Annotated in this window: 54 protein-coding genes, 1 tRNA gene and 1 pseudogene (1 of these 56 cut by a window edge); 27 read left to right on the forward strand and 29 right to left on the reverse strand. The window is 61.5% G+C overall.

Features of this window, described 5'->3' with window-relative positions:
- Window positions 1–67 precede the first annotated feature (67 nt).
- Window positions 68–1,426, reverse strand: coding sequence for an esterase-like activity of phytase family protein (locus GHK62_RS03035; RefSeq protein ID WP_153436873.1), 1,359 nt, complete (start codon window positions 1,424–1,426; stop codon window positions 68–70).
- A 188-nt stretch (window positions 1,427–1,614) separates the two neighbouring features.
- Between GHK62_RS03035 and GHK62_RS03040 the strand changes: the two genes are divergently transcribed.
- Entirely contained in the window at window positions 1,615–2,022 is a 408-nt protein-coding gene (locus GHK62_RS03040) for a DUF2000 family protein (protein WP_153436874.1), read from the forward strand.
- A 46-nt stretch (window positions 2,023–2,068) separates the two neighbouring features.
- Here the strand turns inward: GHK62_RS03040 and GHK62_RS03045 are convergent, their stop codons facing one another.
- The 4 genes from GHK62_RS03045 to GHK62_RS03060 form a co-directional block, all read right to left on the reverse strand.
- Window positions 2,069–3,112, reverse strand: a complete 1,044-nt coding sequence (locus GHK62_RS03045; protein WP_153436875.1) for an adenylate/guanylate cyclase domain-containing protein — start codon at window positions 3,110–3,112, stop codon at window positions 2,069–2,071.
- 167 nt (window positions 3,113–3,279) lie between these two features.
- Window positions 3,280–4,431, reverse strand: coding sequence for a ribonuclease D (gene rnd / locus GHK62_RS03050; RefSeq protein ID WP_153436876.1), 1,152 nt, complete (start codon window positions 4,429–4,431; stop codon window positions 3,280–3,282).
- A 79-nt stretch (window positions 4,432–4,510) separates the two neighbouring features.
- Entirely contained in the window at window positions 4,511–5,911 is a 1,401-nt protein-coding gene (locus tag GHK62_RS03055) for a multicopper oxidase family protein (RefSeq protein WP_184108526.1), read from the reverse strand.
- Window positions 5,912–6,012: 101 nt separating this feature from the next.
- A complete protein-coding gene (locus GHK62_RS03060) occupies window positions 6,013–7,248 on the reverse strand; it encodes an MFS transporter (RefSeq protein ID WP_153436878.1) in 1,236 nt (411 codons plus the stop codon).
- Between the two features lie 297 nt (window positions 7,249–7,545).
- On the opposite strand from GHK62_RS03060, the gene aspS reads away from it, so the two are divergent.
- Window positions 7,546–9,333, forward strand: coding sequence for an aspartate--tRNA ligase (gene aspS / locus GHK62_RS03065; protein WP_153436879.1), 1,788 nt, complete (start codon window positions 7,546–7,548; stop codon window positions 9,331–9,333).
- Window positions 9,334–9,511: 178 nt separating this feature from the next.
- Window positions 9,512–9,892, forward strand: coding sequence for a rhodanese-like domain-containing protein (locus GHK62_RS03070; RefSeq protein ID WP_153436880.1), 381 nt, complete (start codon window positions 9,512–9,514; stop codon window positions 9,890–9,892).
- Between the two features lie 220 nt (window positions 9,893–10,112).
- Here GHK62_RS03070 and groL read toward each other — a convergent pair whose 3' ends face one another.
- The 3 genes from groL to GHK62_RS03085 form a co-directional block, all read right to left on the reverse strand.
- Window positions 10,113–11,741, reverse strand: a complete 1,629-nt coding sequence (gene groL, locus GHK62_RS03075; protein ID WP_153436881.1) for a chaperonin GroEL — start codon at window positions 11,739–11,741, stop codon at window positions 10,113–10,115.
- A gap of 139 nt (window positions 11,742–11,880) precedes the next feature.
- Entirely contained in the window at window positions 11,881–12,105 is a 225-nt protein-coding gene (locus GHK62_RS03080; RefSeq protein WP_136504214.1) for a hypothetical protein, read from the reverse strand.
- 292 nt (window positions 12,106–12,397) lie between these two features.
- Window positions 12,398–13,591, reverse strand: coding sequence for a hypothetical protein (locus GHK62_RS03085; RefSeq protein ID WP_153436882.1), 1,194 nt, complete (start codon window positions 13,589–13,591; stop codon window positions 12,398–12,400).
- A 396-nt stretch (window positions 13,592–13,987) separates the two neighbouring features.
- On the opposite strand from GHK62_RS03085, the gene parC reads away from it, so the two are divergent.
- Both parC and GHK62_RS03095 read left to right on the forward strand, forming a co-directional pair.
- The gene (parC, locus tag GHK62_RS03090; RefSeq protein ID WP_153436883.1) at window positions 13,988–16,264 is read left to right on the forward strand and encodes a DNA topoisomerase IV subunit A; all 2,277 of its coding nucleotides are present in this window, start codon (window positions 13,988–13,990) and stop codon (window positions 16,262–16,264) included.
- Between the two features lie 158 nt (window positions 16,265–16,422).
- Window positions 16,423–16,749: an ArsR/SmtB family transcription factor gene (locus tag GHK62_RS03095; protein WP_153436884.1), complete on the forward strand. Its 327-nt coding sequence runs from the start codon at window positions 16,423–16,425 to the stop codon at window positions 16,747–16,749.
- 24 nt (window positions 16,750–16,773) lie between these two features.
- Here GHK62_RS03095 and GHK62_RS03100 read toward each other — a convergent pair whose 3' ends face one another.
- The 4 genes from GHK62_RS03100 to hemB all read right to left on the reverse strand — a co-directional run bounded on the left by GHK62_RS03100 (window position 16,774) and on the right by hemB (window position 20,157).
- A complete protein-coding gene (locus tag GHK62_RS03100) occupies window positions 16,774–17,685 on the reverse strand; it encodes a DMT family transporter (protein ID WP_153436885.1) in 912 nt (303 codons plus the stop codon).
- 3 nt (window positions 17,686–17,688) lie between these two features.
- Window positions 17,689–18,465 carry an arginyltransferase gene (locus GHK62_RS03105; protein ID WP_153436886.1) on the reverse strand — a complete coding sequence of 259 codons (777 nt, stop codon included), beginning with the start codon at window positions 18,463–18,465 and terminating at the stop codon, window positions 17,689–17,691.
- 131 nt (window positions 18,466–18,596) lie between these two features.
- Window positions 18,597–19,061: an RDD family protein gene (locus tag GHK62_RS03110; protein ID WP_153436887.1), complete on the reverse strand. Its 465-nt coding sequence runs from the start codon at window positions 19,059–19,061 to the stop codon at window positions 18,597–18,599.
- Window positions 19,062–19,143: 82 nt separating this feature from the next.
- Entirely contained in the window at window positions 19,144–20,157 is a 1,014-nt protein-coding gene (gene hemB, locus GHK62_RS03115) for a porphobilinogen synthase (RefSeq protein ID WP_153436888.1), read from the reverse strand.
- A 180-nt stretch (window positions 20,158–20,337) separates the two neighbouring features.
- Here hemB and GHK62_RS03120 point away from each other — a divergent pair, with 180 nt between their 5' ends.
- From GHK62_RS03120 to GHK62_RS03150, 7 genes are all read left to right on the forward strand, one after another.
- Window positions 20,338–20,775 (forward strand): DUF6163 family protein, encoded by a 438-nt coding sequence (locus GHK62_RS03120; RefSeq protein WP_153436889.1) that lies wholly within the window; start codon window positions 20,338–20,340, stop codon window positions 20,773–20,775.
- Window positions 20,776–20,905: 130 nt separating this feature from the next.
- Window positions 20,906–21,418 carry a transcriptional regulator LdtR gene (ldtR, locus tag GHK62_RS03125; RefSeq protein ID WP_136504221.1) on the forward strand — a complete coding sequence of 171 codons (513 nt, stop codon included), beginning with the start codon at window positions 20,906–20,908 and terminating at the stop codon, window positions 21,416–21,418.
- A 347-nt stretch (window positions 21,419–21,765) separates the two neighbouring features.
- Entirely contained in the window at window positions 21,766–23,091 is a 1,326-nt protein-coding gene (locus tag GHK62_RS03130) for a L,D-transpeptidase family protein (protein ID WP_153436890.1), read from the forward strand.
- Between the two features lie 182 nt (window positions 23,092–23,273).
- Window positions 23,274–24,569, forward strand: a complete 1,296-nt coding sequence (gene glyA / locus GHK62_RS03135) for a serine hydroxymethyltransferase (RefSeq protein WP_153436891.1) — start codon at window positions 23,274–23,276, stop codon at window positions 24,567–24,569.
- 12 nt (window positions 24,570–24,581) lie between these two features.
- Entirely contained in the window at window positions 24,582–25,055 is a 474-nt protein-coding gene (nrdR, locus tag GHK62_RS03140) for a transcriptional regulator NrdR (protein ID WP_003529310.1), read from the forward strand.
- An 18-nt stretch (window positions 25,056–25,073) separates the two neighbouring features.
- Window positions 25,074–26,162: a bifunctional diaminohydroxyphosphoribosylaminopyrimidine deaminase/5-amino-6-(5-phosphoribosylamino)uracil reductase RibD gene (ribD, locus tag GHK62_RS03145; protein ID WP_153436892.1), complete on the forward strand. Its 1,089-nt coding sequence runs from the start codon at window positions 25,074–25,076 to the stop codon at window positions 26,160–26,162.
- Complete coding sequence (locus GHK62_RS03150; protein WP_153436893.1) at window positions 26,162–26,782, forward strand: riboflavin synthase; 621 nt, start codon at window positions 26,162–26,164, stop codon at window positions 26,780–26,782. Before ribD ends, GHK62_RS03150 begins: the two co-directional genes overlap by 1 nt.
- Before the next feature lie 62 nt (window positions 26,783–26,844).
- Here GHK62_RS03150 and GHK62_RS03155 read toward each other — a convergent pair whose 3' ends face one another.
- From GHK62_RS03155 to GHK62_RS03165, 3 genes are all read right to left on the reverse strand, one after another.
- Entirely contained in the window at window positions 26,845–27,195 is a 351-nt protein-coding gene (locus GHK62_RS03155) for a hypothetical protein (RefSeq protein WP_153436894.1), read from the reverse strand.
- Window positions 27,196–27,466: 271 nt separating this feature from the next.
- Window positions 27,467–28,003, reverse strand: coding sequence for a GNAT family N-acetyltransferase (locus GHK62_RS03160; protein WP_153436895.1), 537 nt, complete (start codon window positions 28,001–28,003; stop codon window positions 27,467–27,469).
- A 29-nt stretch (window positions 28,004–28,032) separates the two neighbouring features.
- The gene (locus tag GHK62_RS03165; protein ID WP_153436896.1) at window positions 28,033–28,536 is read right to left on the reverse strand and encodes a cupin domain-containing protein; all 504 of its coding nucleotides are present in this window, start codon (window positions 28,534–28,536) and stop codon (window positions 28,033–28,035) included.
- Window positions 28,537–28,910: 374 nt separating this feature from the next.
- Here GHK62_RS03165 and ribH point away from each other — a divergent pair, with 374 nt between their 5' ends.
- From ribH to GHK62_RS03185, 4 genes are all read left to right on the forward strand, one after another.
- Window positions 28,911–29,372 (forward strand): 6,7-dimethyl-8-ribityllumazine synthase, encoded by a 462-nt coding sequence (gene ribH / locus GHK62_RS03170; protein ID WP_153436897.1) that lies wholly within the window; start codon window positions 28,911–28,913, stop codon window positions 29,370–29,372.
- On the forward strand, window positions 29,369–29,848 hold the full coding sequence (gene nusB, locus GHK62_RS03175; protein ID WP_184108527.1) for a transcription antitermination factor NusB: 480 nt from the start codon (window positions 29,369–29,371) through the stop codon (window positions 29,846–29,848). The genes ribH and nusB overlap by 4 nt, the downstream gene beginning before the upstream one ends.
- Window positions 29,849–29,852: 4 nt before the next feature.
- Window positions 29,853–31,082, forward strand: coding sequence for an MFS transporter (locus GHK62_RS03180; RefSeq protein ID WP_153436898.1), 1,230 nt, complete (start codon window positions 29,853–29,855; stop codon window positions 31,080–31,082).
- A 207-nt stretch (window positions 31,083–31,289) separates the two neighbouring features.
- Complete coding sequence (locus GHK62_RS03185; RefSeq protein WP_153436899.1) at window positions 31,290–33,425, forward strand: sodium-translocating pyrophosphatase; 2,136 nt, start codon at window positions 31,290–31,292, stop codon at window positions 33,423–33,425.
- A gap of 80 nt (window positions 33,426–33,505) precedes the next feature.
- Here GHK62_RS03185 and GHK62_RS03190 read toward each other — a convergent pair whose 3' ends face one another.
- Window positions 33,506–34,018 carry an outer membrane protein assembly factor BamE gene (locus GHK62_RS03190; protein WP_153436900.1) on the reverse strand — a complete coding sequence of 171 codons (513 nt, stop codon included), beginning with the start codon at window positions 34,016–34,018 and terminating at the stop codon, window positions 33,506–33,508.
- A 136-nt stretch (window positions 34,019–34,154) separates the two neighbouring features.
- Between GHK62_RS03190 and GHK62_RS03195 the strand changes: the two genes are divergently transcribed.
- From GHK62_RS03195 to GHK62_RS03220, 6 genes are all read left to right on the forward strand, one after another.
- A complete protein-coding gene (locus GHK62_RS03195; RefSeq protein WP_153436936.1) occupies window positions 34,155–34,691 on the forward strand; it encodes a ubiquinol-cytochrome C chaperone family protein in 537 nt (178 codons plus the stop codon).
- 87 nt (window positions 34,692–34,778) lie between these two features.
- Complete coding sequence (locus GHK62_RS03200; RefSeq protein WP_153436901.1) at window positions 34,779–35,330, forward strand: YceD family protein; 552 nt, start codon at window positions 34,779–34,781, stop codon at window positions 35,328–35,330.
- A 200-nt stretch (window positions 35,331–35,530) separates the two neighbouring features.
- Window positions 35,531–36,574 (forward strand): phosphate acyltransferase PlsX, encoded by a 1,044-nt coding sequence (gene plsX, locus GHK62_RS03205; protein WP_184108528.1) that lies wholly within the window; start codon window positions 35,531–35,533, stop codon window positions 36,572–36,574.
- 18 nt (window positions 36,575–36,592) lie between these two features.
- Window positions 36,593–37,564, forward strand: a complete 972-nt coding sequence (locus GHK62_RS03210; RefSeq protein ID WP_153436903.1) for a beta-ketoacyl-ACP synthase III — start codon at window positions 36,593–36,595, stop codon at window positions 37,562–37,564.
- A 91-nt stretch (window positions 37,565–37,655) separates the two neighbouring features.
- A complete protein-coding gene (locus GHK62_RS03215) occupies window positions 37,656–37,994 on the forward strand; it encodes an integration host factor subunit alpha (protein ID WP_153436904.1) in 339 nt (112 codons plus the stop codon).
- A 130-nt stretch (window positions 37,995–38,124) separates the two neighbouring features.
- On the forward strand, window positions 38,125–38,658 hold the full coding sequence (locus tag GHK62_RS03220) for a MerR family transcriptional regulator (RefSeq protein WP_153436905.1): 534 nt from the start codon (window positions 38,125–38,127) through the stop codon (window positions 38,656–38,658).
- A gap of 58 nt (window positions 38,659–38,716) precedes the next feature.
- Here the strand turns inward: GHK62_RS03220 and GHK62_RS03225 are convergent, their stop codons facing one another.
- Both GHK62_RS03225 and GHK62_RS33450 read right to left on the reverse strand, forming a co-directional pair.
- Entirely contained in the window at window positions 38,717–39,142 is a 426-nt protein-coding gene (locus GHK62_RS03225) for a hypothetical protein (RefSeq protein WP_153436906.1), read from the reverse strand.
- Window positions 39,143–39,403: 261 nt separating this feature from the next.
- Window positions 39,404–39,547, reverse strand: a complete 144-nt coding sequence (locus tag GHK62_RS33450) for a hypothetical protein (protein ID WP_167528136.1) — start codon at window positions 39,545–39,547, stop codon at window positions 39,404–39,406.
- A gap of 212 nt (window positions 39,548–39,759) precedes the next feature.
- Here GHK62_RS33450 and GHK62_RS03230 point away from each other — a divergent pair.
- Window positions 39,760–39,836: transfer RNA gene (locus tag GHK62_RS03230), tRNA-Pro, on the forward strand.
- 263 nt (window positions 39,837–40,099) lie between these two features.
- On the forward strand, window positions 40,100–40,306 hold the full coding sequence (locus tag GHK62_RS03235; RefSeq protein ID WP_153436907.1) for a hypothetical protein: 207 nt from the start codon (window positions 40,100–40,102) through the stop codon (window positions 40,304–40,306).
- A 135-nt stretch (window positions 40,307–40,441) separates the two neighbouring features.
- Here the strand turns inward: GHK62_RS03235 and GHK62_RS03240 are convergent, their stop codons facing one another.
- The 5 genes from GHK62_RS03240 to GHK62_RS03260 are packed head-to-tail and all read right to left on the reverse strand — an operon-like array spanning window position 40,442 to window position 46,230.
- A complete protein-coding gene (locus GHK62_RS03240; protein WP_153436937.1) occupies window positions 40,442–41,614 on the reverse strand; it encodes a glycosyltransferase family 4 protein in 1,173 nt (390 codons plus the stop codon).
- A gap of 2 nt (window positions 41,615–41,616) precedes the next feature.
- A complete protein-coding gene (locus GHK62_RS03245) occupies window positions 41,617–42,861 on the reverse strand; it encodes an O-antigen ligase family protein (protein WP_153436908.1) in 1,245 nt (414 codons plus the stop codon).
- Window positions 42,858–44,420 carry an undecaprenyl-phosphate glucose phosphotransferase gene (locus GHK62_RS03250; protein WP_153436909.1) on the reverse strand — a complete coding sequence of 521 codons (1,563 nt, stop codon included), beginning with the start codon at window positions 44,418–44,420 and terminating at the stop codon, window positions 42,858–42,860. The genes GHK62_RS03245 and GHK62_RS03250 overlap by 4 nt, the downstream gene beginning before the upstream one ends.
- 59 nt (window positions 44,421–44,479) lie before the next feature.
- Window positions 44,480–45,649: a glycosyltransferase family 4 protein gene (locus tag GHK62_RS03255; protein WP_153436910.1), complete on the reverse strand. Its 1,170-nt coding sequence runs from the start codon at window positions 45,647–45,649 to the stop codon at window positions 44,480–44,482.
- A gap of 5 nt (window positions 45,650–45,654) precedes the next feature.
- Window positions 45,655–46,230, reverse strand: a complete 576-nt coding sequence (locus GHK62_RS03260) for a polysaccharide biosynthesis/export family protein (RefSeq protein WP_153436911.1) — start codon at window positions 46,228–46,230, stop codon at window positions 45,655–45,657.
- Between the two features lie 196 nt (window positions 46,231–46,426).
- On the opposite strand from GHK62_RS03260, the gene GHK62_RS03265 reads away from it, so the two are divergent.
- Entirely contained in the window at window positions 46,427–48,565 is a 2,139-nt protein-coding gene (locus GHK62_RS03265) for a GumC family protein (RefSeq protein ID WP_153436912.1), read from the forward strand.
- Between the two features lie 44 nt (window positions 48,566–48,609).
- Here GHK62_RS03265 and GHK62_RS03270 read toward each other — a convergent pair whose 3' ends face one another.
- Window positions 48,610–49,833, reverse strand: coding sequence for a GNAT family N-acetyltransferase (locus GHK62_RS03270; protein ID WP_153436913.1), 1,224 nt, complete (start codon window positions 49,831–49,833; stop codon window positions 48,610–48,612).
- A 191-nt stretch (window positions 49,834–50,024) separates the two neighbouring features.
- On the opposite strand from GHK62_RS03270, the pseudogene GHK62_RS34960 reads away from it, so the two are divergent.
- Window positions 50,025–50,381, forward strand: a pseudogene (locus tag GHK62_RS34960) (LbetaH domain-containing protein); the annotation flags it as partial.
- A 78-nt stretch (window positions 50,382–50,459) separates the two neighbouring features.
- Here GHK62_RS34960 and GHK62_RS03280 read toward each other — a convergent pair.
- A complete protein-coding gene (locus GHK62_RS03280) occupies window positions 50,460–51,200 on the reverse strand; it encodes a metallophosphoesterase family protein (RefSeq protein ID WP_153436914.1) in 741 nt (246 codons plus the stop codon).
- Window positions 51,201–51,216: 16 nt separating this feature from the next.
- Window positions 51,217–51,429, reverse strand: a complete 213-nt coding sequence (locus GHK62_RS03285; RefSeq protein ID WP_153436915.1) for a DUF2842 domain-containing protein — start codon at window positions 51,427–51,429, stop codon at window positions 51,217–51,219.
- A 218-nt stretch (window positions 51,430–51,647) separates the two neighbouring features.
- Here GHK62_RS03285 and GHK62_RS03290 point away from each other — a divergent pair, with 218 nt between their 5' ends.
- A complete protein-coding gene (locus tag GHK62_RS03290; protein ID WP_153436916.1) occupies window positions 51,648–52,748 on the forward strand; it encodes a COX15/CtaA family protein in 1,101 nt (366 codons plus the stop codon).
- A gap of 58 nt (window positions 52,749–52,806) precedes the next feature.
- Here the strand turns inward: GHK62_RS03290 and argC are convergent, their stop codons facing one another.
- The 3 genes from argC to GHK62_RS03305 form a co-directional block, all read right to left on the reverse strand.
- Complete coding sequence (argC, locus tag GHK62_RS03295; RefSeq protein WP_153436917.1) at window positions 52,807–53,739, reverse strand: N-acetyl-gamma-glutamyl-phosphate reductase; 933 nt, start codon at window positions 53,737–53,739, stop codon at window positions 52,807–52,809.
- An 87-nt stretch (window positions 53,740–53,826) separates the two neighbouring features.
- Window positions 53,827–54,783 (reverse strand): agmatinase, encoded by a 957-nt coding sequence (gene speB, locus GHK62_RS03300; protein WP_153436918.1) that lies wholly within the window; start codon window positions 54,781–54,783, stop codon window positions 53,827–53,829.
- Between the two features lie 96 nt (window positions 54,784–54,879).
- Window positions 54,880–55,384: the 3' portion of a phenylalanine 4-monooxygenase gene (locus tag GHK62_RS03305; protein ID WP_153436919.1), read on the reverse strand. 287 nt of this gene lie beyond the right edge of the window; only the last 505 of its 792 coding nucleotides appear in the window; the start codon falls outside the window, past its right edge; it ends in the stop codon at window positions 54,880–54,882.

The raw sequence follows: 55,384 nt of genomic DNA on the forward strand, positions 1-55,384 counted from the left end.
TACAGCGCCGCGCGTCTTATTAGACGCGCAAAGGACGCTGTAGCACTTTAGGAACCATGCAGTAGGTTTACTCGGCCTTGAGGAATTCGCCGACTTCCAGCAACACGAACTCGTTGTCGTCCGCCTTGTCGATGGCGCGGCCAGCGGAGAAGGGGAGATTGTTGTCGTTGCCGACGACGATGTGGGTCTCGTCGACGCGGTCCACGTTCTCGATGGTGACGAACGGCATGTCGTAGTAGCCGTCACCGCCGCCCTGACGCTTCCTGTTTTCCGGATCGGCGATCTTGAGGAGATCGATGTGACCGATCTTGCGCACGGCCTTGCCGGCATTATCGTCGGTCATCTCGATCTTGTAGATGCGCTTGAGCTTTGAGCCGACCGCGAAGCAGTCAGGTTTCGGATCCTTCGGATCCGCGCATGCCTTGTCGACAGTGCCGGCCCCGTTGTCGCGCTCGATGACCAGCGCGGTCTTCTCGTCGAGCATGTTGAAGTCGCCGATTGCCTCGCCGCCTTCGGCAAGCGGATAGAGCCAGCTGCGGCCTGTCCAGGCTTTGCTCGCGACATCGAGCTCGATGATACGAAGCGCCGGGCGACCGTCGGCCTGCTCGACCGATTCATTATCGATCCAGATCGGCCCTTCGAGCAGGCCATAGAGCTTGCTGCCGTCCTTGGACATCGCCATGCCCTCATAGCCGCCGGAACGCTTCAGGTTGAAGGCCGGCATTTTCTTGGAAGGGTCCGCCTGCAGCGTCAGCGTGGGATTATCGGGCGACATGACCGGCTTGTCGTTGACGACGGTCGGAACGACATCGGTCAGCTTGCCGGCCGTGTCGAATTTCAGGATGTAGGGACCGAACTCTTCGCCGACCCAGAAGCCATCGGCGACCGGCTGGATCGATTCCACGTCGAAATCGGCGCCGGTGAGATAGCGGTTGGCCGAGCCTTCCATGACGATCGGGAAGGGCGCTTTGCGGTCCGGATCGGACAGGAAGATGGTCTGCAGCGCCTCGACCTTGCCGGCTTCCCAGTCGATCTTGAGATGGTGGAGCATCAGCATCGCGTCGGTCGAGTTCAGCTTGCTGCCGAATCCATTGTCTGAAAGGCTCCAGAAGGTGCCGTCGGACATTGCCTTGATCCCGGAAAAGCCCTGCATTGGTTGGCCATTGAAAGGCAGCGACAGTCCGGTCGGGCGAACGCCGTCCTTGCCGGGCACGCTGGCGAGTTCCACGGCACGCTTCCGGTCGGCCGTCGTGAATTTCCCGGAGGTCTTGAGATAATCCGCCGCGTCGGCCGGCGCCGCGATGATCGTGTTGGCCGGCAGGATGGCATGTGCCTTCAGCGTCGCCGGAAAGACCTTGTCCTCGGCGAGCGCCGTTGTTGTCATTACAAGCGCCAGCGCCGCGGAGGCGAAAAGTGCTTTCGTCATGAAGTTCACCCTGGGTTGGAGGTCTGAGACCGGTCCCCGATAGGCGTCTTTGATGACGGTTGATTGATGCTTGTCTGACAGCCCCGTGAAGCTTTGGTGACAGGCGATAGCTTGCTCGAACGTTCAAGATCCGCCGCCACTTCGAGCGTTAGTATTGCCTGGAAGAATACGGAGAGAAATTGGTCACGATGTTCGAGACGAAATTTGCAATTGTCCTCAGGGACGACCTCGCGATGTGGCAGAAGCTGAATGTCACAGCTTTCCTTGCCACCGGCATAGTCGGGCAGAAGCCGGAGATTATCGGGGAGGCGTATCGTGATGCCGCCGGCAATCTTTACAACGCGCTAAGCATGCAACCGATCATCGTCCTGTCGGCAGGCGGGACCACGCTCGGCGATATCCAGCGGCGGGCTTTGGCGAAAGATGTTCGCACGTCCATCTATATAGACGAAATGTTCTCGACCGGCCATGACGCCGCCAACCGGGAAGTCTTTTCCAGATCGGCACCCGAGAACGCCCGGGTTGCAGGGATTGCGATCCATGCGGAGAAAAAGCTCGTGGACAAGATCACGAAGGGGGCAAAGCTGCACGGCTAGCGCGGGATGAGGAAAAGTGTGCGCGGTTTTCCGCCCGCATCCCGCGCTAACTCTCAGGATCGGCCGCACAATTCGAGCTGCCCTGAAAGAGGCTTGCGGCCCGAAGAGAGGAGACGCCAAGCTTCTGGCCGCGGCCCTTGACCTCGTGTTCGCCGAGATCCTCGCTTCTGACGGAGGCTGGCAGGCGCATGCGCCGCAGGAGATCGGCGGAAATCAGGATCTGCCGATCGAGCGTTCGGCACAGGCCTTCGAGGCGCGCCGTCGTGTTCACCGTGTCGCCGAAGTAGGTGATCTTGTGCCTGTCGACGCCGATTTCGGCGGCAACGATTGTTCCGCCGTGCAGCGCGGCACGAAGGCGAGGGACCTCTCCGTAATCCTTGCGCCAGCGGTGAGCATCCGTGTCGATCCGGTCGAGAATATCGAAGGCGCAGCGAATGCAGGCGGCGTCGGCGATGGCACGATCGAAGGGCCAGGTAATGACCGCCGCGTCGCCGACATAGTCATCGATGGAGCCGCCGTGGCGTAAGACCGGATCGGCCATGCTTGCGAACACTCTCCCGAGGTATTCCTGGGTACGCAGATCGCCGAAGCGCTCGGCGAAGGAGGTGGAGCCGGCGAGGTCGATAAAGAGGAACACACGCTCCTCTTGCACCGGCTTGCGGTAGCGCCCGGTCAGCAGGCTGAGGAAAACGTCGCGGCCAAGCAGTTCGCGCACTCTCAGGACAAAGATGATCGGGCCGGAGATTGCCAGTGCGATGAGGAGTACGTTCAGCGATGGCATCATCTCGCCGGGGTGGCCCACCAGACGCAGAAGGGACCCGGCGATTGCAAAGCCGGCATAGACGAGCGCGACATAGACCGCAACGGAAGATAGCAGAAAGCCTGGCGTCGAAAGGCCGTGGATCTTTCTGTAGAGGCGCCGGAATATGATGCGCCGTTCGAAGGCGAGGATCGGCATGCAGACGAACAGCGCATAGACCGCGCCGATCAGTCCGCCATCGCCGTAGACCACCCAGGCATAGGCGACGCCGCTGCCCGCGACGACGAGCAGCAACAGGATGAACTCAAGCGTGGAAAATCTCCAGCGCATGCGCCAAAGCCCCGGAACCGGAAAACAAATAGGACAATTGCGGAACGGACAACGGTCCGCAACGCATTCAGGTAGCTCTCCAATGCCGTTCGGCTTGGATCAGCCCTCTCGATTTGTCCTCGCTATTCATGGATTCAGGCGGAAAGTTGTCTGCCCGCCTGCGGCATTCAACCGCGGATTTCCATTGCCTCGATCCGCTTGCCGACGAAGCGCAGCGCGACTTCTCCGTTGATGAGCTTCAGGGCCGTTTCGCCAAAAAGCTCCCGCCGCCAGCCCTTGAGCGCGTCCACATTGGCCTTTTCGCCTTCGGCTGCGATCCGGTCGAGGTCTTCGCTGTTGGCAATGATCTTGGCGGCGACACCTTCCTTTTCGGCGATGAGCTTCAGGAGCACCTTCAGCATCTCGCCCGCCGCCGCCGCACCTTCGGGCGCATGATTCTGGCGTGGCAGGCGCGGCAGCTCTGCCTTCGGAATGGCAAGCGCCTCGTTCACGGCCTCGACGACGGCCGTGCCTGCGCTGGAACGTTCCCACCCTTTGGGGATGGTTCTGAGCCGCCCAAGCGCCTCGGCGTCCTTGGGCTGCTGCTGGGCGATTTCGTAGATCGCATCATCCTTGAGTATCCGTCCGCGCGGGACGTTGCGCGTGCGCGCCTCGCGCTCGCGCCAGGCCGCGACCTTCTGCAGCACCGCGAGCTCTATCGGCTTCTTGACGCGCATCTTCAGCCGCTGCCAGGCGTTGTCCGGGTGCAGGTCATAGGTTTCCGGGCTTTCCAGGATCGCCATCTCTTCGACCAACCACGACGAGCGTCCCTCGCGGGCGAGTTCTGCGGTCAGATACTGGTAGATCTCTCGCAGATGCGTGACGTCGGCGAGTGCATAGTCGAGCTGCTTGTCCGTGAGCGGTCTGCGGCTCCAATCGGTAAAGCGCGACGACTTGTCGATTTGCTCGTTCTTGATGCGGTTGACCAGTTGGTCATAGGAAACGCTGTCGCCGAAGCCGCAGACCATCGCCGCGACCTGCGTGTCGAAGAGCGGATGCGGGATAAGGTTGCCGAGGTGATGGATGATCTCGATGTCCTGGCGCGCGGCGTGAAAGACCTTGACGACGTCCGGATTGCCCATCAGCGCAAAGAACGGTGCGAGGTCGATTCCGGGCGCCATCGGGTCGACGATAACGGCCAGATCGGGGCTCGCCATCTGGATCAGGCAGAGCTCCGGCCAGAACGTCGTTTCGCGCAGGAATTCGGTATCGATCGTAATATAGTTTGATTGGGCCAACCGTTTGCAGGCGGCCTCTAGATCTACTGTCGTTTGGATCATCGGGTTTTTAATCACTGTGGCAAAAATGCGGCTTGCCCTTCCGTGTATCGTTTCGCGGCGGCGGTCACAATCGAAATTGTCAGACCACCCTCAAATAACCCGTCATCCCGGTCTTTTGATGTTCGATGATGTGGCAGTGGATCACCCAGTCGCCGGGGTTGTCCGCAACCAGCGCCACTTCCGCCTGTTCGTCCGGCAGAAGCAGGATGGTGTCCGTCGGCGGCGGCAGGAAGGTCCGCTTGTTGGAATTCAGAATGCGGAAGCTCAGGCCATGCAGGTGGATGGGGTGCGCGTGCGGCGTGCGATTGGAGATCTGCAGCACATAGCTTCTTCCGAGCTTCAATTCCTCGATCGGCGCGATCGGGTCGGGCGTATCGCCAGGCCAAGGGACCTTATTGATCGCCCAGAACGTGTAGCCGAGCGAGCCGCAGATCGAAGGTGTCGGCTTGTGCTCGGCCGTTGCCGTCAGTTCGATCGGAATCCGCTTGGCGATGGAGACGTCTGCTTCGGCGATCGGATTGCCGGGCAGGGGGCCAACGTCCCGCAGGTCGCGCTTCAGCGAGGTTCCAACCGCCCGAAAAGTGGCGATGGTCCAGGGCCGCGAGCCGCGGTCGTTGCTAAGCTTTGCTGTCTGGCCTTCACTCTCCGGCATCCGCATGACGATATCCAGGCGCTGCCCCGGCCCCACATCAAGGCGATCGAGCAGGAAGGGGGTGTCGACCGGATTTCCGTCCAGGGCGACGACTTTCGCAGCCGCGCCGTCGAGCGCCATCGTGTAGATACGCGTTACGTCCATGGCGGCAATCCTCACCCGAACGAGACCGCCGGCGGGCGCCTCGAACACCGGCTCGCGCTGCCAGTTCGTCGTCTTGACAGTGCCATAGGTGCCGCCCCGGGCGGCATCGCGGGGCTTGAATGGGTCGATGAACTTGCCGCCTCTCCCGAGCCGCCAATCGCGGAGGGTAAGGACGATTTCGGCGTCGAAGACTGGATCATCAGGATTCTCGACGACGATCACACCCGCAAGCCCGCGGCCGATCTGCGTCAGCGTGTTGCAGTGCGGGTGGTACCAGAAGGTACCGGCATCGGGCGGAGTGAAGACATAATCGAAGCCGTCGCCGGGATAGACATAGGGCTGGGTGATTTCCGGCACGCCATCCATCGCGTTGGCGATCCGCAGGCCGTGCCAATGGACCGTCGTCGGTTCGTCCAGCCGGTTTACCAGTCTTGCCGCATAGGCCTCGCCTTTGCGCATTCTCAAGACAGGAGGCATGCTGGCATGAGCGGCCTCGCCGAGCCCGTAGGTCATGACTTTGGGCGTCACGCCGTCGGCTGCGATCCTCGCATCCGCGAACTGGGCCGTCAGGACTTGCGGATCGGGAGAGGCGCCGGCGCGCGCGGCAAAGCCGGCGCCCAGCGCGAAAGCGCCTCCAAGCGCAGCCGAGCCCTGGAGAAACGTTCGGCGGTTCAACATCGGCATCATGACGTCCCGTGGTGCGGATAAGCGATCGGGCCGTTTCTAAACCTGATTTTCATGATCAGCAATTCGCCCCGCCGGCCATCTTGCCGCAGATTGCCCGGTCATGCGTCCTCTCGCGGCTGGCCGCCGGCAAGCTTGTTGAAGAAGGACGATGTGCGAAGGAGATTGCGAAACGGCATCGCACGCTCTTCCGTCGGAACCGGTGCACGCGCCGTCATGCGCCGGAGCGTGTAGAGCATGAACAGGGCGAGGATCACTGCGGTATAGATGAAGAGTGCCTGCGGTCCGTAGAGCTCGAGCATGAAGGAGGCGAAGAGCGGGCCGATGATCGCGCCGAGCGACCAGAAGAACAGCATGCCGGCCGAGACCAGCGCATGCTGCCCCTCGGCCGCATGGTCATTGGCATGGGCCGAACAGAGCGAGTAGAGCGGCATCGCGAAGGCGCCGAAGGCGAAGATGCCGGCAAAATTCAGCCACTCGTCACTGCCCGCGCCGAAAGCGAGGAAGAGCCCCGCCAGAAGCGAGCCGAGCGTCGCGATCAGGATGATCAGCCGCCGGTCGATCTGGTCGGAATAGTGCCCGAGCGGATATTGCAGCACCACGCCGCCGATGATGCCCGCGCTCATGAAGGTCGCGATTGCTGTGACAGACAGACCGATGCCCTGGCCATAGATCGGTCCCAGCGAACGGAAGGCGGCGTTGGTGAGGCCGACGACAATGCAGCCGACCGTCGCAAGCGGCGAGATGTTCCACAGCGCCTTGACGTCGAAGCGGATCGCTTCCGGCGCGACGGGACTTGACCGGTCGGCGAAGGAGATCGGCACCAGCGAGAGCGTCAGCGCCATCGAGATGATCGCGAAAAGCTCGAACCCGCCTATGCCGACACCCGGAATCACATACTGCGCGGCGGTGACGGAACCGAGATCGACGAGGCGGTAGATGGAAAGCGTGCGCGCCCGGTTGGCGTTGGTGACGCTGGCGTTCAGCCAGCTCTCGACAGTCGCAAAGAGGCTCGCGAAACAGATGCCGGCAACAAGCCGCATCAGGAACCAGAACCAAGGATCGATGAGCAGCACCATCGCAAGGGCCGCTGCTGACGCGATCGCGGCCATCGCCGAGAAGGTGCGGATGTGGCCGATCGCCCTAAGGATGCGGGTGACGTAGACGCAGCCGATGGCAAAGCCGATATTGTAGCCGGCGCCAACGAGCCCGATCAGCGAGGTCGAAAACCCCTCATCGAGCGCTCGCAAGGAAATGAACGTTCCCTGCAAGCCGTTGCCGCCGATGAGGATGCCTGCGGTGACGAGAAGCGGGATGAGCGGGCGGATCTGGGACATGGGGGCAGAAGCATCCGGATAATGGCCGCGACTCGAAAGGGAAAACGGGCCTGCTTCTTGTTTAGCGGCGGGCCACCGTCGGCGACAGTCGTGATTTGTGGCCTTTCCCTTTCTTTTTGCGCCACTTGCCCGCAATGACAGTGGGCGAGAGCGGCGTGCCGGTCGATCACTCTTCCGGCCGGAACAAGCCGCGGCCTTGACAAAACCGGCGCATCATGCGCTTTTCCGCCCGATTTTGATCATGCCGCGCGCCGCCATGCGAGCCTGCGCGGTTTTCTGCAATTCCAGGATTAGACGATGCACCGTTACCGCAGCCACACCTGTGCCGCCCTCCGCAAGTCGGATGTTGGCTCCACCGTTCGCCTCTCCGGCTGGGTTCACCGCGTCCGCGACCATGGCGGCGTGCTCTTCATCGACCTGCGCGATCATTATGGCATGACCCAGGTCGTGGCCGACCCGGATTCCCCGGCGTTCAAGACGGCGGAGACGGTGCGCGGCGAATGGGTCCTCCGCATCGACGGAACGGTGAAGGCGCGCACGGACGAAACCGTCAACAAGAACATGCCGACGGGCGAGATCGAGCTCTATGCCCGCGAGATCGAGGTTCTGTCTGCGGCCAAGGAATTGCCGCTGCCGGTCTTCGGCGAGCCGGACTATCCGGAAGATGTCCGCCTCAAATACCGTTTCCTGGATCTCCGCCGCGAGACGCTGCACCGCAATATCGTCAAGCGCACCGAGATCATTTCGGCCATGCGCCGGGGCATGAGCGAGATCGGCTTTACTGAATATACGACGCCGATCCTGACGGCCTCCTCGCCGGAAGGCGCGCGCGACTTCCTCGTGCCGAGCCGCATTCATCCCGGCACCTTCTACGCGCTGCCGCAGGCACCGCAGCAGTATAAGCAGCTTCTGATGGTCGCGGGCTTCGACCGCTATTTCCAGATCGCTCCCTGCTTCCGCGACGAGGATCCGCGCGCGGACCGTCTGCCGGGCGAATTCTACCAGCTCGACCTCGAAATGAGCTTCGTCGAACAGGAAGACGTCTGGGACACGATGGAGCCGATGATCCGCTCGATCTTCGCGGATTTCGCCGGCGGCAAGCCTGTGACCGAAAAGTTCCCGCGCATTCCCTATGACACGGCGATCCGCAAGTATGGTTCCGACAAGCCGGACCTTCGCAACCCGATCGAGATGCAGAGCGTGACTGAGCACTTCGCCGGTTCGGGCTTCAAGGTCTTCGCCAACATGATCGCGTCCAACCCGCGGGTCGAGGTATGGGCGATTCCGGCCAAGACCGGCGGCTCCAGAGCGTTCTGCGACCGCATGAACGCCTGGGCCCAGAGCCAGGGCCAGCCGGGTCTCGGCTATATCTTCTGGCGCAGGGAGGGCGAGAAGCTTGAGGGCGCCGGCCCGCTTGCCAAGAACATTGGCGAAGAACGCACCGACGCAATTCGCACGCAGCTCGGTCTCGAGGATGGAGACGCCTGCTTCTTTGTCGCCGGCGAACCGGCGAAGTTCTACAAATTTGCCGGCGAAGCCCGCACGAAGGCAGGTGAGGAACTGAACCTCGTCGACCGCGAACGCTTCGAACTGTGCTGGATTGTCGACTTCCCATTCTACGAATGGCTGGAAGAAGAAAAGAGGATCGATTTCGCCCACAACCCGTTCTCGATGCCGCAGGGTGGCCTTGAGGCGTTGAACGGCGACGACCCGCTCTCCATCAAGGCCTACCAGTACGACATGGTCTGCAACGGCTTCGAGATTGCGTCCGGCTCCATCCGTAACCAGCTGCCGGAGCTGATGGTCAAGGCTTTCGAGTTGACGGGCAAGTCGCGGCAGGAAGTCGAGGAGCAGTTCGGCGGGCTCTACCGCGCCTTCCAGTACGGCGCGCCGCCGCATGGCGGCATGGCCTTCGGCATCGACCGCATCGTCATGCTGCTCGTCGGCGCCAAGAACCTGCGTGAGATTTCGCTGTTCCCGATGAACCAGCAGGCCCAGGATCTCCTGATGGGCGCGCCGTCGCCGGCGACGCCGACGCAGCTGCGCGAACTGGCGATCCGCCCGATTCCGCAGAAGAAGGACTAAGTTTCTTAAACGCGCAAGAGCGGCCCGGCGGCTCTACCGCCGGGTTTTTTGTGGTCGAGCGGGCTTGCTGCTGCCGCCACCCCGAAAGTTGCCATCCCGTTGCTCGCCTTGACAGGATTTCCGCCGAAGCGTTTCCTTTCTTCGCTGCGCCATGGCAGCGTTTTGGGTGGAGTGAACGATGGCGAAGAACGTCAAGGACCTACTGGCGGAAGCAAATAGTGCTGTTCCGAAATTGTCGCCCACCGAGGCGGCCGAGAAGATGCGCTCCGGCGATGTGCTCATCGTGGATGTCCGCGATCCGACAGAGGTTCAGCAGACCGGCAAGATCAAGGGCGCCGTGAACGTCTCGCGGGGAATGCTGGAATTTCGCGCAGATCCGGAAAGTCGATACCACAATCCAGCCTTCCAAAAGGACAAGACGGTCCTTTTGCATTGTGCGTCCGGCGGCCGTTCGGCCCTTGCCGGCAAGACGCTGCAGGACATGGGCTACACGGCAGTATTCAACATCGGCGGCTTCAAGGAACTGGTCGACGCGGGCATCGATACAGAACCCGCGTGAACCGCTTGGTTCAGTCGCCGCCCCCTCGTCCGCCCGCGGGCACCTTATCCCCGTTTTGACGGGGAGAAGGGCACATGTGGCGATGGCTCACAACCCTCCCCCGCTTGCGGAGAGAGGGCCGGAGTGAGGGGCAAATCGCGATCTCGAATCGATCGTCGAACCCGGCGATGGCGTCGCCGGGTTTTTGTGTGCGTCATCGAGAAGCGATAGCCGGCCTGCCTCAGAAATCCATTCCGGGCGCGCTAGGCATCGGAGGCGGCGCTTCCTTCTTCGGTTTCTCGGCGATCATGGCTTCCGTCGTGACCAGCAGGCCGGCCACCGAGGCGGCGTCCTGCAGTGCCGCGCGCACGACCTTGGCCGGATCGATCACGCCCATGTCGTAGAGGTCACCGAATTCCCCGGTCTGTGCGTTCCAGCCGTGGGCGAAGTCCGGTTTCTCGCGCAGTTTGCCAACGACGATCGATCCTTCGGCCCCCGCGTTCTCGGCGATCTGGCGCACCGGTGCCTCGATGGCGCGACGGACGATCTCGACGCCCACGCGCTGGTCGTCATTGGCGGTAGGCACGTTGTCGAGCGTCTTGACGACGCGCAGCAGGGCAACGCCGCCGCCGGGGAGGATGCCTTCCTCGACCGCGGCCCGCGTCGCATGCAGGGCGTCGTCGACGCGGTCTTTCTTTTCCTTGACCTCCACTTCGGTCGAGCCACCGACGCGGATGACCGCGACGCCGCCGGCAAGCTTGGCGAGCCGCTCCTGCAGCTTTTCTCGGTCGTAGTCCGACGTCGTTTCCTCGATCTGTGCCTTGATCTGGCTGATCCGTCCGGCGATATCCGCTTTCTCGCCCGCGCCATCGACGATGGTCGTCGTCTCCTTTTCGACGATCACCCGCTTGGCTCGCCCGAGCGTATCGATCGTCACATTCTCGAGCTTGATGCCGAGATCCTCGGAGACCACCGTGCCGCCGGTGAGGATTGCGATATCCTCGAGCATGGCCTTGCGGCGGTCGCCGAAGCCGGGCGCCTTGACGGCAACGATCTTCAAGCCGCCGCGCAGCTTGTTGACGACCAGCGTTGCCAAGGCTTCACCCTCGACATCCTCGGCGATGATCAAAAGCGGCTTCCCGGACTGGATCACCGATTCGAGGATCGGGATCATGGCCTGGAGGTTGGAGAGTTTCTTTTCATGGATCAGGATGTAGGGATCTTCGAACTCGACCCGCATCTTGTCCTGATTGGTAATGAAATAGGGGGAAAGATAACCTCTGTCGAACTGCATGCCTTCGACGACTTCGAGTTCGATCTCGGCGGTTTTTGCCTCTTCGACAGTGATCACGCCCTCGTTGCCGACCTTCTCCATCGCCTCTGCCAGGTAACGCCCGATTTCCGCATCGCCATTGGCCGATATCGTGGCCACCTGGGCGATTTCAGCATTCTTTGAAACTTTGCGGGCGTGGGTCTTGAGTTCCTTGACGATGGCCTCGACGGCAAGGTCTATGCCGCGCTTCAGATCCATCGGGTTCATCCCCGAGGCGACGGCCTTGGCGCCTTCCCTGACGATCGCCTGGGCAAGCACGGTCGCGGTGGTCGTGCCGTCGCCGGCGACGTCGCTCGTGCGCGAAGCCACTTCGCGCAGCATCTGAGCGCCCATGTTTTCGAACTTGTCCTCGAGTTCGATTTCCTTGGCGACCGAGACCCCGTCCTTGGTGATCCGCGGCGCTCCAAAGGATCTGTCGATGACCACATTCCGGCCCTTGGGGCCCAAGGTGACCCGAACGGCATTGGCCATGATGTCGACGCCGCGCAGCATGCGGTCTCGGGCATCGGTATTGAATTTGACTTCCTTGGCAGCCATGTGCTCCTCCCTCAACACGGAAACTGTAAGGTGATCGCTGATTGCCCCCCGCAACAGGCTAGCGGATCACCGCGGTCATCACGTCATCCACGTCCTTCAGTCCTCTGGCTCACAGGCACCCTGAAAAGCCGGGCTGCTACTATAATTCCTCGTCGTCTTCTTCAGGTGTGAGGATGTCAATCAACGCCGCAACGCGGCCGGCCGGAAGATGGCGACCTTCGCCGATCAGGGCCTCGTCATTGTTGACCCAAGCAATCGCCTCCGCGAGTTCGCTCGCTGTCGCGCCCGTCGCAAGCAGCTCGGCCATCAGCGTTTCGTCGACCGGGCCCAGGATGGCGGTGATATCCGAATGCTTCAGTCCCATGGCGTCCTCCTTCCGTTTCATCGGTCGGGAATGCGCAATTGTCGGCAATCATACGCAAAAATAGATAGGCGATCGCTTCAGAGCATCAAGCAGTGGATGATATCATTAATCAATCGGGATAGAAAAAGCCCGGCGGTGCGTTGCCGGGCTCGATCAGAACCGAACGCTCGCTTGGCGAGCGCCTAGAGCGCCGCGCGTCTTATGAGACGCGCAAAGGACGCTGTAGCACTTCGAATTGCTGCATGTTTTTATCCTTAAATCGACTACGATTTAAGGATACATGCAGGAGCGGCTAGTCGTTCGCCGTCACTTTCACGCCGAGAACCGAGGGAATCGTGTTCGGCGCGCCCATGGCGGCACCCACGATCATCGGGAAGGGAACCGGCTTTTCGGGCTTGGCGCTGATCGTCAGGCTCTTCGGCCCGTCGAGATAGGCGTTGACGGCAGCCGTCACCTGGTTCTGCAACTCCGGTATGTTGAGCTGCGCCATCATGATCGGCACCAGCCCTTTCAGCGATTGCGCCAGTTGATCGCCTGAGACGCCCTGTTGGCTGCCGGCGTAGTCGAGCGCCTTCTTGGTGATCGAAGCGTCATCGAAACGGATCGAGGCGCTGTTGAACGTGAGCTGCTGCATGAGGCCCATAATCGCGAGCCCCATTGCCTGGTTGGCCTCCTCCTTGTTCGGATTGGCCTCAGCGGCCTTTGTCGCCTCCTGCAGCGCCTTCATGAACTGCAGTGTGTATCCGGAAAAGTCCATGGCAATGTTCAGCCGGCCGACATTCTTGAAGTCGAGGGCGTATTCATTAAGCGCGACGTTGCCGCTCTTCAGTTCCCAACTGCCCTTCATGGTGACTTCGCCGTCGAGCGTGGTCAGCCCCAGCTTTTCGATCGCTTCCTTGGCTTTGGGGTCCTCGACGTCCGAGAGATCCGCCTTGAGGCCGGCAAGCGTCGCGTCGAAGTCGAAGCCGGCATCATTTTCCTGCCGCGTCAGATTGGCGTCCGTGCTCTCGGCGCTGAAGACATCCTTGCCCTTGACATTGACTACGATCGGTCCGGTTCCTGCCGTTTCGTAGAGCAGGATGTCGTTGATCGTGTCCCCGGACGCATTGCCCGGGATCGAAAGCCCGCCGATCGACAGGTTCCTTGCGGAGAAGCTGGAGCCGTCTTGGCTGACATTTATATCCGGGAAGGTAACCGTCTCGGAGTAGTAGCCGCCATTCTCATTCTCTTCGACACCTTCGAAAGTGACGACGCCGATATTGAGCGCCTCTCCGGGGTTCGCCGCCGTCTGCAGCTTGACGCCGGTCACCGTGACGACGTCGCCATTCACGTCGGCCTTGTCGAAGCGGATCGAGGAGCCGTTGGCGGACAGCGCCGCATCAAGCTTCTTCATCATGTCCGCGCCGTCCAGGGCGAAGGCGGGGCCGGTAAGGATGAGAAGGGCGGCGCTCGCCATCATCAGGCGGATCTTGCGCGTATGCGTCATTATCGAGTTCCTTATCAAAAATGTTTGATGCGAAGCTGTTGGTGGGATCGGTTATCGCTAATCTGAGTGATCTCTGCGGGATCCGTCAACTCGCCCCCGACGGAGCCTGAACAATCCCTGCGACGGTCGGCTGCCCCTTGCAGCCTGATGCCTCGAACGCGGATACCCTCACTCGAATCCTCAATTTCAAATCGGCCAAATCAGCACCCCCGAAGCTAGTACGAAACAGGGCAAAATTATATTCGTCTGATTGGTATGGCGCTTGTTCCCCGCGGATCATACTTTCCGGAACCTTACTGCCGTCGGCTGTCGTACACGTCCTGGAGGCGGCGTTCTCCACAACGCAGTGCCGCTGAAATTCTTGCTGTTGGCGGCCGCTTGCGGTAGCAAGAGGGCATGGGACAAAGCCTTTTGCCGCCTTCGGGCGGGGACGACAATATTCAGCCGGTTGACCTAAAGGCGGCGCTGGAAGAGCGCTATCTCGCCTATGCCCTGTCAACCATCATGCATCGCGCGCTGCCGGACGTCCGTGACGGCCTGAAACCCGTCCACCGCCGCATCATCCATGCCATGAGCGAGATGGGGCTGAGGCCCAATTCCTCGTTCAAGAAATGCGCGCGCATCGTCGGCGATGTCATCGGTAAGTTCCATCCGCATGGCGACCAGTCCGTCTATGATGCGCTTGTGCGTCTCGCGCAGGACTTTTCCCAGCGTTACCCGGTCGTCGACGGGCAGGGCAATTTCGGCAATATCGACGGCGACAATGCCGCCGCCTACCGTTACACCGAAGCGAAGATGACGGAGGTCGCGGCCCTTCTCCTTGAAGGCATCGATCAGGACGCTGTCGATTTCCGCCCGACCTACAACGAGGAAGACCAGGAGCCGGTCGTGCTCCCCGGCGCTTTCCCCAATCTACTCGCGAACGGCGCCTCGGGCATTGCCGTCGGCATGGCGACGTCCATTCCGCCGCACAACGCCCATGAACTTTGCGACGCGGCCCTCCATCTCATCCGCCACCCGGATGCGACGGTCGAGGACCTGCTGTTCGATCCCGCCAACCCCCAGAAGGGGGGCATCGAGGGTCCGGACTTGCCGACAGGCGGCGTGATCGTCGAAAGCCGGGCAAGCATGGTCGAATCCTACCGGACGGGTCGTGGCGGCTTCCGGGTCCGCGCGCGCTGGGTCTCGGAGGATCTGGGCCGCGGCGGCTATCAGATCGTCGTCACAGAGATTCCCTATCAGGTCCAAAAGTCGCGGCTGATCGAGAAGATCGCCGAGCTGCTCGTCGCCCGCAAATTGCCGCTGCTCGAGGACATTCGCGACGAATCGGCCGAAGACGTGCGCATCGTGCTCGTGCCGAAGAGCCGCTCGGTCGATGCCGGCATCCTGATGGAATCGCTGTTCAAGCTGACCGAGCTCGAAAGCCGCATCCCGCTCAACATGAACGTGCTCTCGATGGGCCGCGTGCCGCGCGTCATGGCGCTCAACGAGGTGCTGACCGAGTGGTTGGCCCACCGCCGCGAAGTCTTGCAGCGGCGCTCGCGCCATCGGCTGGCCGCAATCGACCGCCGGCTGGAAATTCTTGGCGGTTATCTCGTCGCCTATCTCAATATCGACGAGGTGATCCGCATCATCCGCGAGGAGGACGAGCCGAAGGCGGTGATGATGGAGCGTTTCACGCTCACCGACCTCCAGGCCGAATCGATCCTCAACATGCGCCTGCGCTCCTTGCGCAAGCTCGAAGAATTCGAGATCCGCACGGAATTCGACGCGCTGTCGAAGGAAAAGGCGGAGATCGAGGCACTGCTCGCCTCAGATGAGAAGCAGTGGCAGGCGGTTGCCTGGGAAATCGGCGAGGTCAAGAAGAAGTTCGCCAAGGCGACCGAGATTGGCAAGCGCCGCAGCACTTTTGCCGACGCGCCGGAGGCTGACGTCGAGGCCATTCAGCAGGCGATGATCGAAAAGGAACCGATCACCGTCGTCATTTCGGAGAAAGGCTGGATCCGCGCCCTGAAGGGGCACATCTCCGACACGTCGTCGCTCCAGTTCAAGGAAGGAGACGCGCTGAAAGTGGCGTTTCCGGCGCAGACGACGGACAAGATTCTCGTCTTCACGACGGGCGGCAAGGTCTACACGCTCGGCGGCGACAAGCTGCCCGGCGGGCGCGGCCATGGCGAACCCTTGCGCATCATGGTCGACATGGAAAACGATCAGGACGTCCTGACTGCCCTTGTCCATGATCCGGCACGCAAGCTCATCATTTCGTCCGCTGCAGGAAACGGTTTTGTCGTGACCGAAAGCGATATCGTCGCCAATACCCGCAAGGGCAAGCAGGTGATGAATGTCGGCATGCCGGACGAGGCGAAACTCGTTGTTCCCGTCAAAGGCGATCACGTCGCCGTCGTCGGCGAAAACCGCAAGATGCTTGTCTTCCCATTGGTGCAGATCCCCGAAATGGCGCGCGGCAAGGGCGTCCGGCTGCAGCGCTACAAGGATGGCGGCATTTCCGACATCCGGTGCTTTACGATCGGGGAGGGTCTCACCTGGGAAGACAGCGCCGGCCGGGTTTTCACCAAGATGAAGGACGAACTGATCGAGTGGCTCGGCGACCGTGCTGCAGCCGGCAGGGTCGTGCCGAAGGGCTTCCCGCGGAGTGGCAAGTTCAACAGCTGATTTTCGTCTCCGTGCCTCCTTCAGGCGAACAAAGGTCGCTGCCGCACTTTGAATTGCCACATATTTTGTCGTTAAATCAGCTAAGAAAACACGCCGTCAAGGCGCCGCCAGCGTGACCGCGTGCCAAGTTCAAGTTCCTCTCCAGGGAGGTCAATGTCATGGCCACCGCTCTTGACGCAACCTTGCTGGCTCTTGCCGATCCGACGCGCCGCCGCATATTCGAGGTCTTGCTTGCAGGCGCGACGCGCGTGGCCGAGATCGCTGATGCCGTGGGCGTGAAGGGGGACGACCTTTGCGAGCATCTTGCCACCATGGAAGCTGCCGGACTGGTCGTCCGGCAAGGTGAGGATGGCGGGACAATCACGGCCGATCCGGCGCCGCTCGATATCGCGGCCGAGTGGATCAATACCAATCGCGAACTCTGGACAATGCGCTCGCAGATGCAGAGTGTTTCCGTCGAGCCCGCACCCGGCGAGGCGCAGTGATTGCGCGGCGCGCCGGAGGTGTGCCTATCCCAGTTCCGCACATTGAATCTGCGCCTTGTGCGCCTTCATCGCCTTGTTGCGCATCTGCCAGAACGAATGGCCGATGAGGGCAAGGACCAGGATGGCTCCTCCAAGGAGCGTCTGCGTTGTAGGCGTTTCCGAAAAGACGATCCACACCCAGATCGGAGCGAGGATCGTCTCCAGCAGATAGAACATGCCGACCTCCGGCGCGGAAAGATACCGCGGGCCTGTCGCCAGACAGAAGAAGGCGAGGGGGATCATCACCAGGCCGTTGAAGAGAATGTAGCCGGGTTCTGCAATCGAAATGCCGCTCGGCGGAAGGAGCAGGAAGGCGGCGATGGCCGGGAAGATCGCGGTCGTCAGCGGCACCAGCGCCATGTCCCGGCCGCTCTTGCGGGCGATGGTGATTGCGCCCGCCAGCAGGCAAGCCGAGCAGGCGGCCATCGCATCACCGAAGAGGTGTCCGCTCTCCAGCCCGTCCTGCACAATGATCCCGACGCCGAAAACCATAACCGCCATTGTCAGCAGCGTGGCGTTGGAGGGCCGTTCCTTGAGGAAAATCCAGGAAAGGATCGCCGCGAACATGGATGTGAAGGCCAGCACGAAGACGACGTTCGCCGTCGAGGTGTTGAACACGGCGAGCAGGAAGGTGAAGGAGTTGATGGCGTAGAAGAGACCGGCGACCAGGCCCGCTTTGCCGGGGATCAAGGAAACGCGACGGCCGAGGACGCGATTGAGCACAAACCAGGCAACCAGTGCGACGATGAAGGTCGAAAGGCTGCGGAGCGCGAGAATCGACCAGACTTCGCCGTTCGCCGAACGGATGAGCGGAATGTCGAAGGAAAGGGCGAGGCCGCCGAGGCCGGTGATGGCAAGACCGCGCCGGTGCCGGGCGGCGTCAAAGGAAGGGGTCAATTCTCAGTCCGTTTCGGTGGATGCGTCATCGTGACCACAATAGCGCTCCCAGCCGCGGGCCATAAGGTGCTCCTGCGGCAAAAACTTTGTTTTATACCCCATTTTGCGCGAGCCCTTGACCCAATAGCCCAGATACACGTGGGGCAGACCGCGCTCCTTCGCACGGCGAATATGATCGAGGATCATGTAGGTGCCGAGCGAGCGCTCCGAGAGTGCGGGATCGAAGAAGGAATAGACCATCGACAGGCCGTCGCTCATTCGGTCGGTCAGCGCCGTTGCGATCAACGGGCCCTTGGCCTTTTCGTTGATGCCGTCGCCTTCGATCCGCAACCGATATTCGATGATCTTCGTGTGCACATGCGTGTCCTCGACCATCATGGCGTAGTCGAGTACCGACATGTCGGACATCCCGCCCTTCTGATGCCGGCGATCGAGATAGCGGCGGAAGAGGTTGTATTGTTCGCTCGAAGGTTCCGCGGGGTATTCGGCCGAGATCACGTCGCGATTGGTGGCGAGCACCCGCCGCATCGAACGCGTCGGCGCAAATTCGTTCGTAAGGATGCGGACGGAGATGCAGGCACGACAAGTTTCGCAGGCCGGCCGGTAGGCGATATTCTGGGAGCGGCGGAAGCCGCCCTGCGTGAGGAGATCGTTCAGTTCAGGGGCGCGCTCACCCACCATGTGGGTGAAGACCTTTCGCTCCATCTCGTTCGGCAGGTACGGGCAGGGTGCCGGCGCAGTCAGGTAGAATTGTGGAGACGGTGCGGTCTGCGTGTTCATCGAATGTGGAGGCCACTCTTCGTGCGGTTACTCATCGCAATAGCATGGCCTAAGAATGAAAAACGTCAACTCACTCGTTTAGGCATTCCTCACGGATTGGCGTTGCAAAGCACGGAGCTAGCCCGCAGGCATTAATAGGCGTCACTGCGGACCGTGACCGTGCCGATCAGAAGGTCGTGCAAGAGCCGGCCGCGGTCGGTGAAGAGGCCGATCAGCAGGATGAGCGGCGTCAGCAGCGCGTTACCGATCCAGAAGATCACCAGATGGACGATGGCCGTCAGAAAATCCATCGGCCGCCCGTCCGTGCGGGCGATCGCCACGCCCATGATCCTCATGCCTGGCGAGGCTTGATCGCGGCCGCCGACCGTCAGCCCGAAATAGAGCATAGCCACAAGCGCGAAGAGCACGGGATAGAGGAGGAACCCGAGGCCGAGCGTCAGAATGCCCAGGAAAAACACGACGACCGCGGCCGGAATCCAGAGCAGGGCGATGATCACATAGTCGATGATGAAGGCAAATACTCGCCGCGACAGCACGCCCCGGTAGGCGCGCCAGTCATCGCTCGGGAATCTCACTTGTTCGTTGTGCATGCTCATCCGCGTGCCTCATATTGTTGCCGATCAGATATGGGGAATGAGCCTCGATAAAACAATGCATGGCTGAAATGCAGCCTGTCAGTCAGCGTTTTGCCAGGATGCGCGCCACTTCGACCGAAAAATAGCTCAAGATCCCGTCGCAGCCTGCCCGCTTGAAGGCAAGCAGCGTCTCCAGCATGACCCGTTCGCCATCGATCCAGCCATTGGCCGCGGCTGCCTTCACCTGCGCATACTCGCCGGACACCTGATAGGCGAAAACCGGCAGGCCAAAGGCCTCTTTCATCCGCCAGCAGATGTCGAGATAGGGGAGGCCGGGCTTCACCATGAGCATGTCGGCACCTTCCTCGACATCGAGCGCGGCATCGCGGATTGCCTCGGTACCGTTGGCCGGATCGATGTAGTAGGTCTTCTTGTCGCCCTTGAGCAGACCGCCGGTGCCGATTGCCTCACGATAGGGGCCGTAGAAGGCGGAGGTGAATTTCGTCGCGTAGGACATGATGCCGACATTCTGGTGGCCGGCGGCGTCGAGCGCCTCCCGGATCGCGCCGATGCGCCCGTCCATCATCTCGGACGGGGCGATGATGTCCGATCCGGCATCGGCCTGCGTCACCGCGGCCCTGGCGACGACCTCCACGGTCTCGTCGTTCACGATCTCGCCGTCACGGAGGATCCCGTCATGACCGTGGCTGGTGAAGGGGTCGAGCGCGACGTCGGTGATGACGCCGATGTTCGGCACCGCCTTCTTGATCGCCCGCGTCGCCTCATTGATGAGGTTGTCAGCGGCGAGGCTGTTGGAGCCGGTCTCGTCGCGCAGCGCCATGTCGATATTCGGAAATGTGGCAACCGCCGGGATACCGAGGTCGGCCGCTTCTTTCACCGCTTCGACCGCCTTGTCGACGCTCATGCGGTTCACGCCCGGCATGGCGTCGATCGGCTGGACGATGCCGCTGCCCGGCACGATGAAGATCGGCCAGATCAGGTCGTCGACGGTCAAGCGGTTCTCCTGTACCAGCCGCCGCGTCCAGTCCGCCTTGCGGTTGCGGCGCATGCGGCGGTGTCCGGTTATCCTGTCCACAAGATTCGTCTTGTCGTTCATCACGCCGCTTCCTTCTTTCGTCTGCACTGTGAACGCGCTTTACCATGTACCGCCATCGGTTGAAAACCAAACAGCGTCGCCCCCGCATGCGGCATTTGCTCCCGGCTCTCCCTAAGACCGGGGGCAGCCGCCAGTTCTTGCCGGTGGATCTCACGAGGCACTCGGCCTATGTTGCCGCGCATGCTTCACGATTCTGCTCATGTGCCGAAGCCGTCGCTGACCGAAGTGCTCTTCGGCTGGTTCCTGCGCCTGGTGTCGGCGTCCTGCTTCTGGTTCGCCCTGAACTATTGGGCGCTGCTCATCGGCTTCTCCCATAATGGTGCCGGGCGGTTCGATCTGCTGCCGCCGGAATGGCGCGCCGCGGCGACCGCCCTTGCCGTTGTCTACCCGGTCGCCGCTATCGGCCTGTGGCTTCTGGTTTCCTGGGGGCCGGTCGTCTGGGTCCTCGCCGCGGCGATCGAGATCGCCGTCCACGAATTCTACCCCGGCATGTTCGGCGCGCGGCCTTTGCTCTTCGTGCTCCACGGGGCTGTCGCCGTGACCTTCGTTCTTTTCCGTGTTGCGCTTTTCGTGCAGCGATTGCGGCAAGCGCGCAAGGTAAGGGTTGATTCACCCTGAGACAGGCTCGCCCGACGGTAAGTTCATGTTAAGGCTGCGGTTTAAGTAGAATTTTATACGTATTCGATAGGGTCTCACTCAAGGCGGGAAGACAAACAGACACCGCCAAACAAAACAGTGAGGCAGTCAAATGAACACGAAAATGAAGCCGCAGGCAGTTGCGCCCCGAGACCCGCAGGAAGAAACGATCCGTGGTCTCTACATGGAATCCCTTCACCTTGTCGAGCGTCTGCATCGCCGCCTGCTCGACGTCATCAAGGACGAGTTCGACCGTCAGGGCCGCAGCGATGTCAATGCCGTCCAGGCGCTGTTGCTGTTCAACATCGGCAACTCCGAACTGACCGCCGGCGAACTCCGCTCGCGTGGTTATTATCTCGGCTCGAACGTTTCCTACAACGTCAAGAAGCTGGTCGATCTGGGTCTCATCAACCATCAGCGCTCCCGCGTTGACCGCCGCTCGGTCCGCATCAGCCTGACCGAAGAGGGCCAGGAAATCGCCGAAACCGTCGCAAAGCTCTACGAGCGCCACATCGGCTCGATCCAGAAGGTTGGCGGCATCGGTTCCGACGAATTCACCCAGATGAACAAGCTCCTGCAGCGTCTCGACCGCTTCTGGAACGATCAGATCCTCTATCGCCTCTGAGCAAATCGCACACCTCCAGTTCAAGGGTCGGGCGCAATCCCTGCGTGTCCGACCCTTGCCGTTTTTTGCCAGATACGGTTGTTGTCAGACTCTTCTCGTGCTATCCGCCCGGCCGGCCCGAGACACGAATTGGCCATATTGCTATGACAGCGACGCTTGCATGCGGCAGGTGCGCTTGCGCCGAAGACGACGATTCGTTTCGCCATCGGTCTGCCGGGAGAGGGCTCTCGCTCGCATTATCGTGAAGGCAATGGGAGAGCCGGGTGGCACGCGGGTTTACCTTTGTTAACCATGTCGTGTTAGGGCTCGGGCAGCGCGCGTCTTGCGCGCATTGAGATGGTGGGACTATGTCGAAAAAGAACGGAATTGATGCTTTCTCGCGCCGTGCATTTCTGCGCTCGGCCGCAACGCTCAGTGCTGCCGCATGGACAGGCGCCGCCAGCGCGCAGGACGCTCTGAACGAGCTCATCAATTCACCGCGCCGCGGGTCCTGGGACGACCAGTTCGACGCCAAGGCATCGCGCACGGCGACGGCGGTCCTTTCCAACACGCCGGTCTTCGGGCCCGAAACGATCGGCCATCTCCAGCAGGCGATCTATGACTATCAGCAGATCGTTGCCGCCGGTGGTTGGCCGACGGTCACGACCTCGGTGAGGCTCGAGCTGGGCGTTACCGATCCCTCCGTTCAGCAGCTGCGCCAGCGCCTGATGGTTTCCGGCGACCTGCCGCGCTCGGCCGGTATCTCCTCTTCCTTCGACTCCTACGTCGACGGTGCGGTCAAGCGCTTCCAGGCGCGTCACGGCCTGCCGGCTGACGGCGTCATCGGCGAATACACGCTGAAGGCATTGAACGTCGATGCCACGACCCGCCTCGGCCAGCTTGAAACCAACCTTGTCCGCCTCCAGTCGATGTCCGGGGATCTCGGTCGCCGCTATGTGATGGTCAACATTCCGGCCGCCTATATCGAGGCTGTCGAGAATGGTCGGGTGGCGCTGCGCCACACCGCGATCGTCGGCAAGATCGACCGCCAGTCGCCGATCCTCAACTCGAAGATCTACGAGGTCATCCTCAATCCTTATTGGACCGCGCCGCGCTCGATCGTCCAGAAGGACATCATGCCCCTGATGCGCAAAGATCCCACCTACCTCGAGCGCAATGCTATCCGTCTCTTCGACGGCAGCGGCAATGAAGTCTCCCCCGAGACCGTGGACTGGAACGCGGAAAAGGCGCCGAACCTGATGTTCCGTCAGGACCCGGGCAAGATCAACGCTATGTCCTCGACGAAGATCAACTTCCACAACGAACACCAGGTCTATATGCATGACACGCCGCAGCAGGGCCTGTTCAACAAGCTGATGCGTTTCGAATCCTCCGGTTGCGTGCGCGTGCAGAACGTTCGCGACCTCTCGACCTGGCTGCTGAAGGAAACGCCCGGTTGGTCGCGTCAGCAGATCGAGGCGACGATCAAGTCCGGCGTCAACACGCCGATCACGCTCGCAGAGGAAGTGCCGGTTTACTTCACCTATGTCACCGCCTGGTCGGCAAAGGACCGGGTCGTGCAGTTCCGCGACGATATCTACCAGCGCGACGGCGCTGCCGAGCTCGCGCTCCAGACGACAACGGGAATCGAACAGTCGGCAGGTGCCATCGACCAGGACGCTTTGCCGCAATAAGCAAACTCCCGTCTTCACAGATAAGGGCCGCGCATCTCAATGAGCGCGGCCTTTTTCTTGGCATGCTCGCTTTGTCGTTCGGCGCGGCGGATGGTGGAAATGGCGCAAACCGCACAGCGGATATTGCTCTCCGCGTGCGAGGAAGCTAAAGAACGACCACCTTTGAGAGGAGCCTCGAGCCGATGCTTGCACAGACCAATGACGCATTCTTCACCCGCTCTCTCGCGGAAAGTGATCCGGAGATCTTCGGTGCGATCGAGAAGGAGCTGGGGCGCCAGCGCCACGAGATCGAGCTGATCGCCTCCGAGAACATCGTTTCGCGGGCCGTGCTCGAAGCCCAAGGCTCGATCATGACGAACAAATATGCCGAGGGCTATCCGGGCAAGCGCTACTACGGCGGCTGCCAATTCGTCGATATTGCCGAGGAACTGGCGATCGAACGCGCCAAGAAGCTCTTCGGCGTCAACTTTGCCAACGTCCAGCCGAATTCCGGTTCGCAGATGAACCAGGCGGTGTTCCTGGCGCTCCTGCAGCCCGGTGACACCTTCATGGGCCTCGATCTCAACTCCGGTGGTCACCTGACCCACGGCTCGCCGGTGAACATGTCCGGTAAGTGGTTCAACGTCGTTTCCTACGGGGTCCGCGCGGACGATCACCTGCTCGACATGGACGACGTCGCCGAAAAGGCCCGCAAGCACAAGCCGAAGCTTATTATCGCCGGCGGCACCGCCTATTCGCGCATCTGGGACTGGAAGCGCTTCCGCGAAATCGCCGATGAAGTCGGTGCCTGGCTGATGGTCGACATGGCCCATATCGCCGGTCTCGTTGCCGGCGGTCAGCATCCCTCTCCGTTCCCGCATTGCCATGTCGCGACGACGACGACGCACAAGTCGCTGCGCGGTCCGCGCGGCGGCATGGTGCTCACGAATGACGAAGAGGTAGCCAAGAAGATCAACTCGGCCGTCTTCCCTGGCCTCCAGGGCGGCCCGCTGATGCACGTGATCGCGGCCAAGGCCGTGGCCCTCGGCGAGGCCCTGCAGCCCTCCTTCAAGGAATATGCGGCCCAGATCGTCAAGAATGCCCGCACCCTCGCCGAAACGCTGAAGGCGAACGGCCTCGACATCGTTTCGGGCGGTACGGACAACCACCTGATGCTCGTCGACCTGCGCAAGAAGAACGCGACCGGCAAGCGTGCGGAAGCCGCTCTCGGCCGCGCCTACATCACCTGCAACAAGAACGGCATTCCCTTCGACCCGGAAAAGCCCTTCGTCACCTCGGGCGTCCGCCTCGGTGCGCCGGCTGGCACGACGCGCGGCTTCAAGGAAGCGGAATTCAAGGAAATCGGCGAGTTGATCGTCGAGGTGCTTGACGGCCTGAAGGTCGCCAATTCCGACGAGGGCAACGCCGCCGTGGAAGCTGGCGTGCGCGAGAAGGTGGTCAAGCTCACCGATCGGTTCCCGATGTACAGCTACATGTGATCGGACGGCTGCATGCGCTGCCCCTATTGTGGTTCCGAAGACAGCCAGGTGAAGGATTCCCGTCCGGCAGAGGACGGGAATGCCATTCGCCGCCGCCGCATCTGCCCGGATTGCGGCGGTCGCTTCACGACCTTCGAGCGGGTGCAGCTGCGTGAGCTGATGATTATCAAGAAAACCGGCCGGAAGGTGCCTTTCGACCGGGACAAGCTGCTCCGTTCATTCGAGATTGCTCTCAGGAAACGCCCAGTCGATCGGGATCGCATCGAGCGCGCGGTGTCGGGCATCGTCCGCCGGCTCGAAAGCTCGGGGGAGACGGAAATCCCCTCCGAAGAAATCGGTCTGCAGGTGCTCGAGGCCCTGAAGAGCCTCGACGATGTCGCTTTCGTCCGCTACGCGTCGGTCTATCGAGATTTCTCGCATGCGGAAGATTTCGAGAAAGTCATCGCGGAAATCAGCGCCAAGATCGCGCGCGATCCCGGCGAATAGGCCCAAGCGGAGCGAAGCATGACAGCGCCGACGCGCGAGGACGAAAGGTTCATGGCGGCGGCGCTGCGCCTCGCCCGCCGCAGTCTCGGCCTGACGTCGACGAACCCTTCGGTTGCCTGCATCATCGTCAAGGACGGAACGATCGTGGGCCGGGCGGTAACGGCGCCGGGGGGACGCCCGCATGCCGAGACGCAGGCGCTCGCGGAAGCCGGAGAGAAGGCGAGGGGAGCAACCGCCTATGTCACCCTCGAGCCCTGCTCGCATCACGGCAAGACGCCACCCTGTGCCGACGCTCTGATCGCCTCCGGCGTCGCCCGCGTCGTCATTTCTATCCTCGACCCGGACGAGCGTGTTGCCGGACGCGGGGTGGTGATGCTGCGCGACGCCGGCATCGCCGTCGACATCGGCGCGCTCCATGCCGGCGGAGAGCAGACGCTTGAAGCCTACCTCATGCGTCAGCGCATGAAACGCCCGCATGTGGCTCTGAAGCTTGCGGTTTCCCAGGACGGGATGATCGGCCGCACGGGGGAAGGCCAGGTTCGGATTACGGGAGCGATTTCGCGTGCGCAGGTGCAGGTGCTGCGCGCGGAGACCGATGCGATATTGGTCGGAATCGGTACTGCGGCTGCCGATGACCCGGACCTAACCGTGCGCTTGCACGGCCTCGAAGACCGGTCTCCAATTCGCATCGTTCTCGACCGACGCCTCGATCTGCCAGTCCGCTCGAAACTCGTCCGTTCGGCGCAAGAGGTTCCGGTGATTGTTGTGGCAGACGCAAGCCTCGATGAGAATGCTGCCACCCGCCGCGCCGCGCTTGAAGCTGCAGGCGCCGAGGTCCTGAATGCCGACGCCATCCCCGACCTTTTGACGGCGCTTGCCTCGCGCGGCATTTCCTCGCTGCTGGTCGAAGGCGGCGCGCGGGCGGCTCGCGCGTTCCTCGATGCCGGCCTCGTCGATCGCATCCTGCTTTTCACCGGTCCGATCACCATTGGTGAAGACGGGATCCGATCCCCATTTGATCGGCAGTCCATTCCGGCCGGTTTCGTGCTTCGTCGGACGGCGCGTTACGGCGACGATATTTTCGAGGATTACGAGAGAAACATCTGATGTTCACAGGCATTGTCACCGATATCGGCACCGTTGAGGCTGTCACACCGTTGAGGGAAGGCATCAAGCTTCGCATTGCCACGAATTACGATCCGAAGACGATCGATATGGGCGCCTCGATCGCCCATGCCGGCGTGTGCCTGACCGTCACGGCACTGCCGGAGGCAGGCAGCAACGAGCGCTGGTTCGAGGTCGAGGCATGGGAGGAGGCGCTTCGGCTGACGACGATCGCCGGATGGCGAAAGGGCACACGCATCAATCTCGAGCGTTCCTTAAAGATCGGTGACGAGCTTGGTGGTCACCTCGTGTCCGGTCATGTGGACGACAAGGCCGAAATCCTCTCCGTGGAGCCCGAAGGCGACGCGGTGCGCTTCCGGTTGCGCGCGCCGGAGCATCTTGCCAGGTTCGTCGCACCCAAGGGCTCGGTCGCCCTCGACGGAACCTCGCTCACCGTCAACAAGGTGGATGGTGTCGAGTTCGACGTGCTCCTGATCCGTCACTCGCTCGAAGTCACCACGTGGGGCGAGCGGCGCGCCGGCGATCTCGTCAACTTCGAGGTTGACACGATGGCGCGTTATGCGGCGCGGCTGGCAGAATTTCCCGCACCCAAGGCGGAATAGCGGTGGCAGAAATGGATCCGCCCCCCACAAGCGGGGACGGACACCGTTGTTAGGGCAGGGTTTCAGCGCACATAGAGCGTGAGGCCGCCGTCGGCCGCCTGCGATGCGCCCGCGATGTTGTTCATCTCGACATTGCGTGCCTTGAGCTTGGCGGCGAGCGCCCTGTTACCGTCGACAGCGGTATGGAGTGCCGCTAGCTGTTGCGGCGTTTCTGCGTCGATCCTGGCGCGGGTCTCGTTCATGCGGCTCAGCGTGTCGACATCGACGATCCTGAAGTTATCGCCCTTGAAGTTGCGAACGGTCCGGTCGATCTGGTCCGGCCAGTTCATTTCGACACCGGCCGCGTAGGAGATGCCGCCGAAACTCAAGGCGGACAGGGTGGCGATGACGGAGATTTTCGCAAAGCGGTTCATTGTCATGCTCCTTTGGTTGCCCGCGGGGCTGTGGCTTATTCAACAAGCCGATGCGTCCCGCAGGGGCCAGCACCAATCCTTTGCGGGTGAAGTCACCCACAGCGAAAAGGCGCTCGACTGTTTCGACTGGTTGAGGCGGCGCCCCCGTCGCGCGACCGGGAGTTACGTCGTTTCAACGATGGCAAAATGAGCCGGAATGTGGCTCTTTCGAGGGCATAACGACCTGAAAAATAATTAAAAATTGTTCATGTTCGAGGTCCGGAAGGGCCCTTTAGACAGCGGACTTCCGGTGCCGTTCGAACAGGATGACGTGGTTGCCGTGATAGGTCGTGCGCCAGAACTCCGCAAAGCCATGCTTGGCGGCCACCCGGATCGATGCCTGGTTGCCGATGTCGATGACACAGGTCTTCTTCAGGGTCGAAAAATGACGATCGGCCCAGGCGAGCGCCGCGGTCACCGCCTCTGTGGCCAGCCCCTGGCCATGTGATCTGGGGGAAAGCGCCCAGCCCATTTCCATCGTGCCTTCGAGGGAGGGCGTGATAAGCCGATGTGCGTCGTGGAAACCGGCCTCCCCGATAAAGGCGCCGGTTACCTTCTCCTGGATCGCGAAGAAGCCGAAGCCGAAATAATGCCACATGCCGACCTGGCGCAGGAAGCGTGTCCAGGACTGCTCGCGCGAATAGGGTATGCCGCCGATGTAGCGCGTGACCTCCTCGTCCGCGAACAAGGCGGTATAGGCGGGAAAGTCGTCGCGCCGGTAGGGGCGCAGCAGAAGTCGTTCGGTTTCGATTGTGGGAACGCTGTGCATGTTTTAGGTCCAGATTCTTGCGAGTTATATCAGGCGCCCGGTTCGCCGTCCCAGTAGTCGGTTGTGGACGCGGCGCGGCCGATAAAACGGAAGGAAGCGTTTGGCGAACCGGGGCGCCGTGTCTTTGCTAGGAATTTGCCAGAGTCGGGATATTCGCAGATCTCCGTAGCCGCCATCGTTGAGATGGAAAGGTATTTGAGCGCCGTGGTGCCCGTATTGATCAGATGATGGGCGGTTTCGGGGCCGCCGGCTGGCGCGCCCAACACGTCGCCGGGACCGACTTCGTGACGTTCGCTGCCGAAGCGATAGGTTCCTTCTCCCTCAAGGATGATGAACAGCTCTTCCTCGACATGGTGGTTGTGAAAGGGGCAGCCGGATTTGCCCGGCGGCACCTCGCCGTAGCCGATGCCCAGATCCTTGAGGCCGAGGAGAGCGCCGAAAGAAGCGTCGCTCGACTCGAAAAACGAGCCGCGCTGCCAGTGCTCGAGTTTGAGGTTCTTTAGGTTGACGATAGGCTTTCGCGAATTCGTCATCGTCTTCCTCCTAATCTTCGCGACGCCAATGTCGCCACGTTCATCGTTGAAGTGAGGGACAGCCCCGCCTTGCAGAATCGACGCTACTGCACCTAAGGTTTAGGTGCAATCAAAGCTGTTGCAAGCGAATACGTCCGGCAGCCCACCCTTGTAGCAAGTCCGCAGGGCCAACTGCTGCAGCGCCCGCTTCGGCCGCTGTTGTTTTTTCGTCGCCCGGAGACGGAAGAGCTGTCGGCCCCCCGCGCCACAGGGGCGTCGGCGCGGCAAATGGCCTCCGGCTGGCGGAATTTGCTTGCCATTCTGCGCCGGGCGTGTTTTTACCGCCGCCTGCGCCGGTCAGGTCCGGCCCCAAAATTTTCAAAGACAGGTGATCCATGGCGAAGACCACGTCCGCCCACATCCTGATTGTGGAAGCGCGCTTCTATGATGATATGGCCGACGCCTTGCTCGACGGTGCAAAGCACGCGCTCGATGCAGCCGGCGCGACTTATGATATTGTGACAGTTCCGGGGGCGTTGGAAATTCCCGCGGCGATTGCCATGGCGCTCGACTGCGCCGACGAGGGCGGCACGGAATATGACGGTTTCGTCGCGCTCGGCATGGTTATCCGCGGCGAGACCTACCATTTCGACATCGTCGCGAACGAATCCGCGCGTGCCCTTATGGATCTCGCCGTCAGCGAAAGCCTTGCGCTCGGCAACGGCATTCTGACGGTCGAGAATGATGACCAGGCATGGGCACGCGCCCGCCGGTCGGAGGGCGACAAGGGTGGTTTCGCCGCGCGCGCGGCGCTGACCATGATCGAACTGAAGAAGAAGTTGGGCGCAGAAAAGTGACGAAGACTCCCTCGGATCAGCCGCTGAAACAGGTCAACCAGCGTGGTGCCGCGCGCCTCGCTGCCGTCCAGGCGCTTTATCAGATGGATATCGGCGGCACCGGCGTGCTGGAGATCGTCGCCGAATACGAAGAGCACCGGCTGGGCCGGGAATTGGACGGAGAGACCTACCTCAAGGCGGACGCCTCGTGGTTCCGGTCGATCGTGTCGGGCGTCGTGCGCGACCAGCGCACGCTTGACCCGCTGATCGGCGCCGCCCTCCAGGACGATTGGGCACTATCCAGGCTCGACTCCACCGTCCGCGCGATCCTGCGCGCCGGCACCTTCGAGATGCTCGAGCGCAAGGATGTCCCGGTTCCGGTAATCGTCACCGAATATGTCGAGATCGCCAAGGCGTTCTTCGAGGACGAGGAGCCCAAGCTCGTCAACGCAGTCCTCGACCGGATCGCCAAACAGGTCCGCGGCCAGCGGAAATAGCAAAATGGTGGCAGCGACTGCGGACGACATGGGGGCGGTTCTCCGCGAGGCACGCCGTAACGTCTTTCTGTTGACGTTTGCACAAGCGCTGCTCGGCGTGGTCGGGCCGATCAGCTTCGCGGTCGGCGGTGTCGCCGGTCACCAGCTTCTCGGCGAAGACAAGTCGCTGGCGACGGCACCGCTTACCGGCTTTAACGTCGGCTTGGCGGTCGGTGTCGTTCTCGCCGCGACGCTGTCTCGGCTGGTCGGCAGGCGCTTGGCCTTCATTGGCGGCGCCGTTATCGCCGCATTGGGTGGGCTGATCGCCGCCGCGGCGCTTTTCGGTGACAATTTCTGGCTGTTCACCTTCGGCCTGGCCGTTCTCGGCTCCTCCAGCGGCTTCACGCAAAAACTTCGCTTCGCGGCAGCCGACGCATCGCCCTCCTTCTACAAGCCGAAGGCAATTTCCTGGATCTTGGGCGGCGGCATCATCTCCGCGATACTCGGGCCGCAGATCGTCATTTTCGCCGGCGACTACTTCGCGCCGATATCGTTTGCCGGTGCGTTCGTGGCCCTCCTGCCGGTCTGCCTTGCCGCGATCGTCTTTTTTGTGCCCCTTCGCCTGCCGGATCTCAAAAGCGCTACGGGCCTGCACGCCACTGCACCAGTTCGGCCGCTTCGCGAGATCGTCGGCAACCACCGGTTCCTGACAGGCATGATCTGCGGCATCTCCGCCTATGCGCTTATGACCTTCATGATGACAGGCGCACCGGTCGCCATGGTTGTAGGATGCGGTTTCTCGACTGATCTTGCGACGCTGGGAATACAATGGCACGTGCTCGCGATGTTCGGTCCGAGCTTTGCAACGGGCTGGCTCATCGCCCGCTTCGGCGCGGAGCGTATCGTGGCCTGCGGCTTTGTGCTGCTTCTGGCTTGCGCGGCGATCGCTCATATGGGCGTGGCGCTTTGGAATTTCTGGGGTGCGCTCGTTCTCCTCGGGCTCGGCTGGAATTTCGCGTTTATCGGCTCGACCGCAATTGTGGCGCAAAGCTATCGGCCGCATGAAGCGGACAAGGTTCAGGGCTTCCACGATATCATGCTGTTTTCGACGGTGGCCAGCGCGTCCTTCGCCTCCGGCAAGGTGCTCTCCGCCTATGGATGGGACGTGCTCAACGCCGTTGTCTGGCCGGTCGCCGGCATCTGCCTCGTCCTCCTTTTCGCGCTGATGCGGCGGAACAAGCGCGGTCCCGCCTGACCGCCGGTACTTCGGCCTCAGCAAAATCTTCCAACTCTCCCCAAACGCGATCACGCCGGTAGTTTCAGGGGCTTGACGATCCCCATTCGCGCCCGCACTCTGGCCGCGCCGCGAGGGGTGCCGCTTGAGGATGCGGCGCGCGATTCGCGGAATGAGGGGCCTGCGGGAGGGAGTGAACCTGCAGGTTGAAACGGAGGATAATGCGAAATGACCTTACTTTTAGGCGTTATCGCATGCGGGTTGCTCGCGGTGGCCTATGCCATCTGGGCAACGCAGTCGGTGCTTGCCGCCGACCAGGGGAATGCCCGCATGCAGGAGATCGCAGGCTTTATCAGAGAGGGGGCGCAGGCCTACCTCACACGTCAATATAGGACCATTGCCATCGTCGGTGTCGTTGTCTTCATCGCCGCGTGGTTTCTTCTCTCCGGTGCAGCCGCGATCGGCTTCCTGATCGGTGCGGTGTTGTCGGGCGCGGCCGGGTTCATCGGCATGCATGTTTCTGTCAGGGCCAACGTCCGCACGGCCCAGGCCGCATCGGTCAGCCTTGCCTCCGGTCTCGATATCGCCTTCAAGTCGGGCGCGATCACCGGCCTGCTGGTAGCTGGCCTGGCCCTGCTCGGCGTCTCCGTATACTACCTCATCCTGACCGCGGGCTTCGGGCACGACCCTGCCTCGCGCGAGGTTATCGATGCGCTCGTGGCGCTCGGCTTCGGGGCATCGCTGATTTCGATCTTCGCCCGTCTCGGCGGTGGCATCTTCACAAAAGGGGCCGACGTCGGCGGCGACCTCGTCGGCAAGGTGGAGGCTGGCATTCCGGAGGACGATCCGCGCAACCCCGCGACCATTGCGGACAACGTCGGCGATAATGTCGGCGACTGCGCGGGGATGGCAGCGGACCTGTTCGAGACATACGCGGTTTCGGTCGTCGCGACCATGGTGCTTGCATCGATCTTCTTCGCGGGTACGCCGCTGCTCGCGACCGTGATGGTCTATCCGCTGGCGATCTGCGCCGCCTGCATCATCACCTCGATCATCGGCACCTTCTTCGTCAAGCTCGGCACCAACGGCTCGATCATGGGCGCGCTTTATCGCGGCCTGATCGTCACCGGTGCCCTGTCGATCATCGGCCTTGGCGCCGCCACGTCGCTGACGATCGGCTGGGGCTCGATCGGGACAGTCGCCGGCAAGGACGTCACCGGCTGGGGTCTGTTCATCTGCGGCATCCTGGGTCTTGTCGTCACCGCATTGATCGTCGTGATCACCGAGTACTACACCGGGACCAACAAACGGCCGGTGAATTCGATTGCTCAGGCCTCGGTTACCGGTCACGGCACCAACGTGATCCAGGGCCTCGCCGTCTCGCTGGAGTCGACCGCACTGCCGGCGATCGTCATCGTCGGCGGCATCATCGCCACCTATCAGCTCGCCGGCCTCTTCGGCACCGCCATTGCGGTCACCGCCATGCTCGGCCTCGCCGGCATGATCGTGGCGCTCGATGCCTTCGGTCCGGTCACAGACAATGCCGGCGGCATTGCCGAGATGTCGCATCTGCCGCCCGAGGTTCGCAAGTCGACCGATGCACTCGATGCCGTCGGCAACACGACCAAGGCGGTGACCAAGGGCTATGCGATCGGTTCCGCAGGGCTTGGCGCTCTCGTGCTTTTCGCCGCCTATTCGAACGACCTTACCTACTTCGCCGCCAATGGCGACAAGCATCCTTACTTCGCCGACGTGGGTGCGATCTCGTTTGATCTGTCCAACCCCTATGTCGTCGCCGGCCTGATCTTCGGCGGTCTGATCCCCTATCTTTTCGGCGGCATCGCCATGACGGCGGTCGGCCGCGCAGGCGGCGCCGTCGTAGAGGAAGTGCGCCGGCAGTTCAAGGAAAAACCGGGCATCATGGAAGGCAAGGACCGGCCCGACTACGGCCGCGCCGTCGACATGCTGACCAAGGCAGCGATCCGCGAGATGATCATTCCCTCGCTGCTGCCGGTGCTGGCGCCGATCGTCGTCTATTTCGGGGTATTGCTGCTTTCCGGCTCGAAGGCCTCGGCCTTCGCCGCGCTCGGGGCGTCCCTCCTCGGCGTCATCGTCAATGGCCTTTTCGTCGCCATATCGATGACCTCCGGCGGCGGGGCATGGGACAATGCGAAGAAGAGCTTCGAGGATGGGTTCGTCGACAAGAACGGCACGCGTCACATGAAGGGTTCCGACGCCCACAAGGCTTCGGTCACCGGAGATACGGTCGGCGATCCCTACAAGGACACGGCCGGTCCCGCGGTCAATCCGGCAATCAAGATCACCAATATCGTGGCACTGCTGTTGCTGGCTGTTCTCGCCTGACCGCGGTTGCGTAAAAACCAAGAAGCCCGCGAACCTTGTTCGCGGGCTTCTTTGTGGATTGTACCTTACTATGTCGCGGCTTACGGACCTTTGCCAAAGTCCTTGAAGAGGTTTCGCGCCGCTGCCTGTCCGGCGCCCGGACCGCTCAGGAGCTGCCCCAGGAAGCTGGTTTCCTTGCCGCCGGTCGGCGTCGTGCGCGACAGCATGTCGAAGACCTTGCCGTCCTTCATGGTATAATGCGCGAGCTGGCTGACGACGCCTTCCTTGTCGAAATAGACGGCAAGGATCGATTGGTCGACGAGCTTCGGCTTCATGAATGCGACCGGCCGCCTGCGCGTCTGCGAGATGTAGTAGAAGACTTCGTTGTCGAAGGTGGCGGTCGTCGAAGGCGTGCCCAGAGAGAGCAGCACCTGCTCGCGGCTCGATCCGACCGGAACGAGGTTCAGCGTTTCCTGATCGACGACATAGCCCTGATGCAGGACCTCGCCCATATTCGCTGTCGTGCAGGCGGCAAGCGTAGTGGTGCAAAGGGAAGCCACGAGCACGGCACGGCTCAGAACATTCAGGTTTGATATCAGATACCGCTTCGACAAGGACTGTTCCCCTGGAGTAACGATGGCAGGTCCGCCATTGCAATTCGTGCCTGCTTCGGTAAACCAGCTTCGGCTATCATGCAATAACGTCGTGGGCGCCGCCCACATTTCGAGAAAGCCAGAACTGGGCTTTGTGATGATTTTTGGACTGTTCAAGAGAAAAAGCGGCAATATTGCGATTGTGGAGCGTCAGTATGCGTTGCTGACAGCCGCCGCACGCCAGCCGTTTCTGTACACCGACCTTGCTGTGCCCGATACCGTCATGGGCCGTTTCGAGATGTTGTCGGCAATCCTGATTCTCTATTTTCGGCGGACACGCGCCTCCGCGCGCACCGGACAGGAGATCGCGCAGGAAATCGTAGATGCCTTTTTCGAAGACGTAGACCACTCGATCCGCGAACTCGGCGTCGGCGACGCGGGCGTTCCGAAGAAGATGAAAAAGTTTGCCGGCATGTTCTACGGCCGCCTCGAGTCCTACGCGGCCGCGCTCGAGCAAAGGGACGGCCAGGCCCTGGCCGCTGCGCTCCTTCGCAACTTTCATCCCGATTCCCGCGAAGGGCCGTCGATGGATGGACTGGCCGCCTATCTTCTGGCGGTCGAGGCCGCCCTGTCAGAAACGCCGGAAGAGGTGGTCGAAGCGGGCCAGTTGCGCATACCGCCGGCTGGTGCGTAATAGATCGATATCCATGCCGCGCGACGATAGCGCTCGGCGGTTGTATGCGCGGCACCGTGCTCCGATGCCGCGAGGAAGGAGCTTGCCATGAGAGACGATAGCAAACCGGCGTTCTCCTACCCGGTGAAGGTGGGGCACATCTCGGCAAACGCCGTCAGCGTCCATCTTTCGGCAAACGAAGCCGAGCGCCGGGCGCTTGCCAAGCTCTGGAATGTCGAAGAAGTGCTCTCGCTCGCCGCCGACCTCCAGATCGCGCGCTGGAAGAAGGACGGCGTGAAGATCAAGGGCGATGTCGCTGCTCGTATTGTCCAGTCCTGCGTGGTGACGCTCGAACCGGTCGAGGCGGAGATAAACGAGCCTGTCGAGGCGATTTTCGTGCCGGAAGGATCGCGGCTTGCACGAGAGGCGCACAATGATGGCGGCGAGATGGTGCTCGATCCGGATGGTCCGGACATTCCCGACACCTTTGCCGGCGACACCATCGATGCGGGCGTCGTGGTCAGCGAACATGTCGCGCTTGCCATCGATCCCTATCCGCGCAAGGAAGGTGCGGTCTTCGGTGAGCGCATCGAAAGCACTGCCGCGGATGACAAGCGGCCGAACCCGTTTGCGGCGCTGAAGGACTGGAAAAAGGATTGAAACGGCGAAAGCCGCGCTTACAATTCGGTTGTCACGCAGGCGAAAAGCAGTATTTTGGCCCGACTCCAGCCGATGGGGGCCGATGCGCCGAGACGTCGCATGTTGGCTCAAGCGTCAGAAGGAACAAGGATCGCCCCGCGTGAAAAGAGATGCGCAGGGTGAGACGCGTTGCCTGGGCAGGAAAAAAGGATAAGACACGCGTGGTCAGAATTTCACTTGACGTGATGGGGGGCGACTATGGTCCTGAAGTCGTCATCCCGGGCGCAGCAAGAGCGCTCGAACGTCACCCGGACATAAGATTCGTCTTGTTCGGTCAGGAAGCGCGATGCGCTGAGCTTCTGGCCAAATATCCGAAGCTGAATGCAGCGAGCACCTTCAACGATTGTGAAATCGCCGTTGGCATGGACGAAAAACCCAGCCAGGCGCTCCGGCGCGGACGCGGCAAATCGAGCATGTGGAAGGCAATCGACGCGATCAATGCTGGCGAGGCCGACGTGGTCGTCTCCGCAGGTAATACCGGCGCGCTGATGGCGATGTCCGTCTTCTGTCTCAGGACGATGCAGGGGATCCAGCGTCCCGCGATTGCCGCCATCTGGCCGACGCTGAAAGGGGAGAGCATCGTGCTCGACGTAGGCGCGACGATCGGCGCTGACGCGCAGCAGCTCATGGATTTCGCTTTGATGGGCGGCGCGATGGCGCGGGCCTTGTTCGAGGTCGAACATCCCTCGGTCGGCTTGCTCAATGTCGGAGTGGAAGAAATCAAGGGCCAGGAAGAGGTCAAGGAGGCCGGGCGGCTCATCCGCGAAGCCAACATTGAGGGCATCGACTACTACGGTTTCGTCGAAGGCGACGATATCGGCCGCGGGACCGTCGACGTCGTCGTTACTGAAGGTTTTTCGGGCAACATCGCCCTGAAGGCGGCCGAGGGAACGGCTCGCCAGATAGCCGAATATCTGCGCGCGGCGATGTCGCGCACATTGCTCGCGAAGATCGGGTATGTCTTCGCCAAGGGTGCTTTCGATCGGCTGCGCGAAAAGATGGACCCGCGGAAGGTCAACGGCGGCGTGTTCCTCGGCCTCAACGGCGTCGTCATCAAGAGCCATGGCGGCACCGATGCTGAGGGTTTCGCGGCCGCGATCGATGTCGGGTACGACATGGTCAAGAACGGCCTCAAGGCCAAGATAGAGAGCGATCTGGCGAAATATCACGGCGCGCAGCCGTCTGAGTCCCTCCCGCCGGCATGAATGATGAGGTTTGAGTAAATGATCCGTTCCGTCGTTCGCGGCTTCGGGGCAGCGCTGCCGAAGCGAGTGATGACCAACAAGGAGATGGAATCGAAGGTCGACACATCCGACGAATGGATTGTGCAGCGGACCGGGATTCGCCAGCGTTACATCGCGGGCGAGGGCGAGACGACGGCCTCGCTCGGCGAAAGCGCTGCGCGTGCCGCGCTTGCGAGGGCCGATCTGACCGCCGACGATCTGGACCTGATCATCGTTGCGACATCGACGCCCGATAACACCTTTCCGGCGACGGCCGTGAATATCCAGAACCGCCTCGGCATGCGGCATGGCGCCGCCTTCGACCTGCAGGCGGTCTGTTCCGGCTTCGTCTATGCGGTGACGACAGCGGACGCCTACATCCGCTGCGGCCTCGCCAGGCGTGCTCTGGTGATCGGGGCCGAGACCTTCTCGCGCATCCTCGACTGGTCCGATCGAACGACCTGTGTACTCTTCGGCGACGGCGCCGGCGCGATCATCCTCGAAGCCCAGGAAGGCGCAGGCACGAACGCCGACCGCGGCGTGCTGACGGCGCAGCTACGCTCCGACGGAATTCATGGTGACAAACTCTACGTCGACGGCGGCCCGTCGACAACGGGCACCGTGGGCCATCTCAGGATGGAAGGGCGCGAGGTGTTCAAACATGCCGTTGGCATGATCACGGATGTGATCGAGGCAGCCTTCGAGGCAACCGGGACGACGGCGGACGACGTCGACTGGCTGGTTCCGCACCAGGCCAACCGGCGCATCATCGATGGCTCTGCAAAGAAGCTGGGCATCCCGCTCGATAAGGTTGTGGTGACGGTCGACGTCCATGGCAATACCTCGGCCGCCTCCATTCCGCTTGCGCTTGATACCGCGGCCGCCGACGGGCGGATAAAAAAGGGCGACCTCGTCATGCTCGAGGCCATGGGCGGCGGCTTCACCTGGGGCTCTGTTCTCATCCGGTGGTAAAGAAAATAATGAAGCACCGCAGGCGCTTGACCGGAAAAGGCAAGGGCAATAGTCTTCCTTCGCTCGGCATGCCAGACATCGGTGGGGGAAGATGAGCGGAAAAACAGTAACACGGGCGGATTTGGCTGAATCGGTTTTTCGCAAGGTGGGCCTGTCTCGCACAGAGTCGGCCGAACTCGTGGAAACGGTCATTGATGAAATATGCAACGCAATCGTGCGTGGCGAGAGCGTGAAGCTGTCTTCCTTTGCGACTTTCCAGGTGCGCGACAAGAATGAGCGCATCGGGCGCAATCCGAAAACCGGCGAGGAAGTGCCGATTTCTCCGCGCCGGGTGATGACCTTCAAGGCGTCGAACGTGCTGAAGCAACGCGTGCTGAAGGCGCATTTGAGCCGCAAGACCAAGCAGAGGCCGGCCTCTCCCGCCTCCTGACCCCTTGCTCAAAACCACAAATGTGGTTGAAAACCCGTCCATAACCCATTGAAATGGGCGCGACTCGTGCGATCATCGCGCGGTGATCCGTCCATTGCGGTGCGCCGCGTGATCTGTAAATGGGGATGATATGGACAAAAGCCCGGACGCCTTCCGCACAATCAGCGAGGTCGCAGACGAGCTCGATCTGCCGCAGCACGTCTTGCGTTTCTGGGAGACACGCTTCCAGCAGATCAAGCCGATGAAGCGGGGCGGCGGTCGGCGGTACTACCGCCCGGAGGACGTCGATCTCCTCAAGGGCATTCGCCATCTCCTCTATGATCATGGCTACACGATCAAGGGCGTGCAAAAGCTCTTGAAGGCCAACGGCAACAAGTTCGTCGCGGCGATCGCAAGCGGCGACCTCGCAACTGTCGAAGCACTTGCGGCGTCCAGCAACGAGGAGCCGCAACCGCCAAAAGTCGGTGCCGCGGAAGAAGACCAGATCGTCGGCCGCGCGAAGGCACCGGCAGGCCGGCGGTTTTTCTCTTTCGGCGCTAGCGGTGGCGACGACGCAGAGATATCGATCGGCAAGGCTTCCGTAAGCAAGGAAGATAGGGCGCTTTTGCAGGAAGCGCTTTACGATCTTCTGGAATGCAAACGGCTGCTCGATCAGGTGCGGTGATCGCGGCCAGCGAGGGGGCCATTGATCGGCTGACGGCTTCTAGAAGTCCTATAGCGACCTAACTAGACGCGCGGCGCTGCTGCGGGCTGTTTGGTTCGTGCGCCTTCGAAGTGCCGTTCGTATGTTGGTCGGGGGTGAAGACGAACGCGGGGAAAGGGATATGTTCAAGGAATGCAAAACCTCTTGCCGGAGGCTTGGTGGTAGGTGCGCCTTGCATCCTCGCTGAGAGCTCGTCGAGATATTCCAGCGCCTCATGGGCGGCTAAGACCGTCAGCATTCTCCCGTCTGCCTGGCCCGCCTTCTGCAAGTCCTCTCTTGTCTTCTCCACCGTCTCCCGGACAAAGCCTTGCGGGTCATCGCTCTGTGAAGCGGCCCATTCGAGGAGGCGGCACATCATGATTTCATTCACTCGCAAGGCGGCGACGGTTTGACCAAGCAGGAGCGCCAGTTTCTGGAGCTTATCTGCGTCTATTTTTCGGGGCATCTGGAATTTTCACCTTTTTTGGCTTCCCTTCCGGAGTTTCGCCCAAGCTTGTTCGGTGACACTGCGTCGATGGAGGTCGAACGGCTCGGTTAAGCTTTTGTTCCCATCGGCGGGCTTCGGAATGGCAGAACAAGGGCGGGTGTTGGGCGAAGGCACGTTTCACGGAGGTCTGGCAAAGCGCATGCGGGCTTCCCAGGTTCGTTGCGACGGCTAGCAATTCTCCCGGACACCGTGATGCTCAAGCGCGAACGGTCGCTTCCTTCACGGATGAGCCTGGTTGGTGATCACCAGTGCCGGCCTGTCCGGCGCCACCTCCACCACTCTTCGATCGACCGCGAGGATGCTCATAATGAGGGCGATGAGCACGAGAATAAGCGCCGAAAATGTGAGGCCTGCTTTATCCATCTCGCATTTTGGTGGGTTAAATGCGCGCAGAACGGGGCAAAATGCAGGGAGAATTGAGGCGCGGTCCGCCGTGGTAAATATTGCTTTAACGCAGCCGGATTTTAGCGCAGGCGCCGATCGCGTCATTTCCACACGGATTGTTCTCTTTTCAACATACAGATCAATTTCGGGCTTGCGCTCCCAGCGTTGAGACTATAGGGGTTTTCTCGGTTCGGAGCGTAGCGCAGCCCGGTAGCGCACTTGACTGGGGGTCAAGGGGTCGCTGGTTCAAGTCCAGTCGCTCCGACCATTTAATGACGTGGCAACGTCCTTCGCGATCACCATACGGCCAAGGCGCCGTTGCGGCAAACTCCCCAAGTCCAGGCAAAACTTCCTAAGTTCGCGATAGAGTTCCGCGTCGTGCAACGGGCACGCTCCAGTACGCGGGGGTGCGTACTCTCCTTCTCGCCGCGCTACGGCCGCCGATCACGATCGAACCGGAGAACGGTTTTGTGATTTGGTCGCGGCGTGAGCGCCGGATAGACTGCGCCTGCAACAACCAGGAGAAGCCTTATGAAGACCATCCTCGTATTTGCAGCCGCATTCGCTTTATCGACAACGGTAGCCTCCGCCGAGTGCGTGGGGCACTCCAAGACCACTGCATCTGTAGACAAGGAAATAACCACGGCCAGCGTCACCAAGGCCGAACAGTCGACGCCGGCGGAAGAGATCCTTCTGCAGCAGAAACAGCAGCAGGAAGAGCGACAAGCGGAAGAATAGACCAACACGATCGGATGCCGGGCCTCCCGGGCCGGGCACGCCCAGCATCCGACGCTGCTCGTGAAGAACACCCCTCAATCTTGTTTTGCCCCGACACCGCTGCCGTCGTGATGTGTCTTGCCGACTGCTGGTCGCTCAAGCGCGCTGGCGTATGGCTAGACGTCGGTAGAGTTCTTCCGTCCGGTCAAGCATTACGTCGAGCGTGAAACGATCCTTGCGGACCTCGGCCGCCTGGAGGAGGGCAGGATAGCTTTCCGGATCTGCAGCCGCGATCATCGTTTTCGTGAGCTGCGATACATCATCGCTGCTGGGAATGATGAAGCCATTCTCGCCATTCTCGATTACCGTTCTGGCGCCCCCGACATCGGAGATGATGATCGGTCTGCCCGCGGCCGCGCCTTCCAGCATGACATAGGACATCGCTTCGTAGCGGCTCGGCATGACGAGAAGATCAAAGGCGGCCACAGCCTGAGGGCCGGTAAAGGCGGAGGTCAGGTGAATGCGGCTTTGCAGCCCGCTTGCCGCGATCGCGCGGCGAACCTCGTCCTCCAGTTCGCCGGTGCCGACCATCACGAGGTAGCTGTTCTTGACCGACGATGCCGCGCCCTTGAATGCATCTATCAGCCGCTCAGGCGCCTTCTGGCTGGAAAGACGGCCGATGAAGCCGAAGACGAATGCGTCGGCGGGAATCCCGAAGCTCGCGCGAACCGTCTTCGCCATGTCGGGCGAGGGGGGCGAAACTCCGTTGACGATCACGGATATTCGCTGTTCGGGCATGCCGAGCGACAGTGCATGCCTGCGCTCGTCATCGGAAACGGCGATGAGGTGATCGGTGAAAAACCACGCCAAGGCCCACTCGATGGCGCCGTAGATCAATCGGCCGGCATGATCGAGTGCCGGGTCCATCGTCCGGAAGGCATGCGGGGTGTAGACGCGCGGCGCGTGGCGCCCGGGCAGTCGCAGGCGTGTGAGGGCGCCGGCCTTGGAACTGTGGCCGTGCACGATGTCGAACGGTCCTGCGGTTCGGCTGATGCGCCGAAGGGCGCGGAAGGCCGACAGGTCGGACGGTCCAGGCGCACGCTCCATGTCGACCGCGTGGAGGGCGGGCAAGTCGATTGCCTTGAGCTCACGAACGAAGCCGTCTTCCGCTCGCACCGGCGAATAGATCGCCTCGACGTGATGGCCGCGGGCCTGCATGCCGCGGCAGATATCGAGGAAATGCCGACCGGACCCGCCACCGCTCGGCTCCAGCACTTCGAGAAGGCGCAGCGGCTGAGCCGACGATCCGTCGGTTGCGGACGTGTCCATGGTCATAGGTGCCTTCCGGCGCGGGCGCGCCATTGAAAGCGATATTCGAGGGCGGCACATCCCCAGATGACGCCAAGCAGCATGTAGAAATGGCGCCAATGGTCGGTGTCGATGACATTGCCGATACCAACATGGCCGATCAGCGTGACCCATGCAATCATCAGGTACGGCTGCCATGGTCTGTCGTGCAGGAGGAAGCGGAAGCCCAGCGACAGCGTCCATGCGATCAGCGTCACATAGGCGATCAAGCCGATCCAGCCGTAGGACGTCAGGCACTTCAGCCAGATATTGTGTTCATCCTCCGGGAAAATGGTACTGAAAACCAGAGGGCCGATGCCGAGCGGTTTTTCCATCGACATCAGGAAGCCGATCCGGTGCCGGTCGAACCGCCCAAGATGCCCGCCGTCGTATTCCTGAACAAGCTGGGAACGGTTTGAGAAAAGGGTCGCGACCTGCTCGGACTGCAGGGCTGCGGCGAGCGCGGCGACGATGAAGAGGGCGCCACACAAAGCCAGCACCAGGATACGCAGACGGAAGAGGCCGCTCCGCTCCTTCAGCAGCATGACGAAGACAAAGGCGACGACGCAGAAGAGATTGAGTGCCCAGGCCGCTCGCGAGAACGAGAGGAAAACGCCGAGTGCCAGGACGAGAAGTCCGGCGATCTTAGGCGGAGCGCGGTGGATCGGCTGGGTAAGTAGGCCATGGATGAGATAAAGCGCCGGCGCGGCGAGAAAGGGGCCAAAAACGTTCGGATCCTGGAACGCTCCCTTCGCGCGGTCATAGAGCGTGAAGTTGGCGCCGCCCGGTATGGCACCGAAATAGCCGAGAATGCCAAGGAGCGCCGTGATGACAGCAGCAGCAACCCAGGCATTGAAGATCAGCCGCAGTCGTTGGTGCCGATCTTCGATGATCGCCGCAAAGAAGACAGCCGAGAGCGCGAGGAAGCCGGAGACGGCCATGTACATGGGCCCGGTGGCAAGGTCCGACATCGTGGTCAGCGACAGGATGCCGCCAACCATGAAGAGAACGAGGAGCGATAGCAACGGCGCTACATAGCGGGAAATCCTCAACCCGAAGAGCGCCCACAGGCCGATGAGACACGCCATGAAGAGCTCGTAAGGCGCCGGCTCGGCGATGACGAAGCCGGAAAGAAAAACCGCGATTGCCACGAAGCCGGAAGCGAGCAGCGAAATCGCGGCAAGCTGGGGGCGGAGGACAATTGGCGGGGATGCGCTCGCGGAGATCAATAGGCGTTATCCGTGTTGAGCAACCGGAACGGCGTCAGAACAAGGATCTTCAGATCGAAGAGCAGCGACCAGTTTTCGATGTAGTAGAGATCGAATGCGGTGCGGAAACGGATCTTTTCGTCATTGTCGATCTCGCCGCGCCAACCGTTGATTTGTGCCCAGCCGGTCACCCCGGGCTTGACGCGATGGCGGGCAAAATAGCCCTCGACGACATCGGAATAGGTGCGGTTTCGCGTTTGCGCCAGAACGGCGTGTGGGCGCGGGCCGACCAGTGAAAGCTCGCCCTTCAACACGTTGAAGATCTGCGGCAGTTCGTCGATCGAAGACTTGCGCAGAAAACGGCCGATAGGGGTCACCCGCGGGTCTCCCTTGGTGACGGCGCTGCGAGCGGTCGGGTCGCTCATATGCGCATACATCGAGCGGAACTTGTAAACCTCGATCGTCTCGTTGTTGAAGCCGTGTCGGGCCTGCTTGAAGATGACCGGCCCTGGAGACGTGACCTTGACGGCGACAGCAGCGGCAAGCATCACCGGCCAAAGGAAAAGAAGGGCGGCGACGCTGAAGAAAATGTCGAAACAGCGCTTCGCCACGGAGTCCCAATCGGCGATCGGCTTGTCGAAGATGTCGAGCATCGGCACCTGTCCGACATGGGAATAGCTGCGCGGCCGGAAGCGCAGGTTGTTGGCGTGCGCAGCCAACCGTATGTCGACCGGGAGAATCCAGAGCTTCCTCAACAGTTCGAGGATGCGTTTTTCAGCAGTCAGCGGCAGCGAGATGATCAACATGTCGATTCTTGCAAGCCGGGCGAATTCGACGAGTTCGTTGACCGTCCCCAATTTCGGGTATCCGGCGATCATGTTTGGTGATCGCCGCTCGTCGCGATCGTCGAAGATGCCGCAGATACGGATATCATTGTCCGGCTGATGTTCGATCGTGCGGATCAGATCCTTGGCCGGCTGGCCACCGCCGACGATCACCGCGCGACGTTCCATTGTGCCGTTGCGCGACCAATGGCGGATCGAATAGGCGATGAAGGCGCGCTGAGCGATAAGGAAGAGCGCGCCGCCGATGAACCACCCCGCGATCCAGACGCGGGAATATTGATGCCCGGATTTCAGAAAGAAAAGCGCAAGCGCAATAGCGCCGAAGGCGGTCGCCCAGGCACCCAGAACGCGCGGCGTCATTCGCAGCCAGGCCCGCAGCGCCGGCACCTGGTAGCCATCGGCGATCTGGATGGCCGCGACGGCAAGTGCAGAGCCCCCGGCCAGAATTGCAAGATAGACGGGCAGTTGTTCGACGGCCGGTCGGACATAGTAGGCGTTGATGCCATAGCCGATGGCGAAGAGAACGCAGAAATCGAGCAGCCGGATCAGGCCCGTGATCATGGTGGGCGAATAGGTGTCGGCGCGGAACTGAAGCGCGATCTGTCGTGCCAGCGGATTTAGCTCCGTGGCGCCTTTTTCCCCGATCGTCTCTTCGGGGGCGGCCGTCCGGATCTCGGAGATCTTCTTGCGAAGCGCTTCCGGATTGAATGCCTCGGGCCTTTCGTAGTGGTTCATGGTCTCTTCCTGGCGGTGAAGTCCCTGCGCCCGGATAGCAGAAAGCCACTAAGAAACGCTTACGTTGTAACGAGCTGTCCTCGCGCCCGGGCCGCATCGCCTGCCAGATCATGATACAGCCGCATCACGTTCTTTGTCATGACCGACGCGGCGAAGCGGGATTTAAACGCCTTGGGATCCGGCATCATTCTTTCGGGCCAGTCGTGCTCGACGATTGTGGCGGCCATGATCGCTGCCAGAGAAGCGACGTTGGGTTCGGCAAGCGCACCGCTGTCGGCGCCGAAAACCTCCGGAATCCCGCCGACCCGTGTCGCGATGCAGGGCTTGCCGGCGGCAAGTGCCTCAAGCACGATATAGGGCATCGATTCCGCACGCGAGGGGATGACGACCGTGCGCGCAAGCGCGAAGGCCTCTCTCGCCTTCATGGCCGGGAGCATCTTGATGCGCCGCCCGAGCCCCTTGCGCAGTTTCATTTCTGCGTATTGCTGCTGTTGCGGCCCGTCGCCGATCATCAGGGCGGAGAAAGGGCGGCCGGCGATCCGCTCGGCCGCAGCAAAGCTCTCCACAAACAGATCGGGACCCTTGAGGTCCCGCATCATGCCGATATACAAAAAATCCACTGCGTCCGGCGCAACCGTGACGGGATCGAATTCGCGGTCGTCGATGCCGTTATAGATCAGTTCGTTGCGACCGAGCGGCCGGCCGACCTTTGCGAAATAGGTTTGGCGTTCGTAATCGCAGACGAAGACGAGAGCGTCTGTGAGGCGCTCCTGCAGCCGCTCGAGACGGAAAATCGCTCGACCTTTCAACGATCTTGAATCGTAGTGGAGGCTGCCGCCGTGGGGTGAATAAAGGCGGGCTACGCGATACTTGTTGACCCGCAAGGCTGAACCGATGATGCGCGCAAGGACGCCGCCTTTGGCGCCGTGCCCGTGCAGCACATCCGGTTGTAAACTTCTGATTTCGCTATAGCTGCGCCAAAGTGCGACAATGTCGGACGGTCCGATGGCGCGGTGAATGGGCAGGCGAACGATGCCGAGCGCCAGATAGGGGCGGATCGCATCGAACAGGGCGTCTTCGTGAGCGCCGCCGGTCGTGCTGTCGCACAGAATTCCCACCTCGTGCCCGGAATTGGCGTGGGCTTCGGCTAGATCCCGTACGTGCCGGAATATGCCGCCGACCGGCGACCTGAAGCAATGAAGGATGCGCAGTGGACGTTCGTTCTGCATGGATGTCAGAACAGCCGTTCGCGGACATAGATCGTGTCACCGGCCATGACCGGGTCGGAAATCGGCACACGGCCGGTAATAATGCGGCCGTTGATCTTGCGGGTGATATCGGCGTTCGACTGGTTCGCACGCGCCGAGAAGCCGCCGGCCACCGCGATCGCATTCTGAACCGTCATGCCGGGAACATAGCTGTATTGGCCGGCTTGGCCCACTTCGCCCATGATGAACACGGAACGATAGCGGTCCACCTCGATCGTGACGTCCGGATCCCGGAGAAAGCCCTCGCGCAGCTTTGCGGCGATCATGCCTTCCAGTTCCGGCAGCGTATGGCCGCGCGACGGTATGGCGCCGATCAGCGGGAAGGCGACATAACCGGCTTGATCGACGGTATAGGTGCCACTGAGACCGGCCTGTTCGAAGACGTTGATGCGAAGGCGGTCGCCGCTGTCCAGCCTGTAGGGCTGGATGGTGGCCTCGCTGAAGGCTTTGGGAGCCGGTTGGTAGCTCGTGCAGCCGCCGACCAGTGCAGACAATATCGCCAATGCGATAGCGCGTGCTGTCTTTTTGCCTGCGGTCGACATATGGGTCTCGGACTCCGGAAACGATCACCTCTGGCGACGTTATCGATCCGTTAGGGTTAATAGCCGGTAAACTCGCCCAGGAATTTTGATTTGGCGGCGGCAGGGAGCGCCACCTCAGGGTTGTGCCCGATATTAACCCTTGCGTTACCATGTTCCTTTACTTTCCGGCCGAATGAAGAACCTTCGGAGTTGAGGCATGTCAGGCATCGGCGGCGGGCAGGAGGATGTGGATATAGATCTCGGCGGCCTCTTCCGCGCCGTTTGGGCGCGGCGAACCCGGGTTTTGCTCGCCACGGCTTGCGTCGCGGGAGCAGCTTTCACCACAGCGATGATGATCGCTCCTCAGTATCAGAGCGAAGCCCGGCTGCTGATCGAGTCGCGTGAACCGGAGTTCAGCGGATCGAACCAGGTTGGTCCGATGGGATCCGACCGGGTTTTCGATGAATCGGGTATTTCAAGCCAGGTCCAAGTGCTGCGTTCCGCCGATCTGATCAAACAGGTCGCGCGCAACATGAAGCTGCATGAACGCAAGGAGTTCGATCCTTCGGCCGAACCCTCGGCGCTTTCCGATCTCCTGGTGATGCTCGGCGTCAAGAAGAACCCGCTCGATTTGCCGCCCGAAGAGCGCGTGCTGAAGGAGTTCGAGTCCAAGCTACAGGTCTATCAGGTCGAAAAGTCGCGCGTGATCGCCATCGCCTTCACCTCGAAAGACGCCAAGCTTGCGGCCGCCATTCCGGATGAGATGGCAAAAGTCTACTTATCCCTGCAGAGCGGCGCGAAGCTCGATTCGAATTCGGAGGCGAGCCGCTGGCTGGAACCGGAAATCGCCAACCTACGCGAGAAGGTGCGTGAGGCGGAAGCGAAAGTTGCGGCCTACCGTGCTTCCTCCGGCCTGCTGCCGACCAGTGAGACGGAAAACTTCGCCACGCGCGAGCTCACCGATATTTCGAGCGAGCTCGCCCGCGTGCGGGGAGAGCGGGCCAATGCCGAAGCACGCGCGAAAGGCGTGCGGACGGCGCTCGCCGACGGCCGTGCGCCGGACACGTTGACCGACGTCGTTGGCTCGCAGATGATCCAGCGGTTGAAGGAAAGCGAAGCTAACATCCGGGGCCAGATTGCGGACCTGTCGACGTCATTGCTCGACGGCCACCCGCGGCTCAAGGCGTTGAAATCCCAGCTTGAAGGCATCGCGCAGCAAATCCGCACCGAGACCCGCAAGGTTCTCGTCAGCCTGGAGAACGAAGCGAAGGTCGGGCAGTTGCGCGAAGAGCAGTTGCTGCAGCGCCTCAACACGCTCAAGGCACAATCCGCGCAGGCGGGAGAGGAAGAGGTCGGCCTCCGCGCACTGGAGCGCGAGGCAACAGCGCAGCGTCAGCTTCTCGAAACCTATCTCGCCCGCTACAGGGAGGCGACATCACGCACGGTTGCGAACGCGACGCCGGCAGATGCGCGCGTGATTTCGAATGCGGTCGTTCCGAGCACGCCGAACTTCCCGAAGGTCGTGCCGATCACGGTGGTTGCGGCGCTCGCCACCTTCCTGATCGGTTGCGTCGCCATCATGCTTGGCGAGCTCTTCAGCGGACGGGCGCTCAAGCCCATTTCCGTCGTGGAGCCGGAAGCTTCCGAACAATTGCCCGCCGGCCCGGCGGAACCGAACTCTGGGGAACCGATGCTCGCGCTTGCGGAGAGCGACGGGCCGGTCCAGGACCTTGAACCGGTGGAAGATGCGAAGACGGCGGGAAGCGACTTCTCAATCGAGTTCGTTGCCGCTCACCTTCTTGACCAGAACATCCGTTCCGCCGTTTCCGTGTCGCCGGGCGGCGACGAAGGATCGACGGCGACTGTCATGCTGGCGCGGCTCCTCGCGGAAGACGGACGGAAGGTCGTTCTCATCGATCTTTCCGGCTCGGCCTGCCCGACGCGGCTGATGGCACAGTCCTCGGCGCTGCCGGGGATCACGAACCTGCTGTCCGGCGACATCGCCTTCGCCGAGTCGATACACGCGGACCGCTTATCGGAAGCGCACATTATTCCACGGGGAAATTCCGACCCGCGGACAGCAATGCGCGGGATCGAGCGGCTGCAGATGATCATCGATGCGCTCACCAATGCCTATGATCTGGTGCTGATCGAGTGTGGCCCGGCTGATGCCAGCGCCGTAACCAGAATCGCCCGGCGAGAGGGAACGGAGATCATAGTGTCGGCTTCGTCCGTCAGCGATGAGCGTATTGTGGAACTGCTGACAGACTTCGGCGAAGCTGGATACCGCAACATCGTACTGATGACCGGACAGCGCGAAAGCGACCCCGATTTCCCGGATCGCCACGCCGCCTGAAGCGCACGCGGGCCGTTCGGAGGCTCAATGCTCGTCCGTCGGCTTCAGCGTTGACTCCGCTGGCGCAGCCGCTGGATGAATGCGTAGGATGCTTTGTTGCCCTTTACCATGCGTTTGACCAGCAACGCCCCGCGATGAATATGGGCGGCCAGATGCCCGCGAAGCGTCAGGGGCAAGACGATGTCCCGTAACGGGGTCTCGATGGTGCACCACGAGCGCTTGTAAGGTTGATCGCCGATCCCGAAATCGAAGAGCGCCACGCCTTCGGAACACAGCCGCTCGATTATCCGGTAAAACAGCAGTTCTCCTGGACTGCTGTGGGCGGCGATCTCCTCGTCGATCGAGCCAAATTGGCAGATGACGTGGTCGCCCTTGCGCGAAAGGCCGGCGATTGCAAGGATCCGGCCTTCATGCTCGCCCCTGAGGCGAATGGCGTTGAGCTCCAGTAACTGGTCGTCCGCCGATCGACCGTGCTCTAGGAGCTGATGGAAGAAGGCGCGTGTTTCGGCATCCTGAAACACGTCCGGCAGGCCGCGCGCGTCGAAGCGTGCCGCCTTCTGCTGGAAGAAGGTTTCCAGAAGTGCGTGCGCTTCCGACATCTCGCGTGCGACCACGTAGTCGTAGCCGCCAAGGGCGGCGAGACGCCGCTCCGATATCCGCACCTTCCTGCGCCGCCGCTTCGCGTTGAGCTGTGCCAGCGTGCATTCGATATTCCCGAGCAGCGGCAATTGAAAAGAGGCATTGACGTTCTGCACGGCGGGCAGGGCGGCAAGCGGATGAACCTTCCCGCGCCACGTCGCAGGCGTCCTGTCGAGCGTGACGATATCTGCGAACGCTTGCAGCTGGCGTTTGATTCCGCAGGTCAGCACGCGCACGAATTCCGTAGGCGGAGTGGCGTCCTCCTCGGCAAACACGCCGGTATTGAGATTGCTGTGATCGGAGCCGATCAGCCGCGCCGTGCGGAAGAGGGGTCCGCGGTCGATTTCGAGCGGCAGAATAAAGAGCACTTGTCGGCCGCGCGCAGCGCGAATGAACAGCGTCTCACTTTCGTGTGTTTTCCGCCATGCGGCGCACCAGTCGAAGCTCTGGTGCAGCGAGTTCTGGCCGTTCTTGTCCAGGACCCGCCATTCCGCTTCAAGCGCGGCCATGTCCGTATGGATGGAGACCGTTATCGTTTCGGCGCATTGTGCTTCTGAACGGTGGGTCGAGACGTGGTCGTTCGGCTGCGGCTTGTCCAACGACGTCAAAGTGAAGCAGGCATTGGTCATTTCATCTACCGTTCGGAAGGGAGATCGCGCCTCCATTGAAACGCAGATGTCGCTACATTCACCTTAATTTCGCGCGGGAGTGGCGGCTATTTCGCGGGCGACAGCAGAATGCGGTTAGCAAAGCATGAAGCGCACCGCCAGCGGCCGGATCGGCCACACGCTATGACGACTTTCTTCTCAAGGAGCATCTCATGCCGGTTACTCCCTCAGCGCCGAATCCCGGCGAGAAATTTCCCGTCGCCGAATTTCCGCGCATTGGCTTCCTCAAGAACATCGTGCGTTCGTCTCTCATCCATGTTGGCGATTTCAGCTACTACGACGACCCCGAGGGACCTGAACACTTCGAAGAAAAGTGCGTCCTCTACCACTATGATTTCATCGGCGACCGCTTGGTGATCGGCCGCTACTGCGCACTCGCCACGGGCGTACAGTTCGTCATGAACGGAGCCAACCATGCCCTCGGTGTCTTCTCAACCTTTCCCTTCAGCATCTTTCCCGGCAGTTGGCGAGATGCTTTTGATCAATCTGCCTATGCCCGCGGCTGTCGCGCCGGTCGACAAGGTGACGCGAAACATTGCTGCAATCACCGGCGCGAATCTTCATGCGCTGGAACGCGCCCGATAGAGTCAGTCGACGAAGCCGGTTGCGAGAGCCCTTGCCCATTCGGGGCGGTTGCGGCGTGAAGCAAGCCGCGACATGGCCATATGATCATAACGGACGCAACGGAAGGTGGCATTCCACTCGCCGCCACTGCGTTCGACGATGGCATACCGCGCATCCGGCGACCCGGTTTCGACCTTGTGAGGAACAGGCTTGTCATCCTCGTAGCCCGAGCAGCCAACGCTACCGGGGTTGACGACGAGCCGACCGTCCATGAGCCGCGCGGCCCGCGGAATATGCGTATGGCCGCAGAGGATCACGGGATAATCGATGTCGGCGGCGAAGCTCTCGATGATGTCGCGCCCCGCCATGTGGACGATGCCATCGGCCGTCAGCGTTTCCAGCCAGTAGGTTTCATCGCTGCGTGGCGTGCCATGACAAAGGAAAAGCGCGCCTCGATAGACCCGGGTTTCAGGCAAGGAGGCAAGCCACGCCAGATGACGTGGCTCGAGTTCGTCGTGAGCGGCCCGATCCGACGGTCCAATGTGCGCCGGGTCGAGCGTCAGCAGGTAGCGATCGTGGTTGCCGCGGATCGCGGAGATGTTGTGCTTGGCCAGGACGTCGGCGGTTCGTGCGGCGTTGAGTGGGCCGCTCAGATGGTCGCCGAGATTGACGATCTCCGCGATCCCTTGCGTGGCGATGTCGGCAAGCACCGCCTCGAGTGCGAGATCGTTGCCGTGAATATCGGAAATAACCGCGACCCTCATCTGATACTCCCGGCAATCAGCGATTCTTGGCGGGCTTTTCCATCCACTTGATGATCAGCATCGCGGGGAGGATCCACAGCAGGCCCGTCAGGAAGAAGTAGAGCAGATGCACCCACCAGGGCGACGCGCCGAGCAGCAGCGAAGCGAAGGTGATGGCCGCCAGCGCGTAAACGACGACGAGGATGATGATGAGGATCGTGCCGATCAGTTTTCTGAGGCGTACGGGCATTTCGTTTCTTTCGGGTGGTTTGCGCTTCACTACAGCGCCGTGCGTCCTATCGGATGTTTCCTCAAGTCGGTACGATTTGAGGAAGCATGCAGTAGCCGCGACGGCATGCCGCAAAGGCTTCGGCCTTGTTTTGCACGGCACTCTGGTGCAAATCAACGGCTTTCGGGGCCGGCTGGGCTGGAACCTTGCTGCGCCCCGGCGAGAAAAGAGGAAATTCCATGGCCCAGGTCGAGTTGGCAGAACAGATGCTCCTGAAGGAGATCGACAGGACAGAGCGCAACCGCCGGCAAATCCGCGGCTGGCTCGCAGCCGTTCTCTTCGCTCTGTTCGCCTTGGTTCTCGTCGGTGGTGCAACGCGATTGACTGAATCCGGTCTTTCGATCACGGAGTGGAAGCCAGTTCATGGCGTGATACCGCCGCTTTCCGCCGAAGAATGGGAAGAGGAGTTCCGGCTCTATCAGCGCATTCCCCAATACGAACAGCTCAACAAGGGCATGACCGTCGAGGAGTTCAAGACGATCTTCTGGTGGGAATGGGCGCATCGGCTGCTGGCGCGTACTATCGGCGTTATCTTCGCCCTGCCGCTTTTCTTCTTCTGGGTAACGGGTCGGATCGAGCGACGCTTGAGGTGGCCGCTTGTCGGCATTCTGGCGCTCGGCGGTTTCCAGGGCTTCATCGGCTGGTGGATGGTTTCCTCCGGCCTCGCCGAACGCACGGAAGTCAGCCAGTACCGGCTTGCCACGCACCTGGTCATCGCCTGCCTGATCTTCGCTGCCTGCATGTGGATCCTGCGCGGTCTTTGCCCGCATTCGGGCGACGCCGCGCCGACGAAAAGGTCGCGATCGATGGCGGCGATCCTCGCTGCCATGAGCCTGTTCCAGATCTATCTGGGCGCGCTGGTGGCGGGTCTCGACGCAGGCTTCACCTACAATACCTGGCCGCTGATGGACGGAGCGATCATCCCGGGCGGACTGTTCGTGCAGCAACCGGCCTGGATCAACCTCTTCGAGAACCCGAAGACCGTGCAATTCTTCCATCGTGCCGGCGCCTATCTGCTGTTCGCGCTGGCACTGGCGCATATGCTTGCTTCATTGCGGGCGGCGCCGGAAACGACGCACGCGCGACGCTCCGTGGTCCTCTTCGGCCTGGTGACGATCCAGGCGATGATCGGCATCACGACGCTCGTGCTTGAGGTGCCGATCGGTTGGGGCGTGCTGCACCAGGCAGGCGCGCTGGTCGTGCTCGGCTTCGCCATCGCGCATTGGCGCGGCTTCGTCGGCGAATATCCGAAATCGACGGCGATCGAGTTCCGCGACTGACCAATAGCCATAGCCCCCGACAGGCGACTGTCGGGGGGCACTGTTTTTCACGGTTCATTCAGGCCGAAAGCATCAGGTCCATATTCTGGACCGCTGCGCCCGACGCGCCCTTGCCGAGATTGTCGAGCAGGGCGACGAGGTTCACATGCGTCCCGCCAGACGTCCCGAAGACAAAAAGCTTCATTGTGTCCTTGCCTGCAAGTTCCGTCGCGTCGATGCGGGCGAGCTGCGCGCTTTCGGCAAGCGGGGCGACCTCGACGATCGACTGGCCGGCATAATGCTCGACGAGCGCGGCATGAATGCTTTCCAGAGTCGCGCCGGCGGCAAGGTCATCGAGATAGAGCGGCACCTGCACGATCATCCCCTGCGGGAATCTCCCCACAGACGGCGAGAAGATCGGGGCGCGCTCGAGCAGGCCGTGCATCTTCATTTCCGGGACATGCTTGTGCTTGAGCGTCAGCCCGTAGAGGAAATGTGGCGCGCTGATGTGGTCCGGATTCTGCTCGTCCTCCATCTGCGCGATCATCTGCTTGCCGCCGCCGGTGTAGCCGGAAACCGCATTGACGGTGACCGGGTAGCCATCCGGCAGGATGCCGGCCTGGCGTAGTGGCCGGATCAGGGCGATGGCGCCCGTCGGGTAGCAGCCGGGGTTGGCGACGTGACGCGCTTCGCGGATCTTTTCCGGCTGCGCCTTGTCCATTTCCGCAAAGCCATAGGCCCAGTCGGGCGCGACACGATGCGCGGTCGACGTATCGATGATGCGCACGCGATTGTTGCCGGCTACCATGGACACGGCTTCGCGCGACGCGTCGTCCGGCAGGCAGAGAATGGCGATGTCGGCATCGTTGAGCAGGTCTTCGCGCATCGCGGCGTTGCGGCGTTCCGCTTCCGGGATCGACAGCAGTTCGACATCCGTACGACCGGCCATGCGGGTGCGGATCTGCAGCCCGGTGGTGCCGTGTTCGCCATCGATGAAGATCTTCGGTTTCATGATTTACCTGTTCCTGCAGACGGTTGCGGAAATTTCCGGAATCAGTCTGGCATAGAATTGAATCAATTTCTTAGCGTGCCCTACGAATTAGCCGCGCCTTTCCGCGAGCCATTCGGCACGCAGGCCCAGCATATACATGGCGATGGTCGAGCCAGCAATGGCGGTCATGTCGGCGTGGTCGTAGGCGGGCGCCACTTCGACCACGTCGCTCCCGGCGATGTGGAGAGCGCCGAGCTTGCGCAGCACCGAAAGGATTTTCGCGCTGGACGGGCCGCCGGCCACCGGCGTGCCGGTGCCGGGCGCATACGCAGGATCGAGGCAGTCGATATCGAAGGTCAGGTAGGCGGGCTGGCTGCCGACATGCCGGACGATCGTGTCGGCGATCTCCTCGGCGCGCATGTCCTCGATCTCGTAGCCATAAACGATCCTGATGCCGCAATCCTCGGGAGCGTGCGTCCTGATGCCGATCTGGATCGAACGCTCGACGTCGATTAACCCTTCGCGCGCCGCGCGGCCGACAAACGAGCCATGGTCAATGCGGCCCCTCTCGTCCGGCCACGTGTCTTGATGGGCGTCGAATTGAACGAGGGCGAGGGGGCCATGCAAGGCGGCGTGCGCCTTGAGTACGGGATAGGTGACGAAATGGTCGCCACCGAGCGTCAGCAGATAGGCGCCGGATTTCAGGATCTTCGTCGCCTCGCGCTCGATGGTCGCGGGTGTCTTGGTGTGGTTGCCGTAGTCGAGCAGGCAGTCGCCATAGTCGATCGTCGCCATGTCGGCAAAGAGTTCACGCTCGAACGGATATTGCGGATCGTTGTCGAAGATGGCGGAGGCGCGGCGGATCGCCTGCGGTCCGAAACGGGCACCGGGCCGGTTGGAGGTCGCTGCGTCGAAGGGAATGCCCCAGACGACGGTGTCCACGCCCTTCAGCTGCTTGGTGTATTTCCGCCGCATGAAGGAAAGGATACCGGCGTGGGTGGGATCGGACGCCGCCGCAGTCAGTGATCTTGCCGTGATCGCGTGGTCGATCGTCTTGTTTGCCATGCCCGTCTCCCCTCAGTTTGACGGGACGTTGGACAATCGATGCCGGCAAGGCAAGAGCTTGCCGGCAAAATCATGTGCATTCCAGGGGAGGCACCCTTAGGACGCCTTGGCCTCGAAGGTCGGCGCAAAATCACCAAGCCTCTTGGCTTCATTGATCCGAGCCGTGATGTCCTCCTCGATAATCGTCTCGAGCTGCGCGAAACTGTCGATGACATAGTAGATCGGCTGGACGATATCGATGCGGTAGGGCGTCCGCAGAACGCTCATCAGATCGAAGGGGCGGAATTCGCAGTCCATCCTCTCCATGGCATGGCGCGTCTCGCTGGTTGATGAAACGACACCCGCGCCGTAGCAGCGCCTGCCCTTCGGCGTGTTGATCAGGCCGAACTCGACCGTGAACCAGAAGAAACGGAACAGGTGCCACGAATAATCCTTGCCGAGCTTGACCGCCTTTTGGCCGAAGCGCCGGACGAAGTTGGCGTAACTCTGGTTCGTCAGCAGAGGGCAATGGCCGAAGACCTCGTGGAAGAGGTCCGGTTCCTCGATATAGTCGATGTGTTCCCGCCGGCGCATGAAGGTCGCGAGTGGGAACTTGCCCTGC

The organism is Sinorhizobium terangae (assembly GCF_009601505.1).
Lineage (GTDB): Bacteria > Pseudomonadota > Alphaproteobacteria > Rhizobiales > Rhizobiaceae > Sinorhizobium > Sinorhizobium terangae.

Coding starts and splice junctions, on each gene's coding strand:
- GHK62_RS03285 (WP_153436915.1), bottom strand. CDS start 51,429: ATGCCCGTACGCCTCAGAAAACTGATCGGCACGATCCTCATCATCATC.
- GHK62_RS03260 (WP_153436911.1), bottom strand. CDS start 46,230: ATGTCGACCGCAGGCAAAAAGACAGCACGCGCTATCGCATTGGCGATA.
- rnd (WP_153436876.1), bottom strand. CDS start 4,431: ATGATCCAAACGACAGTAGATCTAGAGGCCGCCTGCAAACGGTTGGCC.
- GHK62_RS03225 (WP_153436906.1), bottom strand. CDS start 39,142: ATGCCCCGAAAAATAGACGCAGATAAGCTCCAGAAACTGGCGCTCCTG.
- speB (WP_153436918.1), bottom strand. CDS start 54,783: ATGGCAAACAAGACGATCGACCACGCGATCACGGCAAGATCACTGACT.
- parC (WP_153436883.1), top strand. CDS start 13,988: ATGGGACAAAGCCTTTTGCCGCCTTCGGGCGGGGACGACAATATTCAG.
- GHK62_RS03105 (WP_153436886.1), bottom strand. CDS start 18,465: ATGAACACGCAGACCGCACCGTCTCCACAATTCTACCTGACTGCGCCG.
- GHK62_RS03155 (WP_153436894.1), bottom strand. CDS start 27,195: ATGAACCGCTTTGCGAAAATCTCCGTCATCGCCACCCTGTCCGCCTTG.
- argC (WP_153436917.1), bottom strand. CDS start 53,739: ATGAAACCGAAGATCTTCATCGATGGCGAACACGGCACCACCGGGCTG.
- glyA (WP_153436891.1), top strand. CDS start 23,274: ATGCTTGCACAGACCAATGACGCATTCTTCACCCGCTCTCTCGCGGAA.
- ribH (WP_153436897.1), top strand. CDS start 28,911: ATGGCGAAGACCACGTCCGCCCACATCCTGATTGTGGAAGCGCGCTTC.
- GHK62_RS03215 (WP_153436904.1), top strand. CDS start 37,656: ATGAGCGGAAAAACAGTAACACGGGCGGATTTGGCTGAATCGGTTTTT.
- GHK62_RS03185 (WP_153436899.1), top strand. CDS start 31,290: ATGACCTTACTTTTAGGCGTTATCGCATGCGGGTTGCTCGCGGTGGCC.
- GHK62_RS03210 (WP_153436903.1), top strand. CDS start 36,593: ATGATCCGTTCCGTCGTTCGCGGCTTCGGGGCAGCGCTGCCGAAGCGA.
- GHK62_RS03110 (WP_153436887.1), bottom strand. CDS start 19,061: ATGAGCATGCACAACGAACAAGTGAGATTCCCGAGCGATGACTGGCGC.
- GHK62_RS03045 (WP_153436875.1), bottom strand. CDS start 3,112: ATGCGCTGGAGATTTTCCACGCTTGAGTTCATCCTGTTGCTGCTCGTC.
- GHK62_RS03195 (WP_153436936.1), top strand. CDS start 34,155: ATGATTTTTGGACTGTTCAAGAGAAAAAGCGGCAATATTGCGATTGTG.
- nrdR (WP_003529310.1), top strand. CDS start 24,582: ATGCGCTGCCCCTATTGTGGTTCCGAAGACAGCCAGGTGAAGGATTCC.
- GHK62_RS03165 (WP_153436896.1), bottom strand. CDS start 28,536: ATGACGAATTCGCGAAAGCCTATCGTCAACCTAAAGAACCTCAAACTC.
- GHK62_RS03085 (WP_153436882.1), bottom strand. CDS start 13,591: ATGACGCATACGCGCAAGATCCGCCTGATGATGGCGAGCGCCGCCCTT.
- GHK62_RS03220 (WP_153436905.1), top strand. CDS start 38,125: ATGGACAAAAGCCCGGACGCCTTCCGCACAATCAGCGAGGTCGCAGAC.
- GHK62_RS03160 (WP_153436895.1), bottom strand. CDS start 28,003: ATGCACAGCGTTCCCACAATCGAAACCGAACGACTTCTGCTGCGCCCC.
- GHK62_RS03265 (WP_153436912.1), top strand. CDS start 46,427: ATGTCAGGCATCGGCGGCGGGCAGGAGGATGTGGATATAGATCTCGGC.
- hemB (WP_153436888.1), bottom strand. CDS start 20,157: ATGAACGACAAGACGAATCTTGTGGACAGGATAACCGGACACCGCCGC.
- GHK62_RS03250 (WP_153436909.1), bottom strand. CDS start 44,420: ATGAACCACTACGAAAGGCCCGAGGCATTCAATCCGGAAGCGCTTCGC.
- GHK62_RS03180 (WP_153436898.1), top strand. CDS start 29,853: ATGGTGGCAGCGACTGCGGACGACATGGGGGCGGTTCTCCGCGAGGCA.
- ribD (WP_153436892.1), top strand. CDS start 25,074: ATGACAGCGCCGACGCGCGAGGACGAAAGGTTCATGGCGGCGGCGCTG.
- GHK62_RS03235 (WP_153436907.1), top strand. CDS start 40,100: ATGAAGACCATCCTCGTATTTGCAGCCGCATTCGCTTTATCGACAACG.
- GHK62_RS03280 (WP_153436914.1), bottom strand. CDS start 51,200: ATGAGGGTCGCGGTTATTTCCGATATTCACGGCAACGATCTCGCACTC.
- GHK62_RS03240 (WP_153436937.1), bottom strand. CDS start 41,614: ATGGACACGTCCGCAACCGACGGATCGTCGGCTCAGCCGCTGCGCCTT.
- GHK62_RS03080 (WP_136504214.1), bottom strand. CDS start 12,105: ATGGGACTGAAGCATTCGGATATCACCGCCATCCTGGGCCCGGTCGAC.
- GHK62_RS03130 (WP_153436890.1), top strand. CDS start 21,766: ATGTCGAAAAAGAACGGAATTGATGCTTTCTCGCGCCGTGCATTTCTG.
- GHK62_RS03255 (WP_153436910.1), bottom strand. CDS start 45,649: ATGCAGAACGAACGTCCACTGCGCATCCTTCATTGCTTCAGGTCGCCG.
- GHK62_RS03290 (WP_153436916.1), top strand. CDS start 51,648: ATGGCCCAGGTCGAGTTGGCAGAACAGATGCTCCTGAAGGAGATCGAC.
- GHK62_RS03040 (WP_153436874.1), top strand. CDS start 1,615: ATGTTCGAGACGAAATTTGCAATTGTCCTCAGGGACGACCTCGCGATG.
- GHK62_RS03270 (WP_153436913.1), bottom strand. CDS start 49,833: ATGACCAATGCCTGCTTCACTTTGACGTCGTTGGACAAGCCGCAGCCG.
- ldtR (WP_136504221.1), top strand. CDS start 20,906: ATGAACACGAAAATGAAGCCGCAGGCAGTTGCGCCCCGAGACCCGCAG.
- GHK62_RS03055 (WP_184108526.1), bottom strand. CDS start 5,911: ATGCCGATGTTGAACCGCCGAACGTTTCTCCAGGGCTCGGCTGCGCTT.
- GHK62_RS03120 (WP_153436889.1), top strand. CDS start 20,338: ATGCTTCACGATTCTGCTCATGTGCCGAAGCCGTCGCTGACCGAAGTG.
- GHK62_RS33450 (WP_167528136.1), bottom strand. CDS start 39,547: ATGGATAAAGCAGGCCTCACATTTTCGGCGCTTATTCTCGTGCTCATC.
- GHK62_RS03200 (WP_153436901.1), top strand. CDS start 34,779: ATGAGAGACGATAGCAAACCGGCGTTCTCCTACCCGGTGAAGGTGGGG.
- GHK62_RS03070 (WP_153436880.1), top strand. CDS start 9,512: ATGGCGAAGAACGTCAAGGACCTACTGGCGGAAGCAAATAGTGCTGTT.
- groL (WP_153436881.1), bottom strand. CDS start 11,741: ATGGCTGCCAAGGAAGTCAAATTCAATACCGATGCCCGAGACCGCATG.
- GHK62_RS03150 (WP_153436893.1), top strand. CDS start 26,162: ATGTTCACAGGCATTGTCACCGATATCGGCACCGTTGAGGCTGTCACA.
- GHK62_RS03060 (WP_153436878.1), bottom strand. CDS start 7,248: ATGTCCCAGATCCGCCCGCTCATCCCGCTTCTCGTCACCGCAGGCATC.
- GHK62_RS03035 (WP_153436873.1), bottom strand. CDS start 1,426: ATGACGAAAGCACTTTTCGCCTCCGCGGCGCTGGCGCTTGTAATGACA.
- GHK62_RS03095 (WP_153436884.1), top strand. CDS start 16,423: ATGGCCACCGCTCTTGACGCAACCTTGCTGGCTCTTGCCGATCCGACG.
- aspS (WP_153436879.1), top strand. CDS start 7,546: ATGCACCGTTACCGCAGCCACACCTGTGCCGCCCTCCGCAAGTCGGAT.